General features: G+C 72.6%; 54 protein-coding genes and 4 pseudogenes (1 of these 58 running past the window's edge). 31 read left to right on the top strand and 27 right to left on the bottom strand.

Annotated features, from left to right (window positions below):
• A protein-coding gene (locus tag AB0P24_RS11375; RefSeq protein WP_365792577.1) for a dipeptidase crosses the window boundary here: on the bottom strand, positions 1-171 show its start. Its footprint begins 1,185 nt before the window's first position; the window shows 171 of its 1,356 coding nt (coding positions 1-171); the start codon lies at positions 169-171; its stop codon lies off the left edge, out of view.
• 182 nt (positions 172-353) lie between these two features.
• On the opposite strand from AB0P24_RS11375, the gene AB0P24_RS11370 reads away from it, so the two are divergent.
• Positions 354-1,637 carry a geranylgeranyl reductase family protein gene (locus AB0P24_RS11370; protein ID WP_365792575.1) on the top strand — a complete coding sequence of 428 codons (1,284 nt, stop codon included), beginning with the start codon at positions 354-356 and terminating at the stop codon, positions 1,635-1,637.
• Here AB0P24_RS11370 and AB0P24_RS11365 read toward each other — a convergent pair.
• Positions 1,627-2,112: a nitroreductase family deazaflavin-dependent oxidoreductase gene (locus AB0P24_RS11365; RefSeq protein WP_365792573.1), complete on the bottom strand. Its 486-nt coding sequence runs from the start codon at positions 2,110-2,112 to the stop codon at positions 1,627-1,629. The genes AB0P24_RS11370 and AB0P24_RS11365 overlap by 11 nt on opposite strands.
• Positions 2,113-2,318: 206 nt before the next feature.
• On the opposite strand from AB0P24_RS11365, the gene AB0P24_RS11360 reads away from it, so the two are divergent.
• Positions 2,319-3,011, top strand: a complete 693-nt coding sequence (locus AB0P24_RS11360; protein WP_365792571.1) for a TetR/AcrR family transcriptional regulator — start codon at positions 2,319-2,321, stop codon at positions 3,009-3,011.
• Positions 3,012-3,022: 11 nt separating this feature from the next.
• On the opposite strand, the gene AB0P24_RS11355 is transcribed toward AB0P24_RS11360, so the two are convergent.
• Positions 3,023-3,517 (bottom strand): FBP domain-containing protein, encoded by a 495-nt coding sequence (locus AB0P24_RS11355; RefSeq protein ID WP_365792569.1) that lies wholly within the window; start codon positions 3,515-3,517, stop codon positions 3,023-3,025.
• Between the two features lie 79 nt (positions 3,518-3,596).
• Between AB0P24_RS11355 and AB0P24_RS11350 the strand changes: the two genes are divergently transcribed.
• From AB0P24_RS11350 to AB0P24_RS11335, 4 genes are all read left to right on the top strand, one after another.
• On the top strand, positions 3,597-4,169 hold the full coding sequence (locus AB0P24_RS11350; protein WP_365792567.1) for a WHG domain-containing protein: 573 nt from the start codon (positions 3,597-3,599) through the stop codon (positions 4,167-4,169).
• 62 nt (positions 4,170-4,231) lie between these two features.
• Entirely contained in the window at positions 4,232-5,482 is a 1,251-nt protein-coding gene (locus tag AB0P24_RS11345) for a GDSL-type esterase/lipase family protein (protein ID WP_365792565.1), read from the top strand.
• Positions 5,483-5,535: 53 nt separating this feature from the next.
• On the top strand, positions 5,536-6,768 hold the full coding sequence (locus tag AB0P24_RS11340) for a histidine kinase (RefSeq protein ID WP_365792563.1): 1,233 nt from the start codon (positions 5,536-5,538) through the stop codon (positions 6,766-6,768).
• The gene (locus AB0P24_RS11335) at positions 6,765-7,430 is read left to right on the top strand and encodes a response regulator transcription factor (RefSeq protein ID WP_365792561.1); all 666 of its coding nucleotides are present in this window, start codon (positions 6,765-6,767) and stop codon (positions 7,428-7,430) included. Before AB0P24_RS11340 ends, AB0P24_RS11335 begins: the two co-directional genes overlap by 4 nt.
• Here the strand turns inward: AB0P24_RS11335 and AB0P24_RS11330 are convergent.
• Complete coding sequence (locus AB0P24_RS11330) at positions 7,391-7,675, bottom strand: DUF6332 family protein (protein WP_365792559.1); 285 nt, start codon at positions 7,673-7,675, stop codon at positions 7,391-7,393. The two genes, AB0P24_RS11335 and AB0P24_RS11330, sit on opposite strands and share 40 nt — an antisense overlap.
• A gap of 74 nt (positions 7,676-7,749) precedes the next feature.
• Complete coding sequence (locus AB0P24_RS11325; protein WP_365792557.1) at positions 7,750-9,225, bottom strand: MFS transporter; 1,476 nt, start codon at positions 9,223-9,225, stop codon at positions 7,750-7,752.
• Between the two features lie 86 nt (positions 9,226-9,311).
• On the opposite strand from AB0P24_RS11325, the gene AB0P24_RS11320 reads away from it, so the two are divergent.
• The gene (locus AB0P24_RS11320; RefSeq protein WP_365792555.1) at positions 9,312-9,713 is read left to right on the top strand and encodes a MarR family transcriptional regulator; all 402 of its coding nucleotides are present in this window, start codon (positions 9,312-9,314) and stop codon (positions 9,711-9,713) included.
• 36 nt (positions 9,714-9,749) lie between these two features.
• On the opposite strand, the gene AB0P24_RS11315 is transcribed toward AB0P24_RS11320, so the two are convergent.
• From AB0P24_RS11315 to AB0P24_RS11305, 3 genes are read right to left on the bottom strand one after another with little or no spacing between them, the layout of a single operon-like run.
• Positions 9,750-10,484 (bottom strand): maleylpyruvate isomerase family mycothiol-dependent enzyme, encoded by a 735-nt coding sequence (locus tag AB0P24_RS11315; protein ID WP_365792553.1) that lies wholly within the window; start codon positions 10,482-10,484, stop codon positions 9,750-9,752.
• A 36-nt stretch (positions 10,485-10,520) separates the two neighbouring features.
• Positions 10,521-11,234, bottom strand: coding sequence for a CPBP family intramembrane glutamic endopeptidase (locus AB0P24_RS11310; protein WP_365792551.1), 714 nt, complete (start codon positions 11,232-11,234; stop codon positions 10,521-10,523).
• 12 nt (positions 11,235-11,246) lie between these two features.
• Positions 11,247-11,411, bottom strand: coding sequence for a hypothetical protein (locus tag AB0P24_RS11305; protein ID WP_365792549.1), 165 nt, complete (start codon positions 11,409-11,411; stop codon positions 11,247-11,249).
• 284 nt (positions 11,412-11,695) lie between these two features.
• Here AB0P24_RS11305 and AB0P24_RS11300 point away from each other — a divergent pair, with 284 nt between their 5' ends.
• Complete coding sequence (locus AB0P24_RS11300; protein ID WP_365792547.1) at positions 11,696-13,411, top strand: alpha/beta-hydrolase family protein; 1,716 nt, start codon at positions 11,696-11,698, stop codon at positions 13,409-13,411.
• Positions 13,412-13,501: 90 nt separating this feature from the next.
• Here the strand turns inward: AB0P24_RS11300 and AB0P24_RS11295 are convergent, their stop codons facing one another.
• Positions 13,502-14,668, bottom strand: a complete 1,167-nt coding sequence (locus AB0P24_RS11295; protein WP_365792545.1) for an MFS transporter — start codon at positions 14,666-14,668, stop codon at positions 13,502-13,504.
• 516 nt (positions 14,669-15,184) lie between these two features.
• Positions 15,185-15,838, bottom strand: a complete 654-nt coding sequence (locus AB0P24_RS11290) for a TetR/AcrR family transcriptional regulator (protein ID WP_365792543.1) — start codon at positions 15,836-15,838, stop codon at positions 15,185-15,187.
• A gap of 57 nt (positions 15,839-15,895) precedes the next feature.
• Here AB0P24_RS11290 and AB0P24_RS11285 point away from each other — a divergent pair, with 57 nt between their 5' ends.
• From AB0P24_RS11285 to AB0P24_RS11275, 3 genes are all read left to right on the top strand, one after another.
• Positions 15,896-16,573, top strand: coding sequence for a class II aldolase/adducin family protein (locus AB0P24_RS11285; RefSeq protein ID WP_181807981.1), 678 nt, complete (start codon positions 15,896-15,898; stop codon positions 16,571-16,573).
• Positions 16,570-17,499 carry a carbohydrate kinase family protein gene (locus AB0P24_RS11280; protein ID WP_365792541.1) on the top strand — a complete coding sequence of 310 codons (930 nt, stop codon included), beginning with the start codon at positions 16,570-16,572 and terminating at the stop codon, positions 17,497-17,499. The genes AB0P24_RS11285 and AB0P24_RS11280 overlap by 4 nt, the downstream gene beginning before the upstream one ends.
• 247 nt (positions 17,500-17,746) lie before the next feature.
• A complete protein-coding gene (locus AB0P24_RS11275; protein WP_365792539.1) occupies positions 17,747-18,145 on the top strand; it encodes a luciferase family protein in 399 nt (132 codons plus the stop codon).
• A gap of 30 nt (positions 18,146-18,175) precedes the next feature.
• Here AB0P24_RS11275 and AB0P24_RS11270 read toward each other — a convergent pair whose 3' ends face one another.
• A complete protein-coding gene (locus AB0P24_RS11270) occupies positions 18,176-18,955 on the bottom strand; it encodes a DeoR/GlpR family DNA-binding transcription regulator (protein ID WP_365792537.1) in 780 nt (259 codons plus the stop codon).
• A 107-nt stretch (positions 18,956-19,062) separates the two neighbouring features.
• Here AB0P24_RS11270 and AB0P24_RS11265 point away from each other — a divergent pair.
• A pseudogene (locus AB0P24_RS11265) lies at positions 19,063-19,343 on the top strand (hypothetical protein); the annotation flags it as partial.
• A pseudogene (locus AB0P24_RS11260) lies at positions 19,313-19,929 on the top strand (class II fructose-bisphosphate aldolase). The pseudogenes AB0P24_RS11265 and AB0P24_RS11260, both read left to right, overlap by 31 nt.
• Here the strand turns inward: AB0P24_RS11260 and AB0P24_RS11255 are convergent.
• Complete coding sequence (locus tag AB0P24_RS11255; RefSeq protein ID WP_365792535.1) at positions 19,916-21,046, bottom strand: methyltransferase; 1,131 nt, start codon at positions 21,044-21,046, stop codon at positions 19,916-19,918. The pseudogene AB0P24_RS11260 and the gene AB0P24_RS11255 sit on opposite strands and share 14 nt — an antisense overlap.
• A gap of 68 nt (positions 21,047-21,114) precedes the next feature.
• On the opposite strand from AB0P24_RS11255, the gene AB0P24_RS11250 reads away from it, so the two are divergent.
• Positions 21,115-21,765, top strand: a complete 651-nt coding sequence (locus AB0P24_RS11250) for an alpha-ketoglutarate-dependent dioxygenase AlkB (RefSeq protein ID WP_365792533.1) — start codon at positions 21,115-21,117, stop codon at positions 21,763-21,765.
• A 130-nt stretch (positions 21,766-21,895) separates the two neighbouring features.
• A complete protein-coding gene (locus AB0P24_RS11245; protein ID WP_365792531.1) occupies positions 21,896-23,131 on the top strand; it encodes an ROK family protein in 1,236 nt (411 codons plus the stop codon).
• A 34-nt stretch (positions 23,132-23,165) separates the two neighbouring features.
• Here AB0P24_RS11245 and AB0P24_RS11240 read toward each other — a convergent pair.
• Positions 23,166-23,474, bottom strand: a pseudogene (locus tag AB0P24_RS11240) (LysR substrate-binding domain-containing protein); the annotation flags it as partial.
• Positions 23,475-23,476: 2 nt separating this feature from the next.
• Between AB0P24_RS11240 and AB0P24_RS11235 the strand changes: the two are divergent.
• Positions 23,477-23,959, top strand: a pseudogene (locus AB0P24_RS11235) (ketol-acid reductoisomerase); the annotation flags it as partial.
• 201 nt (positions 23,960-24,160) lie between these two features.
• Here AB0P24_RS11235 and AB0P24_RS11230 read toward each other — a convergent pair.
• Both AB0P24_RS11230 and AB0P24_RS11225 read right to left on the bottom strand, forming a co-directional pair.
• Entirely contained in the window at positions 24,161-24,448 is a 288-nt protein-coding gene (locus tag AB0P24_RS11230; protein WP_365792529.1) for a hypothetical protein, read from the bottom strand.
• 54 nt (positions 24,449-24,502) lie between these two features.
• Entirely contained in the window at positions 24,503-25,006 is a 504-nt protein-coding gene (locus AB0P24_RS11225; protein ID WP_365792812.1) for a TetR/AcrR family transcriptional regulator, read from the bottom strand.
• Between the two features lie 172 nt (positions 25,007-25,178).
• Between AB0P24_RS11225 and AB0P24_RS11220 the strand changes: the two genes are divergently transcribed.
• The 3 genes from AB0P24_RS11220 to AB0P24_RS11210 all read left to right on the top strand — a co-directional run bounded on the left by AB0P24_RS11220 (position 25,179) and on the right by AB0P24_RS11210 (position 26,690).
• A complete protein-coding gene (locus AB0P24_RS11220; RefSeq protein WP_365792527.1) occupies positions 25,179-25,469 on the top strand; it encodes an SHOCT domain-containing protein in 291 nt (96 codons plus the stop codon).
• A 158-nt stretch (positions 25,470-25,627) separates the two neighbouring features.
• On the top strand, positions 25,628-25,867 hold the full coding sequence (locus AB0P24_RS11215) for a hypothetical protein (RefSeq protein WP_365792525.1): 240 nt from the start codon (positions 25,628-25,630) through the stop codon (positions 25,865-25,867).
• A gap of 40 nt (positions 25,868-25,907) precedes the next feature.
• On the top strand, positions 25,908-26,690 hold the full coding sequence (locus AB0P24_RS11210) for a hypothetical protein (protein WP_365792523.1): 783 nt from the start codon (positions 25,908-25,910) through the stop codon (positions 26,688-26,690).
• A 594-nt stretch (positions 26,691-27,284) separates the two neighbouring features.
• Here the strand turns inward: AB0P24_RS11210 and AB0P24_RS11205 are convergent.
• Positions 27,285-28,277: an aldo/keto reductase gene (locus AB0P24_RS11205; RefSeq protein WP_365792521.1), complete on the bottom strand. Its 993-nt coding sequence runs from the start codon at positions 28,275-28,277 to the stop codon at positions 27,285-27,287.
• Between the two features lie 207 nt (positions 28,278-28,484).
• On the opposite strand from AB0P24_RS11205, the gene AB0P24_RS11200 reads away from it, so the two are divergent.
• Both AB0P24_RS11200 and AB0P24_RS11195 read left to right on the top strand, forming a co-directional pair.
• On the top strand, positions 28,485-28,796 hold the full coding sequence (locus AB0P24_RS11200; protein ID WP_330814385.1) for an Lrp/AsnC ligand binding domain-containing protein: 312 nt from the start codon (positions 28,485-28,487) through the stop codon (positions 28,794-28,796).
• Positions 28,797-29,027: 231 nt separating this feature from the next.
• Positions 29,028-30,437: a tyrosine-type recombinase/integrase gene (locus AB0P24_RS11195; protein ID WP_365792519.1), complete on the top strand. Its 1,410-nt coding sequence runs from the start codon at positions 29,028-29,030 to the stop codon at positions 30,435-30,437.
• Here the strand turns inward: AB0P24_RS11195 and AB0P24_RS11190 are convergent.
• Positions 30,365-30,982 carry a TetR-like C-terminal domain-containing protein gene (locus AB0P24_RS11190; protein WP_365792517.1) on the bottom strand — a complete coding sequence of 206 codons (618 nt, stop codon included), beginning with the start codon at positions 30,980-30,982 and terminating at the stop codon, positions 30,365-30,367. The two genes, AB0P24_RS11195 and AB0P24_RS11190, sit on opposite strands and share 73 nt — an antisense overlap.
• A 71-nt stretch (positions 30,983-31,053) precedes the next feature.
• On the opposite strand from AB0P24_RS11190, the gene AB0P24_RS11185 reads away from it, so the two are divergent.
• Positions 31,054-32,382 (top strand): alpha/beta hydrolase, encoded by a 1,329-nt coding sequence (locus AB0P24_RS11185; RefSeq protein ID WP_365792515.1) that lies wholly within the window; start codon positions 31,054-31,056, stop codon positions 32,380-32,382.
• A gap of 46 nt (positions 32,383-32,428) precedes the next feature.
• Here AB0P24_RS11185 and AB0P24_RS11180 read toward each other — a convergent pair whose 3' ends face one another.
• Both AB0P24_RS11180 and AB0P24_RS11175 read right to left on the bottom strand, forming a co-directional pair.
• Positions 32,429-33,055: an ATP-binding protein gene (locus AB0P24_RS11180; RefSeq protein WP_365792513.1), complete on the bottom strand. Its 627-nt coding sequence runs from the start codon at positions 33,053-33,055 to the stop codon at positions 32,429-32,431.
• Positions 33,056-33,238: 183 nt separating this feature from the next.
• Positions 33,239-33,562 (bottom strand): hypothetical protein, encoded by a 324-nt coding sequence (locus tag AB0P24_RS11175; RefSeq protein WP_365792511.1) that lies wholly within the window; start codon positions 33,560-33,562, stop codon positions 33,239-33,241.
• 359 nt (positions 33,563-33,921) lie between these two features.
• Here AB0P24_RS11175 and AB0P24_RS11170 point away from each other — a divergent pair, with 359 nt between their 5' ends.
• Positions 33,922-35,046 (top strand): PLP-dependent cysteine synthase family protein, encoded by a 1,125-nt coding sequence (locus AB0P24_RS11170; RefSeq protein WP_365792509.1) that lies wholly within the window; start codon positions 33,922-33,924, stop codon positions 35,044-35,046.
• Between the two features lie 4 nt (positions 35,047-35,050).
• Here the strand turns inward: AB0P24_RS11170 and AB0P24_RS11165 are convergent, their stop codons facing one another.
• On the bottom strand, positions 35,051-35,521 hold the full coding sequence (locus AB0P24_RS11165; protein ID WP_365792507.1) for an SRPBCC family protein: 471 nt from the start codon (positions 35,519-35,521) through the stop codon (positions 35,051-35,053).
• A gap of 88 nt (positions 35,522-35,609) precedes the next feature.
• Positions 35,610-36,428, bottom strand: a complete 819-nt coding sequence (locus AB0P24_RS11160) for a DeoR/GlpR family DNA-binding transcription regulator (RefSeq protein WP_365792506.1) — start codon at positions 36,426-36,428, stop codon at positions 35,610-35,612.
• 294 nt (positions 36,429-36,722) lie between these two features.
• On the opposite strand from AB0P24_RS11160, the gene AB0P24_RS11155 reads away from it, so the two are divergent.
• Positions 36,723-39,032 (top strand): hypothetical protein, encoded by a 2,310-nt coding sequence (locus tag AB0P24_RS11155; RefSeq protein ID WP_365792504.1) that lies wholly within the window; start codon positions 36,723-36,725, stop codon positions 39,030-39,032.
• On the opposite strand, the gene AB0P24_RS11150 is transcribed toward AB0P24_RS11155, so the two are convergent.
• The 4 genes from AB0P24_RS11150 to AB0P24_RS11135 form a co-directional block, all read right to left on the bottom strand.
• Positions 39,033-41,471 (bottom strand): right-handed parallel beta-helix repeat-containing protein, encoded by a 2,439-nt coding sequence (locus AB0P24_RS11150; RefSeq protein WP_365792502.1) that lies wholly within the window; start codon positions 41,469-41,471, stop codon positions 39,033-39,035. It lies immediately after the preceding gene.
• 177 nt (positions 41,472-41,648) lie between these two features.
• Entirely contained in the window at positions 41,649-42,254 is a 606-nt protein-coding gene (locus AB0P24_RS11145; protein WP_365792500.1) for a hypothetical protein, read from the bottom strand.
• 571 nt (positions 42,255-42,825) lie between these two features.
• A complete protein-coding gene (locus tag AB0P24_RS11140) occupies positions 42,826-43,650 on the bottom strand; it encodes an MOSC N-terminal beta barrel domain-containing protein (RefSeq protein ID WP_365792498.1) in 825 nt (274 codons plus the stop codon).
• Between the two features lie 44 nt (positions 43,651-43,694).
• Positions 43,695-44,153 carry a DUF6643 family protein gene (locus tag AB0P24_RS11135; RefSeq protein WP_365792496.1) on the bottom strand — a complete coding sequence of 153 codons (459 nt, stop codon included), beginning with the start codon at positions 44,151-44,153 and terminating at the stop codon, positions 43,695-43,697.
• A 276-nt stretch (positions 44,154-44,429) separates the two neighbouring features.
• On the opposite strand from AB0P24_RS11135, the gene AB0P24_RS11130 reads away from it, so the two are divergent.
• Entirely contained in the window at positions 44,430-45,767 is a 1,338-nt protein-coding gene (locus tag AB0P24_RS11130) for a TerD family protein (RefSeq protein WP_365792494.1), read from the top strand.
• 12 nt (positions 45,768-45,779) lie between these two features.
• Here AB0P24_RS11130 and AB0P24_RS11125 read toward each other — a convergent pair whose 3' ends face one another.
• A complete protein-coding gene (locus tag AB0P24_RS11125; protein WP_365792492.1) occupies positions 45,780-46,976 on the bottom strand; it encodes a glycosyltransferase in 1,197 nt (398 codons plus the stop codon).
• A gap of 39 nt (positions 46,977-47,015) precedes the next feature.
• Between AB0P24_RS11125 and AB0P24_RS11120 the strand changes: the two genes are divergently transcribed.
• Entirely contained in the window at positions 47,016-47,807 is a 792-nt protein-coding gene (locus AB0P24_RS11120; protein WP_365792490.1) for an aspartate/glutamate racemase family protein, read from the top strand.
• A gap of 89 nt (positions 47,808-47,896) precedes the next feature.
• Positions 47,897-48,454, top strand: a complete 558-nt coding sequence (locus AB0P24_RS11115) for a hypothetical protein (RefSeq protein WP_365792488.1) — start codon at positions 47,897-47,899, stop codon at positions 48,452-48,454.
• A 100-nt stretch (positions 48,455-48,554) separates the two neighbouring features.
• Here the strand turns inward: AB0P24_RS11115 and AB0P24_RS11110 are convergent, their stop codons facing one another.
• Positions 48,555-49,583, bottom strand: a complete 1,029-nt coding sequence (locus AB0P24_RS11110; RefSeq protein WP_365792486.1) for an O-antigen ligase family protein — start codon at positions 49,581-49,583, stop codon at positions 48,555-48,557.
• Positions 49,584-49,769: 186 nt separating this feature from the next.
• Here AB0P24_RS11110 and lnt point away from each other — a divergent pair, with 186 nt between their 5' ends.
• The 4 genes from lnt to AB0P24_RS11090 form a co-directional block, all read left to right on the top strand.
• Positions 49,770-51,383, top strand: a complete 1,614-nt coding sequence (gene lnt, locus AB0P24_RS11105) for an apolipoprotein N-acyltransferase (RefSeq protein WP_365792484.1) — start codon at positions 49,770-49,772, stop codon at positions 51,381-51,383.
• Positions 51,384-51,450: 67 nt separating this feature from the next.
• Complete coding sequence (locus tag AB0P24_RS11100) at positions 51,451-51,930, top strand: NUDIX domain-containing protein (RefSeq protein ID WP_365792482.1); 480 nt, start codon at positions 51,451-51,453, stop codon at positions 51,928-51,930.
• A 54-nt stretch (positions 51,931-51,984) separates the two neighbouring features.
• On the top strand, positions 51,985-52,791 hold the full coding sequence (locus tag AB0P24_RS11095) for a 3-hydroxybutyrate dehydrogenase (RefSeq protein ID WP_365792480.1): 807 nt from the start codon (positions 51,985-51,987) through the stop codon (positions 52,789-52,791).
• Positions 52,792-52,867: 76 nt separating this feature from the next.
• A partial coding sequence (locus AB0P24_RS11090) for a GAF domain-containing protein (protein WP_365792478.1) occupies positions 52,868-54,806 on the top strand: 1,939 nt, incomplete at its 3' end.

Genomic DNA, 54,806 nt, shown 5'->3' with positions numbered 1-54,806 from the left:
GAAGTCCTCGGCGCGCAGCGCGTCGGCCACCCAGTTCGCGGCGCCCTCGCTCTCGCTCTTCGGGAACTGGGCGAAGTCAGCCACCGACTTGAACGCCACCAGCTCGGCGAGCTCCGCCTTGGCCCTCGGAAGCAGGGCGGTGACGGTCTCGGCGACCGGATTGGACGACATGGGCACGCTCCTCGTGGGTGCGACGTTGAACTGGTGAGTGGACCGATCCTCCCACAGTGGCCTGCGGCGATCTCCGCCGTAGGATGCGGGGGGACAGGTGACAGGTGTCGGCCTGCGGACGGACAGGGCCTGACCTACGGCTTGATACGGCTTCTACGGCTTGATCGGAGCAGCGGACCATCGTGAGCGGCGAGAATTCTTCGGCGGACGACGTGCGGGCGGACGACGTACAGCGGGTGTGGGACGTCGTCGTGGTGGGCGCGGGACCCGCGGGGGCCTCGGCCGCCTATGCGGCGGCAGTCGCGGGACGGCGCGTGCTGTTGCTGGAGAAGGCCGAGCTGCCCCGGTACAAGACCTGCGGCGGCGGCATCATCGGCCCCTCGCGCGACGCGCTGCCGCCCGGCTTCGAGCTGCCCCTCAAAGACCGGGTGCACGCGGTCACCTTCTCCAACAACGGGCGGTTCACCCGTACGCGCCGCTCCAAGCAGATGATGTTCGGGCTGATCAACCGGCCCGAGTTCGACCAGCAGCTGGTCGAGCACGCCCAGAAGGCGGGCGCCGAGCTGCGCACCGGCGCCGCCGTGCAGCGCGTCGAGCAGCACGGCTCGGCGGTACCGGACCGGCGGACGGTCGCGGTCGTGCTCCAGGGCGGCGAGACCCTGCTGGCCCGCGCCGTGGTCGGCGCGGACGGCAGCGCCAGCCGCATAGGCGCCCACGTCGGGGTGAAGGTCGACCAGGTCGACCTCGGCCTGGAGGCGGAGATCCCGGTGCCCGAGACGGTCGCCGAGGACTGGAAGGGCCGGGTCCTCATCGACTGGGGGCCGATGCCCGGCAGTTACGGCTGGGTCTTTCCCAAGGGGGACACCCTGACCGTCGGCGTGATCTCGGCGCGCGGCGAAGGCGCGGCCACCAAGCGGTACTTGGAGGACCTCATCGCCCGGCTCGGCCTCGCCGGCTTCGAGCCGAGCATCTCCTCCGGCCACCTGACCCGCTGCCGCGCCGACGACTCCCCGCTGTCCCGGGGCCGGGTGCTGGTCTGCGGTGACGCGGCGGGTCTGCTCGAGCCGTGGACCCGTGAGGGCATCTCCTTCGCACTGCGTTCGGGGCGGCTCGCGGGGGAGTGGGCGGTGCGGATCGCCGAGGCCCACGACGCCGTCGACACCCGCCGCCAGGCGCTGAACTACGCCTTCGCCGTCAAGGCGGGCCTCGGCGTCGAGATGAGCGTCGGCAAGCGGATGCTCGCGGTGTTCGAACGCCGGCCCGGGCTGTTCCACGCGGCGCTGACCGGGTTCCGTCCCGCCTGGCGGGCGTTCAAGGAGATCACCCAGGGCCGGACCTCCCTCGGTGAGCTCATCCGCTCCCACCCGCTGGCCCAGCGCGCCCTCACGGCGTTCGACCCGGGGCCGGCGGCGAAGGAGAACGCCCCCGCCGAGGACGCCGCCGACGAGGAAGCCGTCACTTCGTGACGGTGACCCGGAAGACGGGGTGGTCGGCGCCGGCCGCGACGAGTTCGTCGTCCGAGGACTTGGCCGTCACCCCGGGGAAGTACTGCTTGACCTCCCAGCCCCACTTCTCCAGGTAGGCCCGCAGCACCGGGAGCTTCTCGGCGTCGGGAAGCTCCACCACGGTGAACTCACGCACCTTCCGCCCCACCCGCAGCTCGCCACCGCCGGCCACGCGCATGTTCCGCACCCACTGGGAGTTGCCACGCGCCGAGACCAGGTACTGGCTGCCGTCGTACGTGTGCGGGTTGACCGGGACGCGCTGCATCTTGCCGCTCTTGCGGCCGCGCACGGACAGTTCCGCGCTGCCCGCGAAGCTGATCCCGTGCCGGGCGAGCCAGCCGACGAGGCTGTTCACGCGGACGGCCAGCGCGTTGGTCTTGGCGTAGTACGGCTCGGGCGACGCCTGCGGCTGAGGCTGTGACTGCGACGACGACATGGTGACCCCCATTTGATTGAGAGAGCAGTGCTCTCGCTAGAGCAACAGTGTGGGGGAGATCGGTGTTCCAATGCAAGAGCGGTGCTCTCTTTTTTGAGCGCCGCACCATCTCGTGAGCGCTGCTCTCATCTGTGAGCGCCGATCCACAACAAGTGCACTGCTCCAAACCGTGTGCACTGCTCTGCGAACATGGCAGACTGCTCCCCATGACCACCCCGCAGGGCGCCCGCGCGCGAGCCAGGATGGAAGTCGCCACGGCCATCAAGGACGAGGCGCGCAGACAGCTCGCCGCCGAGGGCGCGGCCAAGCTGTCGCTGCGAGCCGTCGCGCGCCGACTCGGCATGGTCTCCTCGGCGCTCTACCGCTACTTCCCCAGCCGTGACGACCTGCTCACCGCGCTGATCATCGACGCCTACGACTCCCTCGGCGAGGCCGCCGAGACCGCCCACGCCGCTGTCGCCGACGCGGCGCCGGCGCAGCGCTGGGTGGCGGTGTGCGAGGCGGTGCGCGGCTGGGCGCTGACCCACCCGCACGAGTACGCGCTGATCTACGGCTCGCCGGTGCCCGGCTACTCGGCTCCGGAGACGACCATTCCACCGGCCGCCCGGGTGGCCATGGTCCTCATCGGGATCCTGCGGGACGCGTTCGAGCGGCGCGGTCTGGCCCGTACCCCCGTACCCGCCGAGCTCGCCCCCGAGGCCCGCCGGATGGCCGACGAGCTGATGCCCGGCCTGCCGCCGGAGGCGGCGGTGGCCATGGTCGCGGCGTGGGCCCAGTTGTTCGGGTTGGTGGGGTTCGAACTGTTCGGCCAGTTCAAGGGGGTCGTGGAGGAGCGGGACCGGTTCTTCCGCCATGCGGCCGCGCAGCTCGCCCACGGGGTGGGCCTGGTTTTCCCCTAGAAGGCCTCGGCTCAGGCCGTCACCTTGTCCAGGAACGCGGCGAGGTTCGTCACCGTCCGCCGTATCTTCTCCTCCTGCGTGAGCGACTCCGGCATGCGCCCGCCCGGGCCCGCGTCCCGCTTGCCCCGCACGTACAGCGAACAGGCGAGGTCGCTACAGAGGTACGCGCCCACGGAGTTGCCCTGCAGCCCGGCCTTCCCGGCCTTGGCGGCGACCATCAGGGAGACGCCTCCGGTGTGCGTGGTCAGGCAGATCGAGCACATGCTGCGCCGGGTCTGCCAGGAGGAGGGGCTGGGGCAGCGCAGCGCCACCGCCCGCGCGTGGCCGTCGTCCAGTTCGGTCACCAGGTAGGCGCGGTCCGGTGCCTGGGGGTCGCGCCAGCCGAAGTAGTCCAGGTCGGCCCATGGTCGTTCGTCCAGGCCGTGGGGGATGTTCAGGCGTTTCGCCGCGCCCTTGGTGCAGTTCACGAACGCGGCACGGATCTCTTGTTCGGTCAGCTGTCTCATGCAGCGCACGCTAATTTGCCTAAAGACTTTAGGCAAATGCATAATTCCTGAAGGTGGGAACCGGAGGCGAGGAGCGGGTGTGGCGCGAGCGGGGCTGAGTACGGAACGGCTGGTCCGGGCCGGAGCCGAGCTGGCCGACGAGGTCGGCTTCGACCAGGTGACCGTCTCGGCGCTGGCCAGACGGTTCGACGTGAAGGTCGCGAGCCTGTACTCGCACGTCAAAAGCTCCCAGGACCTGAAGACGAGGATCGCCCTGCTGGCGCTGGAGGAACTCGCCGACCGGGCCGCCGACGCGCTGGCCGGACGGGCCGGCAAGGACGCCCTCGTCGCGTTCGCCGACGTCTACCGCGACTACGCCCGCGCCCACCCCGGCCGCTACACGGCGGCCCGGCTGCGCCTCGACCCGGAGACGGCCGCGGCGAGCGCCGGCGTCCGGCACGCCCAGATGACCCGGGCGATCCTGCGCGGCTACGACCTGACCGAACCGGACGAGACCCATGCCGTCCGGATGCTCGGCAGCGTCTTCCACGGCTTCGTCGACCTGGAACTGAGCGGTGGCTTCAGCCACAGCGCCCCCGACAGCCAGCAGTCCTGGACCCGTGTCCTCGACGCCCTCGACGCCCTGCTGCGCACCTGGCCCGCACCGGCCTGACCGCCCCTTCGCGGGGAACAGGGACGGAACACCGAACCGAAAGCAGACGGAACACAGAGGCGATGAACACCGACCCCCGCTGGATCACCACCCCGATCACCGCGAGCCTCCTCCGTGGCGCCCTGGACCTGGAGCACACCGAGCACGGCGTCCTGCCGCACCGGCTCCCGGCCCGGGCCCGCGCCCAGTGCGACGACCCGCAGCTCGCCATGGTCGAGTCCCAGCCCTCCGGCGTGCGGCTGGTGTTCCGTACCCGCGCCACCGCCGTGGAACTGGACACCCTGCCCGTCAAGCGGCTCTACGTCGGCGCGCCGCCCCGCCCGGACGGCGTCTACGACCTGCTCGTCGACGGCACCCTGGCCGGCCAGGGCAGCGTGCCCGGCGGCACGGTCCAGGTCGTCGACCTGAGCGCCGGGACCATGGAGCTGCGCCCCGGACCGGTCGGCACCCTCGGCTTCACCGGACTGCCGGAGCGCGAGAAGACCGTCGAGATCTGGCTGCCGCACAACGAGACGACCGAACTGGTCGCGCTGCGCACCGACGCCCCGCTCACCGCCGTACCCGACCACGGCCGCAAGGTCTGGCTGCACCACGGCAGTTCCATCAGCCACGGCTCCGACGCCGCGAGCCCCACCGCCGTCTGGCCCGCGCTGGCGGCCTCGCTCGCCGGCGTGGAGCTGGTCAACCTGGGGCTGGGCGGCAGCGCCCTGCTCGACCCGTTCACCGCCCGCGCCGTCCGGGACACCCCGGCCGACCTGATCAGCCTCAAGCTCGGCATCAACGTCGTCAACACCGACCTGATGCGGCTGCGCGCCTTCGGCCCCGCCGTGCACGGCTTCCTCGACACCGTCCGCGAGGGGCACCCCACCACCCCGCTGCTGGTCGTGTCGCCGATCCTGTGCCCGATGCACGAGGACACGCCGGGCCCCACCGCCATGGACCTGAGCGCCCTCGGCGCGGGCCGGCTCGCCTTCACGGCCGCCGGCGACCCGGCCGAGCGCGCGAGCGGCAAGCTCACCCTGAGCGTCATCCGCGACGAGCTGTCCCGGATCGTCGCCCAGCGCGCCGCCGAGGACCCCCACCTCCACTACCTCGACGGCCGTGCCCTCTACGGCGAGGCCGACGCGGCCGACCTTCCGCTGCCCGACGGACTCCACCCGGACGCGGCCACCCACCGCCGGATCGGCGAACGCTTCGCCGCCCTGGCCTTCACGGACGACGGCGCGTTCACGGGCCGCGGCGGCGGCCGCCGACCAGCAGGGGGAGCCGCCCCGGCCGGGACCGGCGGCCTACTTCCCGGGGAGTACGCGTGATCACCCCGCCGGGCTGACGCCCGCGCGTGCCGCCGGCGTCTAGCGTGGCGGTCATGGACGAGCAGCGGGTACGGGAGCGCGGCCCCGCGCAGTGGTGGCAGTACGGGCCCCCGTGGCGGGACCACCCCGACGCCACCACCCCTGGTACCCGCCGTCCCCGGCTGCCGTGGCGCACCACCGTGCCGCTCACCGTCCTCGTGCTGGTGGGCTCGAACGCCGCCGCCCGTGCGCAACCCCACCGCGAGCACCTCGACCCGTACGCCCGCCTGCTGCTCCTCGCCACCTGTGCCCTGCTGCTGTGGCGGCACCGGCACCCGGTGCCCGTGGCGTTCGGCACGGCCGCGCTCGCCCTGGTCTACCTCGGTGCCGGCTACCCGTACGGGCCGGTCTTCGCGGCCGTCGCCGTGGCCTGCTTCAGCACGGTCGTCGCCGGGCACCGGCGGGCCGCCTGGGCGGCGCTCGGGATGCTGTGGGCCGGGCATCTGCTGATCTCGCTGTGGCTGTACCGCCGGCTGCCGCCGCCGGGCGACACGGGGGCGGGCCTCGGCCCGGAAGTGATCATCGCCACCTGGGTGCTGATCATCGTCTCGGTGGCCGAGCTGGTCCGGCTGCGGCGCGAGCAGTGGGCTCGGGAGCGGGCCGACCGCGCCCAGGCGGCCCGGCGGCGCGCGGACGAGGAACGCCTGCGGATCGCCAGGGAGCTGCACGACGTCCTGGCGCACAGCATCTCGGTCATCAACGTCCAGGCCGGCATGGGTCTCGCGCTCCTCGACTCCGATCCCGAGCAGGCCAGGTCCGCGCTCACCACCATCAAGGCGGCCAGCAAGGAGGCCCTCGGCGAGGTACGTCAGGTGCTCGACACCCTGCGGGCACCGGGAGCCGCGCCACGGGCGCCGGCGCCCGGTCTCGGGCGGCTGCCGGAACTGGTGGAACAGGCGGCCGGCGCCGGACTCACCGTCGACGTGACGGGGGAGCCGCCGCACCTGCCGCCCGGCGCCGACCTGGCCGCCTTCCGCATCGTGCAGGAGGCCCTCACCAACGTCGTACGGCACTCCGGATCACGGCACGCGCGCGTGCGGCTCGAACACGGCGCGGGGAAGCTGCGGTTGCGGATCGACGACGACGGCCCGGCGACCGGGGCGGACGCGGGCGGCAGCGGGAACGGGCTGGCCGGGATGCGGGAGCGGGCGGCCGCCCTGGGGGGCACGATCGAGGCGGGACCGCGCGCCGACGGCGGCTTCCGGGTGCTGGCCGTACTGCCGTCGGACGACCGGGAGGAGCGATGATCCGGGTACTGCTCGCCGACGACCAGTCGCTGGTGCGGGCCGGTTTCCGGGCGCTGCTCGACGCGCAGCCGGACATCGAGGTGACCGGTGAGGCGGCGGACGGCGAGGAGGCGCTGCGCAAGGTGCGTGAACTGCGCCCCGACGTCGTCCTGATGGACATCCGTATGCCGCGTCTGGACGGCCTGGCCGCGACCCGCCGGGTCACCGGTGAGCCGGAGCTGACGGACGTGAAGGTGGTCATGCTGACGACGTTCGAGGTCGACGAGTACGTCTTCGAGGCGATCCGTTCCGGAGCCTCCGGGTTCCTGGTCAAGGACACCGAGCCGGACGAACTGGTGCGGGCGGTCAGGGCGGTGGTGGCCGGGGACGCGCTGCTGTCGCCGGGGGTGACGCGCCGGCTGATCGCGGAGTTCGCGGCCCGCTCCAAGGCACCGGCCGCCGCCGACGCGCTCGCCCGGCTCACCGAGCGGGAAAGGGAGGTGATGGCCCTGGTCGGCATCGGCCTGTCCAACGAGGAGATCGCCCGCCGCCTGGTCGTCAGCCCCCTCACCGCCAAGACCCACGTGAGCCGCACGATGATCAAACTGGGCGCCCGTGACCGCGCCCAACTGGTCGTCCTGGCCTATGAGTCGGGCTTGGTACGGCCGGGCTGGCTGGGCTGAGACGAGCGCCGGAACCGGACCAGCACGCTGACCATCCGGGCGAGGAACAGCACGGCCGCGAGCCCCGCGCCCACGACGCGCAGTGTGCGCTCCGGGCCGCCGGGCAGCTCGAACAGCAGCGCAGGACCGGCCACCGCGCCGTAGACGACCGCGGCCGCGAACGCCGCACTGCACAGCGCGTATCCGATCTCGACGGTGATCGCGTCCCGCTCGGCCTGACCGCGCCGTCCCCCGTGCGTCGTCATCCCGGCAGTCTCACAGCCGGGCGCCCGGCGGGGCAACGGGCCCCCGCCGGGCGCAGGTTCGCCGGCGTCCCCGTTCAGTCGCCCGCGGGCACGCGCTCCGCCTCCAGGGAGGTGGACCTGGCGATCACGACGGTCCGCTGCGGGCGCGGGGCGCGCAGCCCCGTCAGGGTGATCAGCAGCCCGGCGAGGGCCACGACCGCGACCACCAGGAAGCCGGGACGGTAGCTGTCGAGCACCGCCTGCGGCGTCGCGTGGGCGGGCGCGCCCGCGGTGACCACGGCCGTGACGATCGCCAGGAAGATCGCACCGCCCACCTGCACCGAGGTGTTGAGGAGCCCGGAGACCATGCCCTGCTCGTGGTCGTCGACGCCGTTGGTGGCCTGGATGTTGAGGGAGGGGAAGACCAGGGCGCAGGCCGCTCCGATCAGCAGCATCGACGGCAGGATCGCCGCCGCGTAGGCCGGGCTCAGGTCGACCCGGAGGAACAGGGCGTAGCCGAGGACCATGAACGCGAAGCCGGCCGCGATCAGCCGCGGGGTGCCGAAGCGGTCCACGATCGCGCCGACCTTGGTCGAGGACACCGCCACCAGCGCGCCGGCCGGCAGGAAGGCCAGCGCGGTGTGCAGCGCGGACCAGCCGAGCAGGGACTGCATGTACAGGGTGGTCAGGAACTGGAAGCCGACGTACGAGCCGAAGAAGGCGATCGCGCCGAGCTGTGCGCGGACCTGGTTGCCCGAGCGCAGCACGCCGAGGCGGACGAGCGGGCCCGGGGAGCGGCGTTCGATCCGGACGAAGACGGTCAGCAGGACGGCGACCGCGAGGAAGGACAGCAGGGTGCGGGCCGACGCCCAGCCGACCTGCGGGGCCTCCACGACGGTGAACACCAGGAGCAGCATGGAGGCGGTGCCGAGGACCGCGCCGGGGATGTCGTAGCCGTTGTGGTCGCGTTCGCGGGAGCTGCGCGGCAGCAGCCGGAGGCCGGCGAGGAGCGCGACCAGGGCGATGGGGGCGGGCAGCAGCATGGTGAAGCGCCAGCTGGCCTCGGTGAGCAGGCCGGACAGCACCAGGCCCATGGAGAAACCGGTGGCCGCGCAGGTGGTGTAGATGGAGAGGGCGCGGTTGCGCAGCGGGCCCTCCGGGAACGTGGTGGTGATGATCGAGAGGCCGGCGGGGGCGGTGAAGGCCGCGCTCAGGCCCTTGACGAAGCGGCTGGCGATCAGCAGCGGACCCGAGTCGACCAGGCCGCCCAGGAGCGAGGCGAGCGCGAAGACGCCGAGGGCCACGAGGAACACCTGGCGCCGGCCCAGCAGGTCGGCGGTGCGGCCGCCGAGCAGGAGCAGGCCGCCGTATCCCAGGATGTAGCCGCTGACGATCCATTGCAGCGTCGAGGTGGAGAGGTGCAGGTCGGAGCCTATCGACGGCAGGGCGACGCCGACCATCGACACGTCCAGCGCGTCCAGGAACATGGCGGCGCAGAGCACCAGCAGTGTGCCCCAGAGCCGGGGAGTCCAGCGTCCCTCGGCGAGGGGGGCGGTGAGCGGAGAGGTCATGACCCGAGACACTACATGCACATGCATCAGATGCAAACGCATTTAATTACGATGCAACAATCCTGGTTCTCTGCTACGGTGCCCCGATGGCGGCGAAGAAGCCCGAGCAGGCGCTCGTGGAGCAATGGCGGGACATCCTGGCCCTGCACGCCCGCACCCAGTGCGAGCTCGACCGTGCCCTGCACGGCCACGGCCTGTGCGCCAGCGACTTCGAGGTCCTCGACCTGCTCTCCGACGCGCCGGCGGCGGACGGCGCGTGCAGCTTCCGTGTCCAGGAGATCGCCGAGCGGGTGCACCTCAGTCAGAGCGCGCTGTCCCGGCTGATCGCCCGCCTGGAGAAGGACGGCCTGGTCGAGCGGGCCATGTGCCCGGAGGACCGGCGCGGCGTGCGGGTGGCGCTCACCGGCAAGGGGCGCGCGCTGCACGGCGAGGTGCTGCCGGTGCAGCGCGCGGTGCTCACCAGGATGCTGGCCGCCGAATCGAGCTGAGACCGGCCGGTCGGGCCGCCTGCCGTGGCCGGCTGCTCAGATACCGGAGTTCGCCAGCCACAGGCCGGCCACCTCCGGGTCGCCGTGCACCGTCGGCACCGGCACCCGGTTCCACAGGGCCAGGTACAACTGGTCGGCGGGACCGGCGAGTTCGGCCGCCGCGTCGTCGTGTGCGCCGAGTTCCGTGACCGGCGGCCGCGCCGACAGCCGTACGGTCCAGGCCGCGTCCGCGTCGACCGCGCGCACCCGTATCACCCGAGGGTGTTCGCTGCGGACCCGGCTGCGCGCGCGGGCGTGGAAGCCGCGCAGCAGTTCGTCGATCCCGTCGACCGCGAAGTCCGTGCGGATCGGGGTGGTCCGGCCGCCCCGCGCGGCTTCCGCGTCGTAGCGGTGGACGGTCGTCTCGTGGGCCTGCCGGCGGAGCCAGAAGGCCAGCGGTGCGGAGACCGGGGCGGGGTGGAAGGTCCAGCACGTCATGTCCCGCGGTGCGCCGCCCAGGGTGTCGACGAGCCGGCGGTGGCCCTCCCGGTACCAGGCGGTCAGCTCGGTGCCGTCGAGGGCCGGCGGGTCCGGAACGGGGCGGGGTGAGGTCTCGGCGTCGGCGACCACACCGGCGGCCCACCGGTGGATGGTGCCGGTGTGCCGCAGCAGGTCGCGCACCCGCCAGTCCGGGCAGGTGGGCACCGGGGCGTCGAGCCCCGCCTCCGCGGCGGCCGTGGCCAGCAACCGGCCCTCCCGGTCGAGGATCTCAAGAAACTCGTCAGTCTCCATGCCGTGAGTGTGCCGGATACGAGCCCGTGCCCGCGGCTAGCGCAGCAGGAACCCCACCGTGTACCCCAGTGCGTTGACCGCCCAGTGCAGGGCCATCGGCGCCAGCAGGGAGCCGCTGCGATCGCGCAGCCAGCACAGCAGACAGCCCGCCACGGCCGTGAACAGCACGGCGCCGATGTCCACCAGCACCGCCCCGGCGGCCGAGTGCCCGAAGAGCGAACCCAGCGTCGGCTTGTCCTTGTCGAGGTGCAGCGAGGGCAGGATGTGCCAGAGGCCGAAGAGCACGGAGGAGAGGACGGCCGCCGTGGTGGCCGTGTGCAGGCGGCGCAGGAGTGCGAACAGCACCCCGCGGAAGGCCGTCTCCTCCAGCAGTACCGTCCCCACGGGCACCGCGACCAGCGCCTTGAACGCGATCTCCGGCCCGTTCAGCGCGTCCGTCCGCTGGTCCGCGAACAGTCCGCGGGTGACCGGCGGCAAGGCCACGCACAGATAGACCGCCGCGACGATCCCGATCAGAGTGACCGCCCAACGCGCCCCGTCGCCGAGGGTGTCGCGGCCCAGCCCCAGCTCCTGCCAGCTGCCCCCGGCCCAGAACAGCAGCCCCACCAGGACGGCCGAGGCGACGACCGCGGTGAGCAGGATCCAGGACCCGGCCCAGCGGTTGTCCAGCAGGTTCGCCGACACCAGCACGGCCACCACCGCCGCCAGGGCAGGGCGGGTGGGAAGCCGGGGGAGCCGGGGCGGCGGCATGCCGACGGGGTGTCAGAACCCGACCCGGCCGCCCGGCGGGCGGCCGGGCGTGCGGCGTCCGCCGCCGCGACCACGGCCCGGCGCGGCGCCGACGACGGGGGCGACCTGGATACCCGCCTTCGGCGACCGGTCGCGGGCGGCCTGGGCGACGGCCTGCCGCGCGGCCCGCTCGCTCATGCCCCGCCGGAGAACACCGGCACCGACCACCGAGTCGCCTGCCGCCGCGGTCGCCGCGGTCGCCGCGGGCGGCGTCGGTCCGGCCGCAGGCGGCGTGGAGCGTGTATTCGCGGTCGTCCGGACCTGGGCCATGCTCACCACGATGGGATGTCCCGTGAGGGCTTGCACCTTTTCCCGGAAGGAAGGGTGACCCTGGGGGACTTTCCGGATGCGGCGGCGGATGCGGTGGCCGATCGTGGTCCCGAGGTGGCCAAGTGAGTGGTGCGGGCAGGGCTCTGAAGCGTATGAGGGACGGGACCCGGCGGGCGGCGGAGCGGGTGCGCCGGCATGCGGGCCCCGACCCGGTGCTCCGTCGGCGGCCGTGCTGGGGCGGCGTCGGGGTGGCGGTTCTGTGCTACTGCCTGTCCCTCACCCCCTCCCTGCTTCCGCGCGCCTGGTGGCTCCAGGGGCTCGCGGCCGGCGTCTCGGCGGCCGTCGGCTACGCCGTCGGTGCCGTGCTGGAGACCCTCGCCCGGCTGCTGCTGAGCTGGGCCGGCGTCCGCGTCCGCCCGCGGACCCGCCGTATCCTCTGGGCCGCCCTGGGTGTGCTCGGCGCCGCCGCGGTGGTCACCGTCACCGCCTGGAGCGTCCGCTGGGAGGGGCAGGTCCGCCGGGCGGTGGCCCTGCCCCCGCACATCGTCTGGTGGCAGTGGGCGCTCGTCCCCCTCGTGGCCGCGCTGGTCGGCACGCTGCTGCTCCTGGTGGCCCGCGTGGTACGGCTATCCACCCGCGTCGTCGCTCACGCGTTCGGCGCCCTCGTCCCGCGCCCCGTCGCCTACGCCACCGGGGTCGTCCTGGCCGCCTTCGTGATCGTCGGAATCGTCCAGGGCTTCCTGCTGCGCGCCGCGCTGGACGCGATCGAGAGCGGTGCCTCGCTCGCCGACCAGGGCACCACCAAGGGCGTCCACCAGCCCGGCCTGCCCACCCTCTCCGGCACCCCCGACTCCGCCGCCCACTGGGACACGCTGGGCGCCAAGGGCCGCGACTTCGTCGGCACGGCCACGCCCCGCGCCGACATCGCCGCCTTCACCGGCCGCCCGGCGAAGGATCCGGTACGGGTCTACGTCGGCCTGCGCTCCGCCGACACCCTCGGCGAACGCGCCGCCCTCGCCGTACGCGAACTCGAACGCACCGGCGGCTTCTCCCGCACGGTCCTCGCCGTCATGGGCACCACCGGCACCGGCTGGATCAACGACCAGGGGAGCAAACCCCTGGAGTACATGTGGGACGGTGACACCGCCGAGGTCGCCATGCAGTACTCCTACCTCCCCAGCTGGGTCTCCGCGCTCACCGAGGACGAGGCCGCAGCCACCGGGCGTGCCCTCTTCGACGCCGTCTACACCAAGTGGCGGATGCTCCCCGCCGGCTCCCGCCCCCGGCTCGTCGTCTACGGCGAAAGCCTCGGATCCTTCTCCATGGAGTCCGCCCTGAACGGCTCTCCTGCCAGGCTCGTCGCCGAGACCGGCGGCGCGCTGTTCGTCGGCCCGACCTACGACAACCCGCTGTGGAAGACGGTCACCGCACGGCGGCAGCCGGGCAGCCCCGAGTGGCGGCCGGTGGTCGCCGGCGGGGCGCATGTGCGCTTCGCGCAGGTGCCGGCGGACTACGGCATCCCGGACGCGCCCTGGGGCGAGCCCCGCGCGGTCTACCTCCAGAACGGCTCCGACCCCGTCGTCTGGTGGTCGCCCGGCCTCGCCTTCCGCAAGCCGGACTGGCTGGACCGGCCGCGGGCCCGCGACGTCTCGACTGTGATGCGGTGGTACCCACTGCTGACGTTCTGGCAGGTGGCGTGCGACCTGGCAGGCGCCGACAACGTGCCGGACGGATTCGGACACCGGTACGGAACGCTGCCGACGAGCGCGTGGGCGGAGATCACGGGCCCGCCCGGTTGGACGGGCGCCGACACCGCGCGGCTGGCCGGGGTGCTGGAGCCGCTGCCGGAACCGGGACTGCTGGACTGAGGCGATGCCCCGGCCGGGCGGCTGGCCCGCGGCCGCGCGCCCGTCCGGACGGCGGAGTGCGAGCGGTCCGCGGACGGGCGGGATCTTCGGTCAGTGCCCTGCCGTGCGCCGGGTCAGCAGTGCGATGGCCGCGGCGGTGGCGGCGAGGACGGCGACGGTGGTGAGGGCGGCGGGGAGGGAGAGCCAGTCCGCCATGAAGCCGATGGCGGGTGGTCCCAGGAGCATGCCGCCGTAGCCGAACGTGGAGGCGATGGCGACTCCCTCGGGGCCGGCCAGCCTGCCCGCGCGTTCGACGGCGACGGGGAAGAGGTTGGCGAGGCCCAGTCCGGTGATCGCGAAACCGAGGAGGGCCGCCCACAGGGCCGGGGCGAGTGCGCCGAGCAGCATGCCGGTCGCGGCGGTGGTGCCGCCGAACACCAGGGTGCGGGTCTGGCCCAGGGCCTCGAGCAGCCTGGTGCCGCTGAGCCGGCCGACGGTCATGGCGAGGGCGAAGCAGGAGTAGCCGATGGCGGCCGTGCCGGGTGCGGCGCCGAGGTCCTGCTCCAGGTGCAGGGCGCTCCAGTCGGCCATGGCACCCTCGCCGTAGGCCGTGCACAGGGCGATCAGGCCGAACGTGACGACGAGCAGCCGGGGGCGGGGTGCCAGGCGGTGCCGTATGGATGTCGCCCGCGGTGTGTCGTCCTCGGGTGCGGCCGGCGGGGGAGTGCGCAGGAGCGTGTGGCCCGCGAACAGGGTGACCACGAGGCCGAGGGCGGTGAGGGCGAGCAGGTGTTGCGTGGGGGTCAGCACTCCGGCGATCAGGGCTCCCAGGCCGGCGCCGATCATGCCGCCCAGGCTGAAGGCGGCGTGGAAGCTGGGCATGATCGGGCGGCGGAGGGCGCGTACCAGGTCGACCGCGGCGCTGTTGAAGGCCACGTTGATGCCGCCGTAGGCGCTGCCGAAGACCAGCAGTACGGCGCCGAGTGCCAGGACCGAGTGGGTGAGCGGGGGCAGGGCGACGCTGAGGGAGAGCAGGACGGCGCAGACGACGGTCACGAGATGGGAGCCGTAGCGGCGGCACAGCCGGCCGGTGAACATCATCGTGATCACCGCTCCGGCCGAGACGCCGAGCAGGGCGAGTCCCAGGGCGCCGGCCGAGGCGCCGGTCTGTTCCTTGATGGCCGGGATGCGGACGACCCAACCGGCGAAGACGAAGCCGTCCATGGCGAAGAAGACGGTCAGGGCGATGCGGAGTCGGATGAGGGCGTTTCCGGGCACGGCGTTGTGCGTCCGGATTTTGTTTATCAGCGGCACAAACTCAGGCTAGGTGAGGGCGGCGGACGGGACAAGGGCGCTAGGTGGGGGCGGCGGGCGTGACAAGGGCGGTGGGCGGCCACCGGGACCGGATCGCCGTTGCGATCGACGCGGATCGTTCAGCGGGACGGGGCGTCTACGCGGGTGGCCCACCCGGTCCTCGCGGCCGGCCGGTGCGCACATGCCGCCCGGCCCTCGCGCTCGGCGGTGTCCTGGGCGCGCCGCCGGCCGGACGTCTCGTCTGCGCGCGGCACCGGCCCCGGCCGCCTCCTGCCCGCCGTCAGCGGGTGTGCGGTGCTTCTCCTCCCGCCGGTGGCGGTGCCGAGGGGCATCGGCCGCCGATGGGCGTTCCCGCGCTGATCGCTCTCCGCCGGGGCCTTGGGGGCGCCGAGGAGCTGAGCCGGGGCGGCGGCCCGGGACCGCGATCGCCGTACCGGCGGGCGTACGAAGGCGCGGCGCCCGCCGCACGGCCGGTGGCGCTCAGTCGTCCCGCCGCCCGTGCCTTCCCGCGAGGTCCGTGAGGTAGCCGCGCAGCATGACCTTCGCCTCGTCGAGGAGAGCGGTGTCGCCCTCGGGGTCGCGGCGGAAGGCCTCCTGGGCGAGCGCGTCGGCGGCCAGGACGGCGGCATGGCACGCGGGGCCGAGCCCCCGCGCGTCGTCGGCGATGCCGAGCGCGAGCAGTACCCGGCGCACCCCGTCGGCCATCCGGCGCTTGTGCTCGCGGTCCGCCGCTCGGGTCCGGTCGGTCAGACCGCTGCCGAACCACAGGGCCCTGAAGCCCTGTTCGGTGCGGTAGAGCCCGGCGTACGTGTCGATCAGCACGCCGACCGGGTCGGACCAGCGCTCCGTCGCCGCGCTGTGCACGAACTCCTCCATCAGCGCTTCGAGCCGGGAGAAGTACGTGGCCGCCAGTGCGTCGATGATCGCGTCCCGGTCGGGCAGGTACTGGTACAGCGAGCCGACCGACACCCCGGCCTCCGCCGCGACCCGGGTCGTGGTCAGGGCCGGCACGCCCTCGGCGATCAGCACGCGCTCCGCCGCCTTCAGCACCCGTGCCAACCGGGCTTTGCTGCGCGCCTGTTGGGGAGTCCGGCGCAGCACGGCCCCGGCCTCCTCGGCGGTCGGCTCGCTCACCTGCGGCTCCTGAATCTGAACGTGACTTTGTTTCATGTTTAGGTTACCGTCGCGGCCATGACGGACTCAAGCTCCGCGCTGGTTCAGGAGCGGGCCGCGGTGGCGGACGTCTGCCGTCGTCTGGGAGCGGCGGGCCTGCTCATCGGCACGGCGGGCAACGTCAGCGTGCGGGTGGGGGACCGGGTCGCGGTCACCGCGACCGGCGCGGTGCTCGCCCAGCTCACCGCGGGCCAGGTGACGGTGGTCGACCTGGACGGCAAGGTCGTCGCCGGGACCCTGCAACCGACCTCCGAACTCGACCTGCACCTCGGGGTCTACCGGCGTCACGGCGCCGCCGCGGTCGTCCACACGCACGCCCCGATGGCCACCGCCCTCTCCTGTGTGCTCGACGAACTGCCCTGCGTCCACTACCAGCTGCTCGCCCTCGGCGGCACCGTACGGGTGGCGCCGTACGCCACCTTCGGCACCCCGGAACTCGCCGAGTCGGTGCTCACCGCGCTCGACGGCCGCAGCGCCGCCCTGATGGCGAACCACGGCTCGGTCACCGTCGGCCCGACCCTCGACAAGGCCGTCGAGAACGCCCTGTTGCTCGAATGGGCCTGCGGTGTCTACCAGCACGCCGCGGCCCTCGGCACGCCCCGCGTCCTGGACGAGCGGCAGCAACTCGCGGTGATCGAGGCAGCGATCGCCCGGAACTACGGCACCACCCAATCCCTTCAGGAGGGCAAGCCATGAGAGTCATCACGATGGGCGTGCATGTGCTGGACGTGCTGGTGCGGCCGGTGGACGCGATACCCGAGGGCCAGGGCGCCACCCTGGTCGAGGACATCAGGATGACCGCGGCCGGGACCGCCGGCGGGACCGCGCTCAGCCTCGCCAAACTCGGTGCCACCGTGCACAGCGCCGGGGCCGTCGGCGCCGACGCGACCGGCGACATGCTGGTGCAACTGCTCGGCAGGGCCGGGATCGACACGGGCTTCCTCGTCCGCCGTACCGACACCGCCACCTCGGCGAGCGTGCTGCCCATCCGTCCCAACGGCGACCGGCCCTCCCTGCACCTGCTCGGCGCCAACATCACCTACGGCGTCGACGACGTGCCCTGGGACGCCCTCGCCGAAGCCACCCATCTCCACCTCGGCGGCCCGGAGTTGATCGGCGTCGACGTCGCCGCGCGCATCCTGCACTTCGCCAAGGAGCACGGCGTGACGACCTCGGTGGACCTGCTCGCGCCCGGTGCGCTCGGCAGTTTCGAGCAGATCGCGGCGGCGCTGCCCTACGTCGACCATCTCCTCCCCAACGACGACCAGGTGCTGGGCTTCTCCGGCGAGGACGATCTGGTGGCGGGCGCGAAGAAGCTGATCGGCGCCGGAGCCGGGCTGGTCGCCGTCACCCGGGGCGGCGACGGCGCGCTGCTGGTCACCGCCGAGGGCGCCGAGCCGGTGCCCGCCTTCGAGACCGACGTCGTGGACACCACCGGCTGCGGCGACGCCTTCTCGGCCGGATTCGTCTACGGGATCGGGCTGGGCCGCACCGCGTACGACTCCGCGGTCCTCGGCAACGCCGTGGCGGCACTGGTCGCCCAGGGCCTCGGCAGCGATCACGGGGACTTCGACCTCGCCGCCGCCGACGCGTTCGCGGCGACGAGTGCCAGGCGTGCGTAAGGCAGATGCCGGACCCGCGCAACGCGCAACGCGCAACGCGTGACGCGTGACGCGTGACGCGTGACGTGTGACGCCGGCCACGGCGGTCCCGGACATCCGGGAGATAACCTTCCGTCCCTCGAACCACTGAACTTCTGCGGACATTCACTCGTCCCGGGCGTCTGTGTTCGGAATGAGTCCGGCAACAGCTCGGTTAATAACTGCTCGCTAGTTGGTTACCGGAGAGTGAGCGGGCCATGATGGCCCCATGACGTTGGCCGCGCGCGCTCTGGCGCAACTGGCGACCTGGCCCGACCTGAACCAGGCCGTACCTAGCTGCGGGCTGGGGCAGGCGGTGAGTTCGTCGCAGGGCGAGATCGCGCACTTCCACTCCGAACGCGATGTGGACCTGCGGCTCACCACCCACGCCATCCGGCACTTCGCGAAGAACCTCAAGCGCACGGGGGCTATCCGGATCGTCCCCGGTTCGCAGTGGGTGACCCTCCGACTCGACGCGGCGAGCGACGTCGACCTGCTGCTGACCCTGGTGAGCGTCGCCCTCCAGGCCCAGCAGAGCTGGCCCGATCCGGCCGACCGGCCCGTGTTCGGCTGCAACGACCAGCGGGGCGCGGGATTCGTCAGCGCGGACACCAGCGGGATGTTGTGACAGGGAGCCGAGCCGTACCGGCGCGTCGCGTCACACGGTCAGGACCCGGATCCCCGCCTCCTCGAACCGGCGCACCGCATCCGGCGCCGCCGCCGTGTCCGTGACCAGCGTGTCCACCAGTTCCGCCGGGCAGATCCGGGCGAACGCCCGCGCGCCCAGCTTGCTGGAGTCGGCGGCGACGACCACGCGGGCCGCACGCTCGCACAGCAGCCGGTTGACCGCGGCCTCCGCCTCGTCATGGGCCGCCGCCCCGCGTGTGACGTCGAAGCCGACCACCCCGAGCACCGCCACATCGAGCGTGATCTGACCCAGTACCCCGTTCGCGAGCGGCCCGACCAGCTCGTACGACTGCGGGCGCGCCACCCCGCCCGTCACCACGATCTTGAACTGGGGCCGCACCGCGAGCTCGTTGGCGATGTTGAGCGCGTTCGTGACGACCGTCAGCGCGGGTGTGCCGGTGGTGAGGTCGGCGCGTACGGCCAGGGCGCGGGCCACCTCCGTGGTCGTGGTACCGCCGGTCAGCCCCACCGCCTCGCCCGGCGTGACCAGATCCGCCACCGCCTTGGCGATCCGCTGCTTCTGGGAGGCCTGCCGGGCCGTCTTGTAGCGCAACGGCAGCTCGTACGACACCCCGTGCACCACCGCCCCGCCCCGGGTGCGCACCAGCATCTGCTGCTCGGCGAGCTGGTCGAGGTCCCGGCGGATGGTGGCCGCCGAGACCGCCAGCTCGGCCGCCGCCTGCTCGACCTCAAGGCGGCCGCGCTCGGCCAGCAGCTCGAGCAGCGCCTTCCAGCGGGCGTCGCGCGACATCCGCCCCTCCGTTCCCTCGATCTCCCGGCGACCCTAGCGCACCCGATCTGAGACGGGATGCTTGATTGTGATTGAAAGCTCGCTCTATCTTGCAAGAACAATCACGCAGCATCACCACCCGCGCCACGGCCACCTGGATGTTCGGTCCCGCCCGCGCCGGGCTCGCCGCACAGGCCGGCGCCACCGGGGGGTTGTGGATCCAGGGCACCCTCGACCCGCTCGCCGAACTCGTCCGCGCCCAGCGCCCAGCGCCCAGCGCCTCGCGGTCGCCGTCGCCGCCGCCCGGGGCCTCGACCCCGACCGGCCGCGCCATCTCACCCGCCCGGTGATCCTCACCCCGTCCGGCGGGGAGTGGGCGTGCCCCTCGCAGCCACCGGCGCGCTGCTGACCCGGGCCGCCGAAGCCCGGTCCGCCGTCGCCGCGTTCAACGTCATCACCCTGGAACACGTGGAGGCCGTCATCACCGGCGCGGAGACCGCCGGTTCGCCCGTCGTCCTCCAGGTCAGCGAGAACGCGGTCAAGTTCCGCCAGGGACACCTGCTGCCACTGGCCCGCGCCGCCGCCACCGCCGCCGAACGCGCCCAGGTGCCGGTCGCGTTGCACCTCGACCACGTCCAGAGCGACCACCTGCTCCGGCAGGCCCCCGGCACCGGATTCAGCTCGGTGATGTACGACGCGTCCCGGCTGCCGTATGCCGAGAACCTCGCCGCGACCGCGACCGCCGTCGACTGGCCGCACTCCCGAGGCCTGTGGATCGAGGCGGAGTTGGGTGAGGCCGACGGCAAGGACGGCCGGCGCTGGTCAATGTCGGCACCGCGCTCAACATGGCGATGACCGCCTCCGTCCGCCGCTTCCTCACGGACCATCCCGAGGCCGTCGACTCCCGCACCTACCTCGATGTCGGCAGGGCGGCGATGGCCCGGGACGTGACCAGGATCATCGGCGTGCTGGCCGGCCGGACTACCCGCGCTTGACGGCCTTCAGCACCACGAACTTCCGGTCGCTCGCCACCAGTTCACTGTTGCCGAACAGGCGGCGCAGCGTCACGTGGTAGCCCAGATGCCGATTGCCGATCACCCACAGCTCGCCGCCCTGCCGCAGCGCCCGCTTCGCGCCGCTGAACATCCGCCACGCCGTCGCGTCGGTGGTCGCCTGGTGGGAGTGGAACGGCGGGTTGTTGAGCACCACGTCCACGCTCCCGGCCGCCACCCCCGCCAGCCCGTCCCCGACCCGGAACTCGGCGTGCCCGGGAACCCCGTTGGCCTTGTAGGTGGCCTCCGCCGAGGCGATCGCCTGGAACGACTCGTCCACGAACAGCACCTCGGCCGTCGGATCGGCCAGCGCCACCGCCGTCCCCACCACCCCGTTCCCGCACCCCAGGTCCACGATCCGCCGTCCTCCCGCCGGCAGATGGGCCAGGAAGAACCGGGTTCCGATGTCGAGCCGGTCGGCGCAGAAGACCCCCGCGTGGTTGACGACCGTACGCCCGGAGACCGCGCCGATGCCGTCGGGAAGCGCGTAGCTGTACGGCCACGGATTCTCCGGACGCTCCAGCGACGGATCCGGCGCGCAGTGGATCAGCCGGGCCTTCTGCTCGGCCAGTGAGGTCCGGGTCGGCCCGAGGATCCGCTCGAACAACCGGAGCGTCGACGTATGGATCTCCTTGACCATGCCGGTGCCGACCACGACCGTGCCCGCGTGCACGGCGGGCGCCAGCCGCAGCAGCTGGTCCTCAAGGAGCGCAAGGCTCTTGGGAACCCTCACCAGCAGCACGTCCACCCGCTCCGGCGGCGGATCCTGGGTGGTCAGCAACCGCACCGCGCCCGGCTCGACACCCGCGCGCCCCAGGTTCACGCGGGTCGCCTCCTGGCTCAGGTACGAGTCGGTGATCTGCACCGGCTGGTGCTCCGCCAGCGCCGTGACCAGCGCCCCCCAGCGGTCGCCGAGCACCACCACCGTGCCGGACAGTCCGATCCGCTCCCGGTCGAGATACCGCAGCAGGTACGCGTCGGAGGCGTCCCAGGCACGCAGCCGGTCGCGCGGATCCTCCGGGAAACGGGACAGCTCGAACTCGCCCCAGGCAGTCGTCATACGGTCGCTCATCGTGCGTCCAGGCTAGCCGAACCGCAGCTCAGGCCCGGTCGGGCAGGATGGGGGGCATGGAGGATGAGCTGTTCCCGAGGGCGCGCGCCCGCATCGCGCCGGGCGCCGTGCACGTCCCCGACTGGCTGGACACGGACCGGCAGCGCGCGCTGCTCACGGCCTGCCGCGACTGGGCCCGGCCCCCGGCGGGCCTGCGCACGGTCCGCACGCCCGGGGGCGGCACGATGACCGCCCGCCAGGTCTGCCTGGGCTGGCACTGGTACCCGTACTCCTACGCCCGCACGGCCGTCGACGGCGACGGCAGCCCCGTGAAGCCGTTCCCGGCCTGGCTCGACGAACTGGGCCGCCGCGCGGCGGCCGACGCCCTGGGCCCGGAAGCGGTCGGCGGATTGTCGTACGACATCGCCCTGATCAACTTCTACGACGCCGACGCCCGCATGGGCATGCACCGCGACGCCGACGAGCGCTCGGACGCCCCGGTGGTGTCGCTGAGCCTGGGGGACACCTGCGTCTTCCGTTTCGGCAACCCGCAGAGCAGAGGGAAGCCCTACACGGACGTGCAGCTGCGGTCGGGGGACCTGTTCGTGTTCGGGGGCGAGTCGCGGCTCGCCCACCACGGGGTGCCGAGGGTGTACCCGGGCACGGGACCGACGGAGCTGGGCCTGACCGGCCGCCTCAACGTCACGCTGAGAGTGAGCGGCTTGTGACAAGCCCCGGCGGGAGCGCGCCCCCCAGGGGCGCGGGGCCGTATCGACATGCGGCTACCGCCGCGTGGGCGCGACCAGCCACGACGCACCCGCACCGGTCAGGACTACGGATCATGGCAGACTCCCTCTCATGAGCGGAAAGGCGGCCCCCGGCCCGACGGGGAACGGAACCTCGAAACCCCGGTTGGACAGAGGGCGCGGCGCACTCGGCCCCGCACTGGAACTCGTGCACACCGGCCGCGCCCCCACCCGCGCGGTGCTCACCGCGGAACTCGGCGTCACCCGGGCCACGGCCGGCGCCGTCGCCGCCGAACTGGAGGCGCTCGGCCTGATCAGGGTCGACGCCCACCCCGGCGCTGCCGCGGGTTCGCAGGGCCGCCCCTCCCACCGCCTTGAGGTCGCCGAGAACGGCCCGGTCGCGCTCGCCGCGCAGGTCCACGCCGACGGTTTCCGCGCGGCGCTGGTCGGCCTGGGCGGCAGCATCGTCGCCACCGCGCCCGGCTGCGAGACGGTCGACGCCGACCCGGCGAAGGTGCTCGGCTCGGTGGTGGAGGCGGGCGCCGACCTCCTGCGCACCACCGGCCGCCGCTGCGTCGGCGCCGGTCTCGCCGTGCCGTCCGCCGTCGCGGAGCCGGAGGGCCTGGCGCTCAACCCCCTCCACCTGGCCTGGCCGGTCGGGGCACCGGTGCGCCGGATCTTCGCGGAGTGCGTGCGGGCGGCCGGGATCACCGGTCCGGCGTTCGCGGGCAACGACGTGAACCTGGCCGCGCTCGCCGAGCACCGGCACGGCGCCGGCCGGGGCGCCCGGGATCTGCTGTGCGTGGCCACCGGGCACCGGGGCGTCGGCGGCGCGCTGGTCCTGGACGGCCGTCTGCACACGGGGAGTTCGGGCCTCGCCCTGGAGGTCGGTCACCTCGCCGTGAACCCCCAGGGCCGCCCCTGCCACTGCGGCAGCCGGGGTTGTCTGGACGTGGAGGCCGATCCGCTGGCGCTGCTGATCGAGGCGGGCCGCGATCCCGGCCCCGAGGTGTCGCTGCTCCGGCAGGCCGAGGACCTGATCCGCGACCAGTACGCCGACCAGACCGTCCGCAGGGCCACCGAGGCCCTGATCGACCGGCTCGGCCTCGGCCTGGCAGGGCTGGTCAACATCCTCAACCCCGACCGCGTCATCCTCGGCGGCCTGCACCGCACCCTGCTGGACGCCGACCCGGAGCGGCTGCGCGCCGTCGTCGCCGACCGCAGTCTGTGGGGCCAGAGCGGCAGCGTGCCGATCCTGCCGTGCACGTTGAGCCACAACAGCCTCGTGGGAGCGGCCGAGTTGGCCTGGCAGCCGGTGCTGGACGACCCGCTGGGGGCACTTCTTTAACCGGCCTGCCGCCAGGCGACGGCCCGCCGCCCGCCTACCAGTGCGCCGTCAGGCTCCACAACGCCGCCACCAGCGGCCGCCTGAGGTCGGACCGGCGTACGCACAGACCGATCGGGAACGGCTCCGGCGCGGGGTCGGCCGGCAGCACCGCGATCCGGTCCCGCACCGTACTGTGTTCCAGGACCAGCCGGGGGACCACCCCCGTGCCGCAGCCCAGGGCGACCAGAGCCAGCAGGGCCTCGTGGCCGTCCGGTTCACAGACGACGGCCCCGGGCCGCCCCCGGGCCCGCAACCAGCGGTCGGCCGCCTCGCGCACCAGACCGCGCTGGGGGAGGACGAACGGGCAGCGTGGTCCTGGCCGAACGTCGGCTCGGGAAGCGGGAGATGAGCCGGATCGGCGGTTCGCCGATGTGGGCGGCGGGGGAGCGGGTGCGGGCCCGGCGGACCGAACGGGAGCTGCCTGTCGAGCCGTTCACCGCCGGGGTGTTCGTGGCCACGATGATGGCGCAGGTCGACGAGTTCGCCGAGCGCGGCCACCCCTGGTCCGAGATCGTCAACGAGTCCGTCATCGAGGCGGTGGACTCGCTGCTGCCCTACATGCACGCTCGCGACGTCGCGTACATGGTCGACAACTGCTCCCGCACGGCCCGCCTGGGCACCCGCCGCTGGGGCCCGCGCTTCCAGGCGGCCTACGAGCAGATCGCCTACCCGGCGGCCGGACTCCCCGCCGACCAGGACCTGTTGGCCGCCTTCGACGCCCACCCGGCCCACGAAGCGCTGGCTGCCGCGGCGAAGCTCCGCCCGTCGGTCGACATCTCCGTGGTCTAGCGCCTGACGGCACTCGACGGCGAAGGCCCGGACCGGGTTGTCCGCGAGGATCCGCTCGACGTGCTCCGCACCGGCTCGGCCACCGGCCGCGGCCGCACCCGCCGCAGCGGATACGGCATCCCGGGCCCGCCGTCCACCGACCGCGCCTGGCCGTCCGGCAGCCGCAGGCCGCGGCCTGCCGCTGGACGACGAAACGGGGTGTCAGCGGTCGAGGCGGCCGGGGACCACCCGGTCGGCGGGAACGCCCGACTCCCTGCGGTCCCGTACGGCGTCCACGGCACGACGGCCGTGCCGCCCGCCGCGCGGAACGCCGCCGGCTCGGCCCCTGCGGCGCTCGCGTCGTGCGGCTTCGGCGGGCAGGGTGAACTCGTACTGCATGGCGCACATGGCGCTGGTCCCCTCTCGGGCCGGGTGGTCGCTCGCGTGCTCGTGTTGCTCGGTGGTCGTACCGTTCTCGGCGGCCGCCCCCACGACCGCGAGAGGCGTCATGAAGCTGTGCGGCGCCCGCTGGGTGTCCCGGCGCCCTTGGCGGTGTGCGCGTCGTCAACCCCGCAGCAGGGACGGCAGTCCGCGCACTCCGGCGTCGAAGGCGGCCGGGGAACCCGGCGCACGGGCGAGCACATAGCCGCCCTGCACGGTCGCGGCGATCTCCGCGCCGTCCACCCGGGGACCGAACTCCCCCTGCTCCTTGCCCTCTTCGACGATCCCTGCGATCAGCTCCCGGATCCGGTCGAGCGTCTCGTCGACCGGCGCGCGCAACTCGTCGCTCGCGATGATGTCCGGATCCGTGATCAGCCGTCCGATCGGGCAGCCGCGCAGCACGTCGCGCTCGCGCCGCAGATACGCCTCGATCCGCTCGAACGGCGTATCCGGTCCGGAGAGTACGTCCTCGGCGGTGGCCGGCAACTCCTCGGCGGTCCGCCGGACGGCGGCCGGCGCCAGGTCCGGCCTGCCCTTGAAGTGGTGGTACATGCTGCCCTGGCCGGCGCCCGCGCGCTCCAGGATCGCCGTGGGGCTCGTACCGGTGTAACCGCGCTCCCACAGCAGCTCACGAGTGGACTCGGAACGCCAGTTCTTTCGGGAACCTGGCGCCTGCCGTCGCGTACTCCCCGGGAGGTACGGCGACTGCCGTCGTCCGCACGACGACCCGGACCCCGCCTCGGAGTCAGGCTCAAGGCAGCACACCGAGACCTTCCCGATGGAGGAGTTGGAGACCAAGATGCAGACCCTGGCGAACTGGGACGGCGGCCCCGGCCCGTGGATCCTGTTCTTCCCGCTGATCTGGGCGGCCGTCGTGATCGGCACCGTCACGTTCCTGCGCCGCACCGCGTGGCGCGGCCGCGGCGGGCCCTGGCGTCCGATGGACGGGGGGCGGCCGTCCGGTGACTCGCCGCTCGCGGTCCTCGGCCGCCGCTTCGCCTCCGGCGAGATCGACGAGGACGAGTACTGGCGCAGGCTGTCCGTCCTGGAGGAGCAGTTCGGCCGCCTCGGCAAACCCGGCCCGGCATGACCATGGCCGAGGTGGCGCCGGACGCGGCTCGCGTCCTGGGCGCCGCGAGGGCGAGTCGTTGACCGGATTACGTAAGGACACTCCGGGCGGGTGCGCATCCCCCGCTTGGTCCAGTCGGTAGACGTTGCGCATCCCGACGACGAAGGAGCGCAACGGAGTTGAACGAGCAATCCCGTGACGTCCGCGCCACCCGTCTCCCGCGCTGGGGGCGGGTGGCTGCGGACCCAGGCGTCGTGCCCTGGCTGGTCCTCGACGGAGAAGGCAAGGTCGTGCAGCCGGTCCGCAGGTTCCTGATCGAATTCATCGCCCGGGACAACCGGACCGGCAGCGTACGCAGCTACGCCTACGACCTGCCGCGCTGGTGGCGACCTGTTAACTGCACCATGTCCCAGTCGTGACCTAGGCGGATCGTCTGGGACTTTTCAGGAGCGTGGTGCGGTGGAGGACGTGAGACGTGCCCTGATGGAGGGGAAGTGCTCGGTTCCCGAGGCCGGCGCTGTGGTCGCGGGGGCGACGCCCGACCTTCCGTTCGTTGTAGTGGATGCTGACGGTTGCGAGGTCGAACCGGTCAGTGCCTACCTGCGAGATCTGATGCTGGGGGACGTCAGCCCGCTGACCTGCCGGAGTTACGGGTTCGGACTGTTGCGGTGGTACCGGCTACTCCACTACCTGCAGATCTCCTGGGACAAGGCCACGGAGGCCGAAGTCGCGGCGCTCGTTGGCCGGCTGCGGGAAGCGCGCAACCCGCAGCGGCTCCGTAAGCGGGACAGCGCGTCTCCGCCTGCGGGGTCGGTGAATCTGAAGACCGGCAAGCCATCGCTCCGGGAGGGGTACGCGCCGAGCACGATCAACCACAACCTCAGCGTGGTCAGCGGGTTCTATGCCTTTCATGCGAGGTTCGGCGTTGGTCCGGTGGTCAATCCGGTGCCGGCCTCGCACGGGCGTCGGCAGGCTCTTGCACACCGGTCTCCGCTGGAGCCGACGCCGGTGTTCCGGCGGGGCCGGCTGCGGCAGAAGGTGCCGGTGCAGGCCCCACGGTCTATCCCCGACCATCTGTGGGATGAGTTGTTCGCCGGGATGGGCTGCGACCGTGACCGCGCACTCCTGGAGTTCTACGTTTCCTCCGGGGCCAGGGCGAGCGAACTGCTGGGCGTTGGGCTGAACGGCATCGACTGGTCGGGCCAGCTGATATACGTGATCAGCAAGGGCACCCGGATCTGACAGCCCGTGCCCGCCTCCCCGAACGCCTTCCGCCACCTGGGCAGCTACCTGGTCGCCGACGGGTTGCCCGACCCAGGCCAACCGGTGTGGCGCACCCGCCGCGGGGATCCGCGCCCGCTGACGTATTGGGCGACACGCCGCATTCTCCAGCGGGCCAACGACAAGCTCGGCACGAACTGGACCTTGCACGACGCTCGCCGTACGGCGGCGGTCAGGATGGCGGGAGACGAGTGGCTCACCCTCGCCGAGGTGCAGACCATCTTGCGGCACGCCCACCTCGACACTGCTGGCCGCTGCCTGACGGTCCGGTCGACCTCGGCATACCCGGCATCGCGCCGCGTTCAGCGGCCAGGTGATCGGTTGACGACACCCCAGCTGAGCGTCGGCGTGCTCGCGGTGGGCGCGGACGGGTACCGGGCGCTGGTCTCCTACGGCGAGATCGCCCCGGGCTCCGGCAACCGGGGCGATCCTGACCGTCGAGCAGGACGGGGCACTGCTGGCCCGACCCCGGCTGGTCGTGACCGGCGAGGTCACCGGTGGGCGCGACGTCAACGACGTCGTCGAGCTGGACGTCGTGCGCGTCGAGCCCACCGGCTAACCCCGAGCGACCTCAGCGGTGTGCGCAGGGAGGTAGCGCTCGCCCATCACCTGGTCGCTCAGCGGGTCCAGCGCGGCCAGTGCCTCGGCGTCCAGGGTGAGCTCCAGCGCGGCCGCGTTCTGCTCCAGCCGGGCCGGGCTGCGGGTGCCCGGAATGGTCGCCACCGCAACCCCGAGCCGCTCGGCCTGGGCGTACACCCAGGCCAGCGCCACCTGGGCCGGGGTGGCACCCAGCCGGTCGGCCACCTCGCGCACGGTCTGCGCGATCTTCTCGTTGGCCTCGCCCGCCTCGCCGGCGAAGCGGGGGTTGGTGCGCCGGAAGTCCTTCTCGCCCAGCGTGGAGCGGTCCAGGCTGCCGGTCAGGAACCCCCGCCCCAGCGGCGAGTACGGCACCAACCCGACCCCCAGCTCGGCCATCACCGGGGTGACCGCCTCGACGTCGCGGGTCCACAGCGAGTACTCGCTCTGCACCGCGGTGATCGGGTGCACCGCGTGCGCCCGGCGCAGCAGCTCGCCGTCGACCTCGGACAGGCCCAGATGGCGGACCTTGCCCGCCTCGACCAGCTCGGCCATCGCCCCGACGGTCTCCTCGATCTCCACGTCCTGGGGCGGGCGGTGGGCGTAGTACAGGTCGATCACCTCGACGCCCAGCCGCAGCAGCGAGGCGTCGCAGGCGCGCAGCACGTAGTCCCGGGCACCGCGGATGCGGCGTGCCCGGTCGCCGGCGCTGCGGTCGATGCCGAACTTGGTGGCTAGCTGCACCTGGTCCCGGCGGCCGTGGATGGCCCGGCCCACCAGCACCTCGTTGTGCCCGGTGCCATAGGCGTCGGCGGTGTCCAGGAACGTGATGCCCAGCTCCAGGGCCCGGTTGATGGTGGCCAGGCCGCCGTCCCAGTCGGCGGCGCCGTAGCTCTCGCTCATCCCCATGCACCCCAGGCCCATCGCGCTGACGGTGAGACCGGGCGAGCCGAGCGTGGTTCGGGTGATCATGCGCGGATACTCCTCCTGCCCGGCGGACCGGGCGGTACCTCGAGGGCTGACGAACGACTCCGACGCTAGGACCTGGAGCGCGCTCGAAGTCAAGCCGGAGGACCGGCCCCCGCCGGCGGGTCAGGCGTGGCGGGGGCGGGGGCGGGTGAAACGGTCCACCGGCAACAGGTCGCCGTAGGGCTGTCCTCCGGGGCACTGCACATCGCGGTGGACCTCGCGCCGGCCCAGTTCGGCTTTCACGCCACCGCATACCTCTGGCTCACCGTCACCCCGGGCGATCTCGATGCGACCGGCACCGCACTATCGCTGCATCCCGAGACCACGTTCACGGCCGCTGTCACCGGCGCGGCCAATCTGCTGGTCACTGTCACCTGCAGGGACACCGAGGACCTGTACACCTTCATCACTACCAAGGTCGGCGTGCTCCCCGCCGTGCGCCAAGTCGAAGTCGTGCCGGTTCTGCATCGCCTCAAGCAGGCCGGGACCAGAGTCCATAACGGACGTCTGGTACTGGATTAGACCGTCCATGCTCGTCCCCGTCAGGCACGGTGGAGTGCCGGCGCTGCCCGGCGCACCCTGTCGATCACCTGGGAGTTGGGTCGTTCTGGCCGTAGCCGTGACAGGACGCTGTGGAATCTCCTGAACAGACCTCCTCGGCGTGCCGTCTTGCTTGGTGCAGAGAAGGTGGCTGCGGGTGGTCGATGTCGAGTGGCACCGTGCGACCTCGGCGGAGGTGCGGAACTTCGTGCTATGGCTCAGGGCCGCGACGAAGCCGCGCAGGTCGGCGCGTACACATTCCGCGTCGACCGCGGGGACCACGCATCCGATCACGAAGGAGACGTACCTGGACGACTGCTACTAGCCGCTGACAATCCGGCACAGCAACGCGGTGCTGCGCAGCTTCTACGACTTCTGGATCGAGTCGGGCGGCGGACCGCTGGTCAACCCGGTGCGGCGCGGTCCGACCGGCGCCGGCCGCATGCCCATCACCCCCCGCACGTCTACATCCAGGCCGAGGGCAGCACGAAGAGGATCAACCAGAGCATGGCCGAGGACGAAGCGTTCTGGGCCTGGGCCGTCATCGAGACCCTGCGGCACACCGGAGTACGCGTCGAGGAACTCACCGAGATCACGCACCCTGCGCTGGTCTCCTACAAGCTCCCGGACGCCGGAGAGATCGTCCCGCTATTGCAGATCGTGCCGCCCAAGAGCAACGAGGAACGGCTGCTGCTGGTCAGCCCGGAACTGGCCAGCGTCCTGGCCACGATCATCAAGCGCCTGCGGGACGCCAGCGGCGGCGAGATCCCGCTCGTCGCCCGGTATGACGACCACGAACGCGTCACCGGGCCGGTGCTGCCGCACCTCTTCCAGCGCCGTCATTACCGGCAAGCGCAGGTCATGGGGCAGAACACCGTCTCCCGCCTGCTTCGCAAGACTCTGGAACGGATGGGGCTGCGCGACCAGACCGGCAGCCCGTTGCGGGTGACGCCCCACGACTTCCGCAGGAGGTTCGCGACCGAGGCCGTGACCGGCGGGCTGCCCGTCCACATCGCCGCCCGCATCCTCGGACGCAAAACTCTGACGACCGCTCAGGCATACCTCTCGGTCTTCCAGGACGATCTGATCCGCACCTACCGCGGCTTCCCCGACCGCCGCCGGGCCGAACGCCCGGTCGAGGAATACCGGGAGCCCACTGAGCAGGAGTGGCGCGACTTCCAGCAGCACTTCGAGCTGCGCAAGGTCCCCCTGGGGACTTGCGGGCGCCCCTATGGGACCCCCTGCAAGCACGAACATGCCTGCATCCGCTGCCCCGTCCTCCAGATCGACCCACGCCAGCGGTCCCGCCTCATCGAGATCATCCAGAACCTCCGAGAACGCATCCGAGAGGCCCGCGCCAACGGCTGGCTCGGTGAGGTTGAGGGGCTCCAGGTCAGCTTCGACGCCGCGATGGCCAAACTCAACAGCCTCAAGCGGTCTCCAACCGATGGCCGGCCGCAGCTGGTCGACCTTGGCATGCCGGTCTTCACCGACCACGCACCCCCGCCCCAGCAGGGACCGGGAGGGCCCGATTACCGGTCCCGATCCTGTCAAGGAGCGAGTTCGGCTTGGCGAAGGCTGCGGAACACCGCCGGGGTCGTCCATCCGCGCAACGTGGCGTGAACCGCCGATCGGAATGCGGCCTCGGCCGTGGCGGCGTCGAGGGCCCCAGCCAGTTCGAGAGTCACGAGCCCGTGCAGGGTGGCCCAGATCGACAGAGCGATCGACGTTGCTTCGCCGGCGAGGACGGACGCCGTCAAGGCGCGATCGACCGCCGCGAGGAGTGGACGGATCGGGTCCCTGGCACCGACCTCCCCCGACGGGTCGAAGGACTGCACACCACCGAACAGCACCGTGTACAGGTGGCTGTGTCCGCGCCCCCAACGACGGTAGGCGACGGCCAGCGCGTAGAGGTCGGCGAGAGGGTCCGCGGAGGTCTGCGCCGTCGACAGGTCCTGGAACAGGCCGGCGACGGCTCTGTCGCGCACCGCACCGATCAGCCCGTCCTTACCGCCGAACAAGGAATACACCGCCGTCGTCGACGCCTCGGCAGCAGCGGCCACGGCGCGGACCGTGAGCGACTCCCGCGGACGGGTGGCGAGCATCTCGGTCGCGCACTCCACAAGCCGCTCTTTGACGGCCTCGTCGTTTGTTCTCGGCCTACCCACGACCAACAGCCTACCCTCTTTGATAACGTCGTTTTGAAACAGCGTTCTGAAACTGGAGGTCCGCCGTGCCCATGTCCGCCATACGTCTTGTCCGCTTCACCGGACGCTTACTGCTGGCCCCGGCCGCCGTCGCGATGCTGGTCGTCGTCTTTCTCGCGCTGATCGCCCTCACAGACGGGGCAGGCTCGGGGCTCGCCGCATGGTTGACGACCCTTGGAGTCGGGGTTGTTCTCGCGATGTGGCGGGGTCGGCGCCGCACTTGGCCGGCGCGGCTCGTGCTGTTCCTGCCGGTGGTTGTCGCGGCAGCATTGACGGCGTCGGTCTGCGTCCCGACCGTGCCGACGGCCCGGCGGTACCCGCCCGCCCTGCCGTTCGTGACTACGCAGCACTGGAGCCTGTCCACCGGCAGCCGGGTCGCGGTGTACCACTACCCGCCTGCGAACCCCGGCCCCCGGCATCCCGTCCCGCTCGTGTACCTCAACGGCGGACCGGTCCGTGGCATCTCGGTGCTCGACCACCGGTTCCTGCAACTGCTGGCACGCCAGGGCTACGACGTCTACGTCTATGAACAGGCCGGTGGCGGACGAAGCGACCTGCTCCCCATGGGCCAGTACACGATCTCCAGGTCGGTCCACGACCTCGCCGCCTTCATCGACCGCCTGAACAAGGGCAAGGTCGACATTCTCGGATTCTCCTCAGGCGGGGCCGTGCTCACCCGAGCCCTGGCCGACCCGAGCGTCGCCGCACGCTTGCACCGGGCGATCATCGCTGAGCCCGGCCCCATGGACGGCCCCACCGCACACATCACCGGGCACAAGGGCCGGAAATCCGCACGGGGCCTCGCGACGGCCATGACCGGACCGCGATCGACGCACGTCCCCCGGTACGCCGTGGCATTCGGCCTCATGCGACTCGGACTCCTCAGCCCCGCCACCGGACTGATCGGACAGGCCGAAGGTGACAACGCCTTCACCGCCGCAGACCTCGGCAGTGACACCGCATCCGCCTACTGTGCGCGCGATGCGCACCGCATCCCTGCTGAGGACACCGCACAGAACTTCTCCTTCAGCCCCGCCGCCAGCCTCCGTGTCCAGCAGACGGTCAAGGACTCGCCCTCCATCGCACCGCATCTGCGCCAGTCCCGGACCCCCGCGATGCTGATGATCGCCGAGTGCTCCTCCCAGGTCCGTCAATGGGCGACCGCCATCCTTGCCAATGACCCCGCCATCCAGCGCACGCAGTACATGCCGGGAGTCGGACACCACATGTGGAACGGCCTGGACGACAACAACGACCGAGCCGCCGCCGTCATCACTGCGTTCCTTCAGGACAAGCCGGCCCGCCTGCCGAACTACCCGACCCGCGACGAGATCCCTGCCTTCCTGCGCGACCACAAATGAAGAGTGAATACGGGGGAGGGACGCGGCGAGGAGACTCACCGCCCGCTCAACTGGCGACAGCCGAGCGGGCGGGAGCGTGCGCGGCGCCGGGCACGGCGGCGGTGGCGTGTGCGGGGGCCGACGTACCAGCCGTCGCGTGTGCGGGGGCGGGCGCACCGGCGGTCGCGTGGGCCGGGGTGGGCGCACCGGCGGGCGCGGGTTCCGGCTCGACGATCCGGCGGGGTGCCGATTCGGCGACCCGCCGCGGCGGGCGGGCCGGCTTGGGTGTGGCCGTCGGCGCGGGCAGGGTGAACCACACGACCTTCCCGTCGTCGTGCGGCCGCGCCCCCCAGCTCTCGCTGACCGCCGCCACCATGGCGAGCCCCCGGCCGCAGGTGGCCATCGGCGCGACCTCCGTGCCGTCCTCGACCACCGGCAGGCGCGGATCGTGGTCACGGACCGACACCGTGAGGCGGTCGAGCTGGAGCTCGATCTCCACGGTGCAGTTCTTGTCGGGCTGCGCGTGCCGGTGGACGTTGGTCAGCAACTCGGTCACGCCGAGCGCGGCCCGGTCGATCAATGGGTCGAGGCGCCAGTAGCGCAACTGCGCAGATACGATTCTGCGGACCTGGCCGATCCGCGAGGGCAATGCTTGGAGCTCCACCGAGCAGTGTCTGCTTGGGTGTTTGATCACGGCTGCGACTCCCCGACGTGAGGTCCGGAAGAACACGGAGAACGGATCCAGCAGGGCGCCGCCGTCCATGGGGCCGCCTGCTGTCGTGGCCGGCGGGCTGGTTCGCAGCGTTATCGCCGGTAAACCCAGAGTGACGTGAGACAAGCGTGACCCAGCGCGCACGGTCCCGCAACTCGCCGTGGCTCAGCGGTCACGTCCCGCGGCCCGCCGTACCGCCTCGATGAAGCGGCGCGCCGCGGGCGGACCGGGCTCGCCCGGTGCCGGATCGTGGTCACCCAGGGTGAGTGAGTAGCGCTGGCCGTTGAGGTCGGCCAGGGCCCGGTCCTCCGACGCGAACCACGGCTTCGAGGCCCGTACGGCCTGCACGGGCGCACTGTCGATCTCGCTGCCGTAGCTCGTCAGCAGCTGCACCCGGCCGTCCCTTATCCGGACCTGACCGGCCCGGGTGAGCGAACGCAGCCGCTTGTCGATCCGTACGCCCTTCGCCGTGAACTCCGGCTCCGCCATCCTGCCCCGCCCCTTTTCGAGTACCTCGGTTTCGCCGTCCTGGGCTTGTGGCCCCGGCCCGGCGCTCTCCGGCTCGTATTGTGATCCAGTGTGCGCCCCCGTTCGAGACGTTCGTCCCGTCCGGTGGCAGTCTGCCCGCCCTCGGCGCGGAGCACCAGTACGCCGGGACTGCCGGGCGGGGGCGCTCGGAGCACTCGCCGCAATGCGCCCCCGAAACGTTCTCGCCACTGCTCCAAGGGGTGCCTTTGAGCTGCCCAAAGATGCGTTTATGCAGGTGAGAAGCGGTGTGGAAGGTGTTTATGATCGAGGCGTCGGCCGCGTTCGGACGCCGTCCGCGCGAAGCGTTAAGGAGTCCTGCCGTGAGCATCACCCCGCAGATCCGGACCGGCGCCACCCTCGACGTCGACCGCAGCGACGCGGCCTGTCGCGACTGGCTCAAAGAGGCCGTCCGCAAAGTCCAGGCGGACGCGAACAGGTCGGCGGACACACACCTGCTGCGCTTCCCGCTGCCCGAGGCCTGGGGCATCGACCTGTACCTGAAGGACGAGTCCACGCACCCGACAGGAAGCCTCAAGCACCGGCTGGCCCGCTCGCTCTTCCTCTACGGCCTGTGCAATGGCTGGATCCGGCCGGGCCGACCGGTGATCGAGGCGTCCAGCGGCTCGACGGCCGTCTCCGAGGCGTACTTCGCCAAGCTCATCGGCGTGCCCTTCATCGCCGTCATGCCGCGCACCACCAGCGCCGAGAAATGCCGGCTCATCGAATTCCACGGCGGGCGGTGCCACTTCGTGGACGACTCCCGGAAAATGTACGAGGAGTCCGCGCGCCTCGCGGTGGAGACCGGCGGCCACTACATGGACCAGTTCACCTACGCCGAACGGGCCACGGACTGGCGCGGCAACAACAACATCGCCGAATCCATCTTCCGCCAGCTGGAGTTGGAGCGGTTCCCGGAACCGGCCTGGATCGTCGCCACCGCCGGGACCGGCGGTACGTCCGCGACGCTCGCGCGCTATGTCCACTACACCCAGCGCGATACGCGGATCTGTGTCGCCGACCCCGAGAACTCCTGTTTCTTCGAGGGCTGGACCACCGGCGATCCGGACGTCACGTGCGACTGCGGGTCCCGCATCGAGGGCATCGGGCGGCCGCGGATGGAGCCGAGCTTCGTGCCGGGCGCCATCGACCGGATGATGAAGGTGCCGGACGCGGCGAGCGTGGCCGCGGTGCGGGCGCTGGAGCGGGCGATCGGGCGCAAGGCCGGGGGGTCGACCGGGACCGGGCTGTGGAGCGCGCTGAAGATCGTCGCCGAGATGGTGGCCGAGGGACGGCAGGGAAGTGTGGTGACACTGCTGTGCGACCCGGGTGACCGCTACCTCGACAAGTACTACTCGGACACGTGGCTCGCCGGGCAGGGCCTGGACATCGCCCCCTACGCGGCAGCGATCGACTCGCTGCTGGTGACGGGAGTCTGGCCCGGCTGAGCCGCTACCGCGTAAGGCGCCGGTCCAGTTCGGCCACCGCGCTCCGGAAGGCCCGGCCCAGCCCCGCGCGTGCCATCCTGACCACGAGGCGGAACGGCGCCGTGCCGTCCACGGCGAAAGTCCACTGCACGCGGGTGCCGCCGCCGGACGGGACGAGCCGCCACTCCTCCGCTATGGCGTGCGCGCCGGGCGCGTTGGTCAGGTCCACCCGGTAGGCGTACACCTCGGCCTCCTTGGCCGCGATGATCGTCTCCCGGAAACGCCCGCCGCCCTTGAGCCGGATCTCGCGCCCGGTACCGTCGTCGACGGACTCCGCGTGGGTCACCGCGGCGAACCACTCCGCCCAGCCGGGCACATCGTCGTTGAGTGCGTGAAAGACCCGCTCGGGTGGCGCGGACATCTCGTGTGCGAAGACCAGACGTACGGGCGCGGACTCGACGAAGTCGAGCCCCACGGGGCGCAGACGGCGCGTCATGGACGAGAACCCCCTTGGCCGAGAAGGCCGTTGACCGGCTCCGCCACGATAACTGGCGGACCGTCAGATGTCTGCGGCGCGGACGCGATCAGTCCTCCGCCTCACCCGCCACCACCAGCCGGCGCAGATGCTCCGAGATCTCCGCACGCGCCGAGGCCGGCAGACCCGCGTCCGTGACCAGCGTGTCGACCTGCTCCAGCTCGGCGAACGAACTCAGGCCCACCGTGCCCCACTTGGTGTGGTCCGCGACCACCACGACCCGACGGGCCGAGTGCACCAGGCGGCGGTTGGTCTCCGCCTCCGCGAGGTTCGGCGTGGAGAGGCCGGCCTCGATCGATATGCCGTGCACACCGAGGAAGAGCAGGTCGAAGTGGAGCGCCGCGATCGCCTGGTCGGCCACCGGGCCGACCAGCGAGTCGGACGGGGTGCGCACCCCGCCGGTCAGGACCACCGTCGCCGCGCCCTGGCGCTGCCCGGAGACCCGCTGGGCCGCGTGGAAGACGTCCGCGACCCGCACCGAGTTCGTCACCACGGTCAGGTCGGGGACCTCCAGCAGGTGATGGGCGAGCGCGTACGTCGTGGTACCGCCGGACAGGGCGATCGCCGTACCCGGCACGACCAGTTCGGCGGCGGCCCGCGCGATGTCCTCCTTGGCGGTCAGCTCCAGCCCCGACTTGGCCTCGAACCCCGGCTCGTGGGTGCTCGCCTCGACCACCGGCACCGCACCGCCGTGCACCTTCTCCAGCACACCCTGCCGGGCCAGCGCGTCCAGATCCCGGCGCACCGTCATGTCCGACACGCCGAGCTTGCGGGTCAGCTCGTTGACCCGCACGCCGCCCCGGCGTCGGACCTCGTCCAGGATCAGGGCGCGGCGCTGCTCCGCGAGGAGGTTCTGGTTCTCGCTCACGTACGCTCCGGTCCTCTCGCCTCAAAGCCGCCAGACACGCCCTGCATACCAGCCCCGACCAGGACGTTCCGGTCGGCTCCGGTGCGTGGGCGCCCCATCCTTTCACGGGACCGCACAGGTTGCGCCACTCCCTGTGCTCGTACACACATGTCATTTGGACACCATGTGTTGCCCTGGATGTCACGCACATCGGGGAGATTCAGTGACGAGTGGTGTGTGTCACACCGGAATCGGCGATCCTGAAACCCGCACGGACACAGACCATCGGCGCGTCATGGGGGAAGTGCGAGAAGAGTGGAACGCGCGCAGGAACGCACCGCCGGCGGTCCCGCCGAGCGGCCCGCCGCACCGGAGATCGACCTGGAACTCCTGGTCCACGGCGTCGGCGGCACCACACCCGGGAAGATGCTCGCCGATCCGCGCACGGTGCGGATCACCGGCGACGACACCGCCGCCGTCTTCCGGCGTGCCGAGGACGTCGACGCCGAGTCCCGGCCCGGCGACTACCGCGACCGGCCGGTCCCCGAGGCATACGTCTGGTGCAACCTCACCTCCGGCAACGCCTCCCGTGCGCTGTGGCTGCTGCTTCTGCCGTTCATGGTGGTCAACCTCGCCCACTGGATGCGCCCCGCCGCCGAGGACCGGCCGCGCACCGTGCGCTTCTACGGCCTGCTGGTCCGCCTCGCCGGGCTCACCCTGACCGTCCTGCTGGTCGCCGCCGCCTGCGAGGTCGCTCTGGACCTCACCGCCTGGCAGTGCGCGGGCGTCACCGCCTGCGCCGGCCGGCACTCCTGGCTCCGCTTCCTCTCACCCGTCGGCTCGGGCGGCGGGTGGTGGAGCGCCCCCGGACGCCGGCTCGCCCTGGCCGCCCTGGTGCCCACCGCCCTGACCGGCCTGCTCTGGTACCTCTCGCACCGCACCTGGAGCGCCTACGAGTCCGCCCGGCCCCTGGCCCACGACCCCGAGCCCGGCCACACCTCCCTCGGCAGTCCCGGCTTCTGGTACGGACGCCGGCTGGTCGCCCGGCTGCGAGCCGCCCACACCGCGGCGGGCCTGCTCACCGTCGCCGCCGCGGTCCTCGCACCGGCGGCCGCCTTCGACCGCCGGCCCGGCGGAGCCGCCGTACTGGACGTGACCGGGTGGCTGCTGACCGGTGCGCTGACCGCCGGGACGCTCGCCGTGGTGTGGGTGGTCTGCCGCCGGGGCCGCACCGAGAACCTCCTCGACCAGGAACTCGACCGGCATCTCGTCCGACGCCTGCCGCTCGGTGCGCTGGCCCTGCTCGTGCTGGCGGTGGGGTACGCCGGCTGGTCCCGTCCGGGGTGGCGTTCGCTCGGGCGGCTCGCCGGCGACACCACCTTCGGCGGTCTGGCCCTGGCCCAGGGCGGCCTGGTGATCGTCCTCGCGGTCGTCGCCCACGACCTGCACCACCGGCTGCCCGATCCGCGCGCCGCGATGCGCGGACTCGGCGGGCCCGCGGTGGCACTGCTCGCCTGCGCGCTGGGCGGGGTGATCTCGGGCGGGGTCGCCCAGCGGGTCTCCGACTGGCTGGACGGCACCGGTACCTCCATCGCCGGACCACCGGTACTGCTGACCTGGCAGGCCTCGGCGATCCCGCCGGTGCTCGTCGTGCTGCTCGCCGCGGTCGCCTGGCTGTCCTGGCGCACCTCCCGGCTCAGCCGCGCGGAACGCGCCGCCGTCGGCCTCGGCCACCCCGGGGAGCCGGAGGACGTGGCCCGCAGCCGCCGTATCGCCCGGGTCCGGGCCATGGCCCTCCTCACCGACCGGACGCCGCTCGTCGTCACCGTGCTGTGCGCCGCCACGCTGGTGCTGGGCGCCGGGGCGCTGGTGGGGGCGCTGGCCACCGGGAAGACGCCGGACACGGCGGCCGACCGCACGTACGCCCTGGTGCACGGCGCGGCCCAGACCTCGCAGGCGCTCGGCTCCTGGCTGGTCGGGCTCGGCTTCATACTCTTCGTCACCTGGGGCCGGCGCGCCTACAAGGACGCCTCCGCGCGGCGCACCATCGGCATCCTCTGGGACGTCGGCACCTTCTGGCCGCGCGCCGCCCACCCCTTCGCCCCGCCCTGCTACGCCGAGCGCGCGGTCCCCGACCTGACCTGGCGGATCGACACCTGGACCCGCCGCACCGGCGGCCGGCTGGTCATCTCCGGCCACTCCCAGGGCAGCGTCCTCGCGGCCGCGGCGGCCTGGCAGCTGACCCCCGCCGTCCGCAAGCGGGTCGCCCTGCTCACGTACGGCTCACCGCTGGAGCGGCTGTACGGCCGCTGGTTCCCGGCTCACTTCGGTCCCGCCGAACTCGGCTCCCTGCACCGCGAGGTCGCCTGCTGGCGCAACCTCTACCGCCTCACCGATCCCATCGGCGGCCCCGTGCGGATCCCCGACGGCGACGGCCCTGAGGTCGACCACCCGCCCCTGAAGGACCCGCTCGCCTACGGCCGCACCCCGGGTCACCCGCTCCCGGCCCCGATCCTGGGGCACTCCGACTACCAGGCGGACCCGGCCTTCGCCGCGGAACGCGAGCGGCTGCTGGCCCGGCTGCGCCCGGAGCTGCCCGGGCAGCGGCCCCAACCGGGCCGCTGATCAGGCGAGTTCGGGCAGGTCCTGCGGGTACAGCAGGCTGAGGTCGTCGGTGCTCGGGTCGGCGAGCTGGGCGACCCGGCTCGCGTGCCGCTCCACCATCGCCTCGAACGTCTGCCGGGCGGTACGGCCGTTGCCGAACGCGGGGCCCTTCGGGAGCACCGTGAAATACGTCAGCAGCGCCTCGGACGCACCCGGCGCCAGCCGGTACTCGTGTTCGTCGGCCTGCTGCTCCACGATCCGCAGCAGTTCGTCCGGGCCGTAGTCGCTGAAGGTGATGGTCCGGGAGAAACGCGACGCCACACCGGGGTTGACCGAGAGGAAGCGCTCCATCTCCTCCGTGTAGCCCGCGACGATCACCACCACGGCGTCCCGGTGGTCCTCCATCAGCTTCACCAGCGTGTCGATGGCCTCCTTGCCGAAGTCCCGCCCGGCGTCCTCCGGCGACAGCGCGTACGCCTCGTCGATGAACAGCACCCCGCCGTGCGCCCGCTGGAAGGCCTCCTGGGTGCGGATCGCCGTGGAACCGATGTGCTCGCCGACCAGGTCGACCCGGGACACCTCGACCAGATGGCCCTTCTCCAGCACCCCGAGAGAGGCGAGGATCTCGCCGTAGAGCCGGGCGACCGTCGTCTTGCCGGTGCCGGGGGAGCCCGTGAACACCAGGTGCCGCTTGACGGAGGCGGCCTTGAGACCGGCCTGCTGGCGGCGCCGGCCGACCTCGATCATGTCGGTCAGCGCACGCACCTCGCGCTTGACGCTGTCGAGGCCGACCAGGGCGTCGAGTTCGCCGAGTACCGCCTTGGAGTTCCGGGCCGGCTCCTCGGGCGCGGCGGGGGTCAGGAGCGGCTCCTGCTCGGCGCTGCGCTGGCCCGGGATCGCGCCCAGCAGGCCGGGGGACTGGTACGAGGTCTGTACGGCCGTCTCCCGCGCCGCGGGCGGCCGCAGGCTGCCGCTCTCGTCGCTGGTGCAGTCCTCCACCACCGGGCCGGTGCCCGAGCCCGCGTCCGGACCGCCGTCCGCGAACTCGTAACCCCCGCGCGCGCACCGCTCCGTGCGGCACTTGCGCAGCGTCGTACGGCAGCCGTCGATCACATGGAAGCCGTAGCCGCCGCTGCCGGTGACCCGGCAGTTCTCGAAGGTGCCCCGGCCGCCCGCCGACACATAGAAGCCCGCCTCGGCCGGGGCGTCGACCGTGCAGCGCTCGATGGTGGGGTCGGCGCCCTTGGTGACGATCACGCCGGTCTGGGTGCCGTCCACCGTGCAGTTGTTGAGGGTGCCGCCGCTGCCGTGGTCGCGGAACCAGGCGCCGGTGGCCGCGTCCCGGATCCGGCAGTCGTCGAGCTGCGCGGTGGCGCCGTCACTCACCGACACCGCCGTGTTGCGCACCTGGGAGAGATCGCTGTCGACCACGTCCGCGCGGGAGCCGCGGTCCAGTACGAACAGGGCGTCCGGCACGTCGTGCACCCGGCAGGAGTCCAGCACCGCGGTGGCGCCGTCGCTGACCCACACCGCCGGATAGTCGCCCGTGCTGTCGAAGATCTCGCACTGGTTGGCGTCCACCCGGGTGCCCGGGTCCCACACCGACAGGCCGTTGCGCCCGAACTGACGCACTGTCGTCCGGGTCAGCGTCAGCACCGACCGCGAGCGCAGATCGACCGCGTTCTCCGGGATGTCGTGGATACGGCAGTCCGCGAGGGTCAGCACCGCGTCGGTGTCCAGCGTGACCCCGTCGGCGGTGGTGCGGTGCACGTCGCAGTCGGTGAGATGCGCCGTCGCCCGCGCGGTGACCTGCACGCCGGAGCCGCGCACCTCGTAGATCTCGCACCCCACCGCTTCCAGCGCGGAGCCCTCCCCGGTCGCCGTCAGGCCCGTGCCCGAGGCGTGGTGCACCCGGCAGCGCTCAAGGCGCGGGTGGCCGCCGCCGCGCACCGCCACGCCAGCCTGACCGGCCGCCACGACCTCGCACTCCTCGAACACGCCGCCGCCGTCGTCCAGCACGGCGATACCGATGCCGGCCGGGTTGTCGACGGTGCACCGCCGCACGGTCGGCCGGGCTCCGCCGCGCACCTCGATGCCGGCGGCGGACCTGGTGACGATCCGTACGTCCAGCAGCTCGGGCGTGCCCTCCTCGACCAGCAGCGCGGGCGCGGCCGCGTCCTGGCCCTCGACAAGCAGGTCCTGGACGACCGCCGAGGCGCGCACGGTCAGCGGGACCCCGTCCACGGGGGCGATGCGCACCGAGCCAGGCGAGCCCTCCGGGCCGCGCAGCGTCACCGCGCGCTGGACGACGAGGTTCTCCCGGTAGGTGCCGGGCGCGACCGTGAGGACATCGCCGTCGGCGGCGGCCTCCAGGGCGGCGGCGAGCGAGGCGTACTCACCTGTGCGGCGCCGCCACCGCGATGTGCCGGTGTGCGTCACCTGGACCGTGCCCTGTGCCATGGCGTTGCTCTGCCCCCACCTCGTCGTACAGATCGCTGGCTTCGCCTTCGGGGCGGCACCGTGAACGGTGCCCGGCCCCTTGTGGTCCGCTCGCGCGCGGGTCGATGCCGAATGCGCTTCGGCCGGTCCACCGTAGCGTGCGCCGAGGTGGTGGAATGACCAGAGACGGAAAGCCCGTCAGCTGCCCGTGCCTGCCTTGCCCCAGTCCGGCCCTGCCCGGTCCCAGGCCTGGTCCCAACGTGCGTACCTGCGACGGACCATACGCCAGACGATCATCCGTCTGCCGCCCTCGACCAGCCCCGCGGTGAGCAGGGCCGCGCCGAACCCGGCCAGCACGGCGTGCGTCGTGGCCGTCGCGGAGTCCAGCGGGCGGGCTGTCATGACGCCGTGCCGGTCCGTCCAGACGTCGAAGTGGTCGCCCTTGTGCGGGGACTCGAGGGTGGTCAGGACCGGGCCGTGCCTGCGGGTACCGTCCGGTGCGGTCCAGTCGGCGAGGACGCGGCTGCGGTTGTCGTGGGCGCTGGTGGCGTCGGGGTCGGGCTCCACCAGGGCGCCGCCCAGCTTGCGCACCACCGTGGCCATGACGAGATGCCGGTCCTGGTGCTGCTGCCGGACCGCCCGCTGGAGGGTGCCCTGGGCGGCGGCGCCGACGAACGAGCCGAGTACCGGCGCGGCCACCACGGTCAGCACCAGCGCCACCAGGGCCACCCAGGCCTCGACCAGGTCGGTCGCGCGGCGCAGCGGATTGCGCCGCCACCGCCACAGGCCGCGGATCGCTCGCACCGACCACCACCCCCTTCCCGCTCCGTGATAACCCCCGCCCGGTCCGTTCACCCGAGCCCCCGGCCGAAGAGAGAGCGAAATCACCTCCGGCCGGAACTTTCATGAACTTCTCACGACCCCAACGACCGGGCCGGGGGCCGGGGTTCCCGCCGGGCGCCGGAGATCGTCCGCCGCGTGCGACGCTCAGAGCAGGACGGACGGGGCGACACCGCTGCGGACGGTGGCGGACGGCGGGACCGTCGCGGGAGTGCGGGTGGCTCGGCCCGGCCTCGTTCCGGCCACCGGAACCGCGGCCACCGGAACCGCGGCCGTTGATGCCGCTGGACCACGACATCGGGCGGTCACCGGTGTGGTGCGGCCAACGACATCGTGCGGTCACCGACATCGCGCGGCCAACGATGTGGTGCGGTCACCGACATCGTGCGGTCACCGACATCGTGCGGTCACCGCAGTGGTGCGGTCACCGACTTCCTGCGCCCCACGACATCGTGCGGTCACCGACTTCCTGCGCCCCAGGATCGTGCGGTCACTGACGCCCTTCGGTCCCCGGCACCGCCCGGCTCGCGGAACGTCAGTCGAGGATCCGGACCGGGTCCCCCACCCGGATCGTGCCGGGGGAGTGCGGCACCAGGTTCTGGCCGAAGACCAGCTGGTTGCCGAACCTGCGGTGCCGTGCCAGTGTCCGCAGCGGCTCTCGGCCGCGCTCGGCGGTGGCCTGGTCCGTCGTGGTCACGACGCACCGCCCGCACATCTTCGCGACCCGGAACTCGACCTCGCCGATGGCGATCCGTCGCCAGTCGTCCTCGGCCCAGGCCTGTGTGCCGCGCACGACCACGTTCGGCCGGAACCGGTTCATGGGCAGCGGACCCTCGTCGGCGTGCTCACCCTGCGCGATCAGGGAGTTGAGGGCGTCCAGCGAGGCCTGCGTGGTGACCAGCAGGGGAAAACCGTCGGCGAAGCTCACGGTCTCGCCCGGCAGCGCGTGGTCAGGGTCGATCGGGCGGCGGGTCGCGGGGGCGTCCATGCGGGCGAGCCGGACGTCGGCCTCCAGATACGCGCCGCACCACGCATGGGCCGCCTCCGCCGCGAGGACCGCCTCCACCTTCGTACCGAAGATGTCCACCGGCACCGTGCCCCCCGGCTCCGGGACCGGCACTGTCAGGGGTGTGCGCCCGGGCGCGGACAGACGTACGCCGCCGCCGGGCAGCAGCTCGGCAGCGGCGAGCGCGAGGCGCGGCTGCTCCCGCTGGGTGACGACCTTTCCCCCGTCGTCGATCAGAACCCAGCGTCGGTCGCCGGCCAGCCCCCAGGGCTCCACAACGGCCTCCCGGGGCGCGAAGCCCCGGAGCGCCTTGACCGGGTGAACGTGAATCGACTGCAGTTCGGCCTTCCCCATGACGCCATCGTGCCAGGCCGCACGGACATCCGGGGGGTCGCCGGTCAGTAGCCGCGGTACTGCTGCTGTTGCTGGTTGTTGTACGGGTCCTGGTACGGAGCCGCCGGCGCGGGGCGCGGGGCGGCCGGGCGCATCGCCTCGTAACCCGAGCCCCCCGTCATCGGACGGGGCGGCTGCGGCTGCTGGGCCGGGTAGCCGCGCGGTCCCGTCGCCTGCTGGGGGATGTAAGCCGTGGGCGCCTGCTGCAGCGGTGCTGGCTGCTGCATCTGCTGCGGGTAGCCGTAGCCCGGGGCCTGCTGGGAGGGGCCCGCGGGGAGGGCGGGCAGTGCCGACGGCAGCGCGGGCAGGTTGCTGAAGCTGCTGGGCGCGTCGTAGGCGGGAGGGACCCGGATCGGGGCGATCTGGGGGGTGCCGCGTTCGGCCACGAGCGAGTCGTAGATCGGGGTGTCCGGGAAGGAGGCGGAGTAGTAGCCGCCGCCATAGGTGGAGCGGGGGGAGGTCATGGCACATAAGTTAAGCCCACGATGTGCTGGTTGGGGAGACCGATAAGAGGGTTGTTTTTCGTGTCGGCAGTGACGCCGGATCATCAATCCGAGCGAACTCGGCAAAAAAGGACGACAATCAGCCTTCTGATCGTGTAAAGGCCGAGTTCCGAGCCGGTTACCGGCAGTTGGCCAGGGATCTTCCTGTGCCACTCATGGGAGATCCGCGGCGCCGGGAATAGGTTGGGGTACGGATGACGTGGGACCGCCGGGACGCGCCCGGCATGCCGACACGCGATGGGGGCGGACATGCCAATGCCGAAAGGATCGAATGCGCCGGTGCCGACGACGGCCCTGCGCGTCGAATTGGGTTGGCGCTCCGGTCCGGGCGCCCCCGACGCGGACGCCTCGGCGCTGCTGCTGGCCGCCGGGAAAGTGCGCTCCGACGGTGACTTCGTCTTCTACAACCAGCCGGCGCACGCCTCGGGCGCGGTCCGGCACGAGGGCAAGCGGCGCTCCGGCGACCTGGTCACCGACACCCTCTTCGTCGACCTCGCGCGCGTGGAGACCCCGATCGAGCGGATCGTCCTCGCGGCCTCGGCCGACGGCGGAACGTTCGGACAGGTCCCGGGCCTCTATATCGAGGTCCGCAACGCGGCGGACGCAAGTGTGGTCGCCCGGTTCGACAGCATGGGCGCCACGGTCGAAACCGCTTTCGTACTCGGTGAGTTGTACCGGCGTCAGGGCGGCTGGAAATTCCGTGCGGTCGGGCAGGGGTACAGCAGTGGGCTGGAAGGGCTCGCCACCGATTTCGGGATCACGGTGGACGAGCCGCAGCACCCGACGCGGCCCCCCGTGCCGCAGGCCGCTCCTTCGGTCCCGAATCCCGTAGCTCCTGCGGGCCCCGGTCCGGTCCCCCCGCCGCCGCCCGCCGCCCCGCCCTTCCCGCGGCATCCGGCGCCGGCCTCCGCCGGTCTGCCCGTTCCGCCGCCTGCGCCCACCGCGCCCGTCCGGCTGTCCAAGGTGACGCTCACCAAGGCGGCGCCCTCCGTCTCGCTGGCCAAACAGGGCGGCACCTCGGGCGCGCTGCGGGTCAACCTCAACTGGCAGGTCCGAAAGCAGCTCCTGGGCTGGGGCGGCCGGCACGGCGCAGCGGGCGACCTCGACCTCGACCTGTGCGCCCTGTACGAACTCGCCGACGGCCGCAAGGGCGTCGTCCAGGCGCTGGGCAACGCCTTCGGCTCCCTGAACCGGCCGCCGTACATCCACCTCGACGGCGACGACCGCACCGGCGCCGTGTCGAGCGGCGAGAACCTCACCGTCAACCTCGACCACAAACAGGACTTCCGGCGCATCCTGGTCTTCGTGACGATCTACCGGGGCGCCTCGTCCTTCGCCGACCTGCACGCCACGGTCACCCTCCGGCCCCAGCACGGCGCTGCGGTCGACTTCTCCCTGGACGAGTGCACGGTTCCCTCCACCGTGTGCGCGCTGGCCCTGCTCACCAACACCGGCGGCGACCTCGTCGTGCAGCGCGAGGCGCGCTACCTGGTTCCGGAGCGCGGGGTGAGCCCGCAGCGGACCGTCGACCGCGCCTATGGCTGGGGCATGAACTGGACGCCCGGCCGCAAATGACGCACGACGCGGTCAGCCTTCGTCGGCGACCGTGTCGGGACGCGTGTACGTGCGGCCCTTCCAGGCCGCGCCGCGCCCCCGGTAGTGCTGCACCGCGGAGTCGACCGTCATGAGGAGGTAGAGGAACGCGGTGAACGGCAGCAGCGGTGCGAGCCACAGCGGCTGCCGGTAATAGCGGAGCATCGGCAGGTACGTCGCGGTCATCACCAGCCAGGCCGCCGCGCCGAGGAGCACCGTCGGCGCGTCGCCGGTGACCAGGCCGGCCGGCACCGCCGCCGGCGGCACCAGGTACACCAGCGTCAGACCGGCGGCCGTACCGAGGAGCAGCAGCGGGTTGTGCCGCAGTTGCGCGTACGCGCTGCGGGAGACCATCCGCCACAGGTCGTGCAGGCGCGGATACGGGCGCACGCTGTCCACCCGGTCGGCGAGCCCCAGCCAGATGTGCCCGCCGCTGCCCTTCACCGCGCGGGCGAGCGCCACGTCGTCGATCACGGCGTGCCGGATGGCGTCCGGGATGCGCGCCTTCGCCGCGGTGTCGGCGCGCAGCAGGACACAGCCGCCCGCCGCTGCCGCCGTGCGCGAACCCTTCCGCCCGATCCGGCGGAACGGGTACAGCTGGGCGAAGAAGTAGACGAAGGCCGGCACCACGAGCCGTTCCCACAGACTCGCCACCCGCAGCCGGGCCATCTGCGAAACCACGTCGAAGCCGCCGGTGCGGGCGGCCGCGACCAGCAGCCGCAGGCTGTCAGGTTCGTGCGCGATGTCGGCGTCCGTCAGCAGCAGGTACTCGGGGCCACGCGCGCGTGCCAGCGCGATGCCGTGCCGCAGCGCCCACAGCTTGCCCGTCCAGCCCGACGGCGGCTCACCGGCGGGCGAGCTCACGGTCAGCGGCAGCCCGCCGTGGCGCGCGGCCAGCTCCCGGGCCAGCTCCCCCGTGCCGTCCGTACTGCCGTCGTCGACGAGGAACACCTCCGCCCGCCCCGGATAGTCCTGCGCCAGCAACGACGGCAGACTCAGGGGCAGGACGGCCGCCTCGTCCCGGGCCGGGACCACCACGCACACGTCCGGCCACTCCGCGGGCTCGCGCCGCGGCGGCAGCCTGACGTCGGTGCGCCAGAAGAAGCCCTGGCAGAGCAGCAGCCACAGCCAGGCGGCGAGGGATACGGCAGCGGTCCACGCGATGGCGCTCACCCGCGCAGTCTGCCCCATGGGGCCTGCTCCCAACGGCCCATCGTCTATCGTGGCCGGGTGAAGATCGCGCTCATCGACTCCGGCATCGGCCTGCTGGCGGCCACCGCAGCGGTACGGCGGCTGCGCCCCGACGCCGATCTCGTCCTCTCCTTCGACCCCGAGGGCATGCCCTGGGGACCGCGCACCCCCGAGGGTGTCACCGAGCGTGCCATGGCCGTCGCCGAGGCCGCCGCCGCCCGCCGGCCCGACGCGCTGATCATCGGCTGCAACACGGCGACCGTGCACTCCCTGACCGCGCTCCGCGCGCGTCTGGAACCCGGCATCCCGGTCATCGGCACGGTACCGGCGATCAAGCCGGCCGCCGCCGGCGGCGGCCCCGTCGCGATCTGGGCGACCCCCGCCACCACGGGCAGCGCCTACCAGCGGGGCCTCATCGAGGACTTCGCCGGCGGCGTGCCGGTCACCGAGGTGCCCTGCTGGGGGCTGGCCGAGGCCGTCGAACACGCCGACCAGGCCGCCATCGACGCCGCCGTGGCCGCGGCGGCCCTGCTCACGCCGGACGACGTGACGACCGTCGTCCTGGGCTGCACCCATTACGAACTCCTGGCCGAACGTATCCGCGCCGCGGTCCAGCGCCCCGGCGCCGCCCCCCTCGCCCTGCACGGCTCGGCGGGCGCGGTGGCCGCCCAGGCGCTGCGCCGGATCGGCGCGCAGCCGGCCCCCGGCGCACCGGCCACCGGCACGGTGACGGTGCTGCTCAACAGCCGGGAGGGCGAGCTGCCCGAGGCCGCGCTCAGTTACGCCGAGGCCCGCCTGCTCCGCGCGGCCAGTCCTGCCGCGTCCCAGTGACCCCGCGGGGGTCGGTCATACCGCCGATGTGAGCAGTCACCCTCCGCAACGCGGTACCCGCGCAGCGAAACCTGAGTAATCTCGTAGACATGAGGGACCAACCCCGCGACCTCTCTCCCGACAAGGACGCCTCGCACCCGGCTGTCTGGACCGGGCGCGCCACGAACCGGGTCCAGTGGCTGCTGGCGCTGGTCGGCGCGGCCTGCATGGCGCTCGGTATCGAACTGGCCGTGGACTCCGCCTGGTCATCGGGGGCCGCCCCGCTGGTGATGTCGGTCGTGGGCTGCATCGCGGCCGGACTGCTGGTCCTCTTCGGCACCCTCGCCTTCGTGCACGTCGACCTGAAGCTCGACGGGGAGTGCCTCGAAATCCGCTGCGGTCATATAGGAGTACCGCGCCGTCGTATTCCGCTCTCCCATGTGGTCGGCGCCGACTTCTCCCCGCAGATCACCCCGCGCCACTGGGGCGGCTGGGGCTACCGCTGGCGCCCCGAGAAGGGCACGGCCGTCGTCGTCCGCCGTGGCGAGGGCATCGTCCTGCGGCTGTGGGACGGCCACACCTTTACGATCACCGTGGACAACGCCGAGTCCGCCGTGCGTGTCATCAGGGAACGCCTGCGGACGATCACACCGGGTACGGCGCATTGACGCAGGCCGCACAGGGGGCTGGATCACACAGGGCTGGAGCACATGTGCCCGGGCCGCATGGGGCGGGGCCACATGTGCCAGGACCATACAGCCGTACGGCTCAACTGCCCGGTACCCCCGCTCCCCACGGATGTGCCGTCGCCAGGCCCGCGAGCAGGCCCGCGCCCGCCGGCACCGTCGTGAAGCTGAGCGCGTTGCCGACCGCGGCGATCGCGGCCAGGGCGGTGAGTGCCGCGCCCGCCGTGAGGGTGACCGGTGTGGCGCGGGGCGACCGCCACAGGGCGTAGAGGATCCAGCAGAACGCGGTGGCCAGCAGCAGGCCGCCGACCAGGCCCTGCTCGGCGGCCTGCTGGAGCGGTGCGGAGTGTGGTTTGCCGTCGGGCAGCAGGGCCTCGGGCGCGCTGCCGCTCAGCTCGCCGAGGCGCCCCGGGCCGACGCCCAGGGCGGTGTTCCGGCGCGCGAGGCGCAGGGCGTCCCGCCACAGCTGGACGCGGCGCTCGGGAAGGGGCCCCTCCAGGGCGGAGGCGAGCCCGGCGGGCAGGACGTTCGCGGCGACCGCCCACACCGTGCCGGTCACCAGCGTGGCCGCCAGCGCCAGCCCGGCGAGGCCCGGCCCCCGTCGTCGCATCCGGCCGGCGGCCAGGGAGCACAGCAGGACGACGGCACTGGCCGCGCAGCCGGCCGTCGAGCCCATGGCCGCCCCGGCCACCGCGATCCCGGCGGCCAGCATCCGCAGCCCGAACCGCAGCGCCGAAACCGGCGTCGCCCACGCGGCGCAGCACGCGGCGCCCGTCGCGAGGGCCAGCAGCGCCGCCACGGCACCCGTATGGCCGAGCGGGGTCGTGAACTGCGGGCCCGGAGCCACCCGGGGCATCGCCACCGCCAGCCCCAGCCCCGCCAGGGCGCCGGCACACGGCGCCGCCACCGGCAGCAGCGAGCCGGACATCCGGCCCGCGGCGTAGCCCGCGGCCACCGCGAGCACCGCCAGCAGCACACCCTCGGGCCGCGCGTCGCGTCCGATCGCCGAGACCAGCGGCCACCCGGCGCAGGCCCCGAGCACCACGACGCCCAGCGCGTCAGAAACGTTTCGTCTTTCGTGGTCCGTGTCCCTCTCGGCAGCGGACGTCATCCCGGTCGACCCCACCGTCGCCCCCCGTACCCCGGTCCCCCGACCTGTGGCGGGCCCCGCCGCCCGCCTCGGCACACCGTAACCGGGTGGTGCCCGTTTTGTGGATGACTTGCGCGGGAACGGTGTGATTCACGCATGCGGAGACCGCGCTGTCGGACGCAAGGTCAACCGCCGTACACTCCCGGAGTGACCGCCACCGCAACTTCCGTGGACCAGTCTGACCAGCTCACGTCGCGCCCCGCGCCCCGCGCACGCGGCCTCCGGCTGCTTCGCCGCCTGGTCCCGGCCGCCGCCTCCGCGCTCAGCGGAGTGCTGCTGTACATCAGCTTCCCGCCGCGCACCCTGTGGTGGCTGGCCCTGCCCGCCTTCGCCGGATTCGGATGGGTGCTGCGAGGCCGCTCCTGGAAGGCGGCCCTCGGGCTCGGCTATGTCTTCGGGCTCGGCTTCCTGCTGCCGCTGCTGGTGTGGACGGGCGTGGAGGTCGGCCCCGGCCCGTGGCTGGCGCTGGTGGCGATCGAAGCGATCTTCATCGCCCTGGTCGGGGTGGGCGTGGCCGCCGTCTCCAAGTTGCCGGCCTGGCCGGTGTGGGCGGCCGCCCTGTGGATCGCGGGCGAGGCGGCACGCGCGCGCGTGCCCTTCCGCGGCTTCCCCTGGGGCAAGATCGCCTTCGGGCAGGCGGACGGCGTCTTCCTGCCGCTCGCCGCGGTGGGCGGCACCCCGGTGCTCGGTTTCGCCGTCGTCCTGTGCGGGTTCGGTCTGTACGAGGTGGGGCGACTGGCCGTCGAGGGCCGGCGGACCCATGAGATCCGGCGCGGAGCCGCGGCCGCGGCCCTGCTGAGCGTGGCCGTGCCCGTGGTGGGCGCGGTCGCCGCGCGGACGCTGGTCAGTGACAAGGCCGAGAAGGGCTCGGTCACCGTCGCGCTCATCCAGGGCAACGTGCCGCGCGCGGGCCTGGACTTCGCCTCCCAGCGGCAGGCGGTTCTCGACTACCACGTGAAGGAGACGCTCAAGCTGGCCGCCGATGTCAAGGCGGGCAAGGTCGCCAAGCCCGACTTCGTGCTGTGGCCGGAGAACTCCTCCGACGTCGATCCGTTCGCCGACGCCGACGCGGCCGCCGTGATCGACGAGGCCGCCAAGGCGATGGGAGTGCCCATCTCGGTCGGCGGGGTCGTCGAGCGGGGCGGCAAGCTGCTCAACGAGCAGATCCTGTGGGACCCGGTCAAGGGCCCGACCGCGACGTACGACAAGCGGCAGATCCAGCCCTTCGGCGAGTACCTCCCGCTGCGCGGTCTGGTCGGCGCCGTCAACAAGGACTGGACCAGCATGGTCCGCCAGGACTTCAGCCGGGGCACCAAGCCCGGTGTGTTCGACATCGACGGTGCCGAGGTGGGCCTCGCCACCTGCTACGAGGCCGCCTTCGACTGGGACGTGCGGGACACCGTCACGCACGGCGCCGAGATGATCTCCGTGCCGAGCAACAACGCCACCTTCGACCGCAGCGAGATGACCTACCAGCAGCTCGCCATGTCCCGGATCCGCGCGGTCGAGCACAGCCGGACCGTCACCGTGCCGGTGACCAGCGGCGTCAGCGCGGTCATCATGCCGGACGGGAAGATCACCCAGAAGACCGGCATGTTCGTGCCCGCCTACCTGGTCCAGAAGGTGCCGCTGCGCACCTCCGAGACGCCCGCGACCCGTCTTGGCATCCTGCCGGAGATCGCGTTGGTGCTGGTCGCGGCGGGTGGGGTCGGCTGGGCGATCGGCGCCGGGATGCGCGGCCGGCGCGCCGGTGACGCGTAGCCGTACACCCGCTGTGCGCCCCGTGGTTCCGGCCGGGTGCGAGGAACCCGGCGGTTAGGGTCGGCTCATGGCTACTCCTGACTTCATCCGCACGATCCGGGCCGGCGCGGGCCACCAACTGCTCTGGCTGCCCGGGATCACCGCCATCGTCTTCGACGACGACGGCAGAGTGCTGCTGGGCCGCCGTACCGACACCCGCAGGTGGTCGGTCATCGGCGGCATACCGGAGCCGGGGGAGCAGCCCGCGGCCTGCGCCGTACGGGAGGTCTTCGAGGAGACGGCGGTGCGCTGTGTCGCCGAGCGGGTGGTCCTCGTCCAGGCGCTGGAGCCCGTCACCTACCCGAACGCGGACGTCTGCCAGTTCATGGACATCACCTTCCGCTGCCGGGCTGTCGGCGGCGAGGCCCGGGTGAACGACGACGAGTCGCTGGACGTGGCCTGGTTCGACGTGGACGCCCTGCCGGAGCTGGACGAGTTCGGGGTGTTCCGGATCAAGCAAGCCATGTCGGATGCACCCACATGGTTCGACGCTACGGCTTTCAGCTGAAGTATGTGTGCTGACGCTATGGGGGAGGAGGTGGGTGCCCCCTAGGGTCGCCCCATGAGCTCGCCCAGTACCCGCCTCGCCCCCGCCCTTGACCTGCACGGCCGCACCGCCCTCGTCACCGGTGCCGCCGGAGGCATCGGCCGCGCCTGCACCCTGCGTCTCGCGGCGGCCGGTGCCCGGGTCAGAGCCGTCGACCGGGACGAGGCAGGGCTGGCCGAACTGGTGGACCTCGCCGGGCGGACCCCGGGCCCGGCGGGCGGCGGCGCCGTCGAACCGTACGTCCTCGACCTCACCGACCTGGACGCGGCCGAACGCGCCGCCGTCGGCACCGACGTCCTCGTCAACAACGCGGGCCTCCAGCTGGTGCGCCCCATCGAGGAGTTCCCGCCGGACGTCTTCCACACCGTACTGACCGTGATGCTGGAGGCACCGTTCCGGCTCATCCGGGGCGCGCTCCCGCACATGTACCGGCAGGGCTGGGGGCGGATCGTGAACGTGTCCTCCGTCCACGGGCTGCGCGCCTCCGCCTACAAATCCGCCTATGTGGCCGCCAAACACGGTCTGGAAGGGCTGTCGAAGACGGCCGCTCTGGAGGGCGCGCCCCATGGGGTGACCTCGAACTGTGTGAACCCGGGCTATGTGCGCACCCCACTGGTCGAGAAACAGCTCGCCGACCAGGCCCGCGCGCACGGCATCCCCGAGGAGCGGGTGCTGTCCGAGGTGCTCCTGACCGACAGCGCCGTCAAACGGCTCGTCGAACCGGAGGAGGTCGCCGAGGCGGTGGCCTACCTCTGCGCCCCCCAGGCGTCCTTCGTCACGGGCACCTCTCTGGTGCTCGACGGCGGCTGGACGGCCCACTGACGGACCGGGCACCCGTCGGCCCCCGAGTTTTCCACAGGCCCGACGGGCCGGAGCGGCGATGCGGAATCCTGTGACCATGTCTCGCGATCACGTGCAGTCCGTCGGGCGGCCGGCCCCGGCTCCGGCCCCGGCTTCCGGCGCCCTCGACCTGGGCGCCGAAGTGCCGGGGGGCGCCGAGCCGGCGTACCTCGAACTGCTGGCCAGAGGCGCCCCGGCGGAGGCGTACGAGCAGCCGGTGCTGCTCGCCCGTGCCGAGAACCGGCCGCCGGAGCGGATCGCCGCCCTGGAGCGGGCCAAACTCCTCGCGCTGCGGGTGCGCACCGAGCTGGAGGGCAGACGCCGGCGTGAGGCCGAGCTGTCCGCCCTGTTCGAGACCGCCCATGACCTGGCAGGACTGCGGGACGTGGACGCCGTGCTCCAGGCCATCGTCCAGCGCGCCCGTTCCCTGCTCGGCACGGACGTCGCCTACCTGAGCCTGAACGACCCGGCGCGCGGCGACACCTACATGAGGGTCACCGAGGGCTCGGTCGCGGCCCGCTTCCAGCAGCTGCGGCTCGGCATGGGGGAAGGGCTCGGCGGACTTGTCGCACTGACCGCGCGCCCGTACGTCACCGACGACTACTTCAAGGACGACCGCTTCGAGCACACGCTCACCATCGACGCCGGGGTGCGCGACGAGGGCCTGGTCGCCATCCTCGGCGTCCCGCTCATGCTCGGGCCGCACGTCATCGGGGTGCTGTTCGCGGCGGACCGGCGGGCACGCGTCTTCGAGCGGGAGCAGATCGCGCTGCTCGGTTCCTTCGCCGCGCTCGCCGCGGCCGCCATCGACACGGCGAACCTGCTCACCGAGACCCGCTCGGCCATGACCGGCCTGGAGCGGGCCAACGAGATCATCAAAGCCCACAGCGCGGTCATCGAACGTGCCTCGGAGATCCACGACCGGCTCGCCGAACTCGTGCTGCGCGGCGGCCAGGTCCATGACGTGGCCGCCGCCGTCTCCGAAGTCCTCGGCGGCACGGTCGAGTTCACCGACACCGCCGACCCCCGGCCGCTGGAGACATCGCGCACGGAGGGGCACGCGGTACGGCACGGCGACGACTGGATCGCCGCGGTCGCCGCGGGCGGCGAACTCCTCGGCGCGCTGGTGCTGCGCGGCCACCCCGGCCTCGACCCCGTCGACCAGCGCACCCTGGAGCGGGCCGCGATGGTCACCTCACTGCTCCTGCTCGCCCGCCGCTCCGCCGCCGAGGCCGAACAGCGGGTGCGCGGCGAGCTGTTGGACGACCTGCTCGACGCCCGTGATCGCGAGCCACGCCAACTGAGCGACCGCGCCGCCCGGTTGCATGCCGACCTCGACGCCACCCACGTCGTGCTCGCCGCCCGCCTGGACGGCCCGGCGGCGGACGCCGAGGAGGCGGCGGCAGCACGCCGCCGGCTGTGGTCGGCCGCATCCCACCTCGCCACCACCCGGCACGGCCTGGCAGCGGCCCGCGACGGCGGTACCGTCCTGCTGCTGCCCCTCGGCCCCGGCGGCACCGCGACCGACCTGGCCCGGCGCACCGCCCGGCACCTCGGCACCGCCGTCCACCAGCCGGTGACCGTCGGCGCCTCCGCCCCCGTCGCCGACCTCGCCACCGGCCCCGACACCGTGGCCGTCGCGTACGCCGAGGCCCGCCGCTGCCTCGACGCGCTGGACCTCCTCGGCCGGGGCGGAGACGGTGCCGCCGCCGAGGACTTCGGCTTCCTCGGTCTGCTCCTCGCCGGTGAACGGGACGTCGCCGCGTTCGTCACCCGCACCATCGGCCCGGTCGTCGCGTACGACACACGGCGCGGCACGGAGCTGCTGCGCACCCTCGACGCGTACTTCGCCTGCGGGATGAGTCCGGCCCGTACGAAGGACGAACTCCACGTCCACGTCATGGGGCCGGGCAGTCTGTTCGCCGCCTTCGTGGGCGAGCGCGTGGACGGCCACGACTTCGCCGCCCAGGTCGTCGGACAGGGCGCGGTCGCCGTAC

Source organism: Streptomyces sp. NPDC086519, assembly GCF_040686075.1.
Taxonomy (GTDB): domain Bacteria; phylum Actinomycetota; class Actinomycetes; order Streptomycetales; family Streptomycetaceae; genus Streptomyces; species Streptomyces shenzhenensis.
The sequence above is the reverse complement of the archived record's forward strand: the minus strand, read 5'-3'. Positions and strand labels throughout refer to the sequence as shown.

What these genes read in the sequence shown, in the direction of transcription:
- AB0P24_RS11300 (WP_365792547.1), top strand. Translation starts at nt 11,696, where the DNA reads ATGAGGGACGGGACCCGGCGGGCGGCGGAGCGGGTGCGCCGGCATGCG.
- AB0P24_RS11100 (WP_365792482.1), top strand. Translation starts at nt 51,451, where the DNA reads ATGGCTACTCCTGACTTCATCCGCACGATCCGGGCCGGCGCGGGCCAC.
- AB0P24_RS11230 (WP_365792529.1), bottom strand. Translation starts at nt 24,448, where the DNA reads ATGACGCCTCTCGCGGTCGTGGGGGCGGCCGCCGAGAACGGTACGACC.
- AB0P24_RS11165 (WP_365792507.1), bottom strand. Translation starts at nt 35,521, where the DNA reads ATGACGCGCCGTCTGCGCCCCGTGGGGCTCGACTTCGTCGAGTCCGCG.
- AB0P24_RS11245 (WP_365792531.1), top strand. Translation starts at nt 21,896, where the DNA reads ATGAGCGGAAAGGCGGCCCCCGGCCCGACGGGGAACGGAACCTCGAAA.
- AB0P24_RS11150 (WP_365792502.1), bottom strand. Translation starts at nt 41,471, where the DNA reads ATGGCACAGGGCACGGTCCAGGTGACGCACACCGGCACATCGCGGTGG.
- AB0P24_RS11205 (WP_365792521.1), bottom strand. Translation starts at nt 28,277, where the DNA reads ATGATCACCCGAACCACGCTCGGCTCGCCCGGTCTCACCGTCAGCGCG.
- AB0P24_RS11250 (WP_365792533.1), top strand. Translation starts at nt 21,115, where the DNA reads ATGGAGGATGAGCTGTTCCCGAGGGCGCGCGCCCGCATCGCGCCGGGC.
- AB0P24_RS11275 (WP_365792539.1), top strand. Translation starts at nt 17,747, where the DNA reads ATGACGTTGGCCGCGCGCGCTCTGGCGCAACTGGCGACCTGGCCCGAC.
- AB0P24_RS11310 (WP_365792551.1), bottom strand. Translation starts at nt 11,234, where the DNA reads ATGCCGCCGCCCCGGCTCCCCCGGCTTCCCACCCGCCCTGCCCTGGCG.
- AB0P24_RS11095 (WP_365792480.1), top strand. Translation starts at nt 51,985, where the DNA reads ATGAGCTCGCCCAGTACCCGCCTCGCCCCCGCCCTTGACCTGCACGGC.
- AB0P24_RS11140 (WP_365792498.1), bottom strand. Translation starts at nt 43,650, where the DNA reads ATGGGGAAGGCCGAACTGCAGTCGATTCACGTTCACCCGGTCAAGGCG.
- AB0P24_RS11255 (WP_365792535.1), bottom strand. Translation starts at nt 21,046, where the DNA reads ATGACGACTGCCTGGGGCGAGTTCGAGCTGTCCCGTTTCCCGGAGGAT.
- AB0P24_RS11270 (WP_365792537.1), bottom strand. Translation starts at nt 18,955, where the DNA reads ATGTCGCGCGACGCCCGCTGGAAGGCGCTGCTCGAGCTGCTGGCCGAG.
- AB0P24_RS11185 (WP_365792515.1), top strand. Translation starts at nt 31,054, where the DNA reads ATGTCCGCCATACGTCTTGTCCGCTTCACCGGACGCTTACTGCTGGCC.
- AB0P24_RS11330 (WP_365792559.1), bottom strand. Translation starts at nt 7,675, where the DNA reads ATGACGACGCACGGGGGACGGCGCGGTCAGGCCGAGCGGGACGCGATC.
- AB0P24_RS11280 (WP_365792541.1), top strand. Translation starts at nt 16,570, where the DNA reads ATGAGAGTCATCACGATGGGCGTGCATGTGCTGGACGTGCTGGTGCGG.
- AB0P24_RS11315 (WP_365792553.1), bottom strand. Translation starts at nt 10,484, where the DNA reads ATGGAGACTGACGAGTTTCTTGAGATCCTCGACCGGGAGGGCCGGTTG.
- AB0P24_RS11125 (WP_365792492.1), bottom strand. Translation starts at nt 46,976, where the DNA reads ATGGGGCAGACTGCGCGGGTGAGCGCCATCGCGTGGACCGCTGCCGTA.
- AB0P24_RS11135 (WP_365792496.1), bottom strand. Translation starts at nt 44,153, where the DNA reads ATGACCTCCCCCCGCTCCACCTATGGCGGCGGCTACTACTCCGCCTCC.
- AB0P24_RS11175 (WP_365792511.1), bottom strand. Translation starts at nt 33,562, where the DNA reads ATGGCGGAGCCGGAGTTCACGGCGAAGGGCGTACGGATCGACAAGCGG.
- AB0P24_RS11320 (WP_365792555.1), top strand. Translation starts at nt 9,312, where the DNA reads ATGGCGGCGAAGAAGCCCGAGCAGGCGCTCGTGGAGCAATGGCGGGAC.
- AB0P24_RS11340 (WP_365792563.1), top strand. Translation starts at nt 5,536, where the DNA reads ATGGACGAGCAGCGGGTACGGGAGCGCGGCCCCGCGCAGTGGTGGCAG.
- AB0P24_RS11325 (WP_365792557.1), bottom strand. Translation starts at nt 9,225, where the DNA reads ATGACCTCTCCGCTCACCGCCCCCCTCGCCGAGGGACGCTGGACTCCC.
- AB0P24_RS11130 (WP_365792494.1), top strand. Translation starts at nt 44,430, where the DNA reads ATGGGGGCGGACATGCCAATGCCGAAAGGATCGAATGCGCCGGTGCCG.
- AB0P24_RS11285 (WP_181807981.1), top strand. Translation starts at nt 15,896, where the DNA reads ATGACGGACTCAAGCTCCGCGCTGGTTCAGGAGCGGGCCGCGGTGGCG.
- AB0P24_RS11345 (WP_365792565.1), top strand. Translation starts at nt 4,232, where the DNA reads ATGAACACCGACCCCCGCTGGATCACCACCCCGATCACCGCGAGCCTC.
- AB0P24_RS11355 (WP_365792569.1), bottom strand. Translation starts at nt 3,517, where the DNA reads ATGAGACAGCTGACCGAACAAGAGATCCGTGCCGCGTTCGTGAACTGC.
- AB0P24_RS11360 (WP_365792571.1), top strand. Translation starts at nt 2,319, where the DNA reads ATGACCACCCCGCAGGGCGCCCGCGCGCGAGCCAGGATGGAAGTCGCC.
- AB0P24_RS11305 (WP_365792549.1), bottom strand. Translation starts at nt 11,411, where the DNA reads ATGAGCGAGCGGGCCGCGCGGCAGGCCGTCGCCCAGGCCGCCCGCGAC.
- AB0P24_RS11115 (WP_365792488.1), top strand. Translation starts at nt 47,897, where the DNA reads ATGAGGGACCAACCCCGCGACCTCTCTCCCGACAAGGACGCCTCGCAC.
- AB0P24_RS11110 (WP_365792486.1), bottom strand. Translation starts at nt 49,583, where the DNA reads ATGACGTCCGCTGCCGAGAGGGACACGGACCACGAAAGACGAAACGTT.
- AB0P24_RS11365 (WP_365792573.1), bottom strand. Translation starts at nt 2,112, where the DNA reads ATGTCGTCGTCGCAGTCACAGCCTCAGCCGCAGGCGTCGCCCGAGCCG.
- AB0P24_RS11335 (WP_365792561.1), top strand. Translation starts at nt 6,765, where the DNA reads ATGATCCGGGTACTGCTCGCCGACGACCAGTCGCTGGTGCGGGCCGGT.
- AB0P24_RS11195 (WP_365792519.1), top strand. Translation starts at nt 29,028, where the DNA reads ATGGCTCAGGGCCGCGACGAAGCCGCGCAGGTCGGCGCGTACACATTC.
- AB0P24_RS11220 (WP_365792527.1), top strand. Translation starts at nt 25,179, where the DNA reads ATGCAGACCCTGGCGAACTGGGACGGCGGCCCCGGCCCGTGGATCCTG.